The following is a 57,671-nucleotide window of genomic DNA, read 5'->3' as shown; positions in this document are numbered from 1 at the left end:
CGGCCCGCACTCGGCCGGGTACTGCTCGTCGGTGGCAAACAGGTCCGCCACCTCGGCCACGCCCCAACTCACGTGGCTGGGGTCGATCTGATGGCTGAGCAACCAGCGCGCCTGCTCGCGCCAGGTGCTGAACAGGTTGTCGCATTCCAGGCTGATCATCCCCACAGCCCCATTTGCTGCGGCTGCGGGCGGTCGCGCAGTTGTTCGCGCAGCAGCACGCTGGTGCTTTCCGCTTGCTGCGGGTGGTAGTCGCTGGTGATGAAAAACGGCTTGGCCTTGGTCAGCACACACCGCATGCGCGCCAGGTCTTCGAAGCGGATCTTGCGCTGGCGACGCAGGTCCACCAGCCGCTGGGTGGTGCGCAGGCCAATTCCGGGAATGCGCGCAATAAGCGTCGGCTCGGCCCGGTTCAAGTCCAGCGGGAACACCTCGCGGTGCTCCAGCGCCCAGGCCAGCTTGGGGTCGATATCCAGGGCCAGGTCGCCCGGCCCTTCAAACAGTTCATTGGCGCTGAACCCGTATCTGCGCAACAGGAAATCCGCCTGGTACAAGCGGTGCTCGCGCATCAGCGGCGGCGCGGCCAGGGGCACGCTTTTCGGGCTGTTGGGGATCGGGCTGAACGCCGAGTAATACACCCGGCGCAGTTTGAAATTGCCGTACAACGCCTCGGCGCTGTGGAGGATGGTGCTGTCGTCGGTGTCATCGGCGCCGACGATCATCTGCGTGCTCTGCCCGGCCGGCGCGAAACGCGGCGCGCGGGGTTCGTTGAGCACCGTCTGCTCACCGGTATAGATGGTTTGCATGGCCTGCTTGATCGAGACGATCTGCTTCTCGGGCGCCAGGGTTTGCAGGCTCTTGTCCGTTGGCAACTCGATATTCACGCTGAGGCGATCGGCATACCGCCCCGCCTCGGCAATCAGTGCCGGGTCGGCTTCGGGAATGGTCTTGAGGTGGATGTAGCCGCGAAAGTCATGCTCTTCGCGCAGGAGTTTGGCGACCCGCACCAGCTGCTCCATGGTGTAGTCGGCCGAACGGATGATGCCGGAGCTGAGAAACAGCCCGCTGACGCAGTTGCGCCGGTAAAAGTCGAGGGTCAGGGTCACCACCTCCTCCGGGCTGAAGCGTGCACGGGGCACGTCGCTGGAGCGGCGGTTGACGCAGTATTGGCAGTCGTAGAGGCAGAAGTTGGTCAGCAGCACCTTGAGCAACGACACGCAGCGACCGTCGGGCGTGTAGCTGTGGCAGATGCCCATGCCATCGGTGGAACCCAGCCCCGCCTTGCCTTCCGAGCTGCGCTTGGGCGCACCGCTGCTGGCGCAGGACGCGTCGTACTTGGCGGCGTCGGCGAGGATGCTGAGTTTTTCGATCAACTGCATGGGGCTTCTACCGATACTGGTTTTTTGTACAGTATCAGTAGCCGCCCCCGCGGTTCAAGTGCAGCCTGTCAGCTGGCGGTGGCCAGCAACACGTCCTGCACCGAACGGCTCTTGCCGCGGCTGCGGTCGTGTTCGTACAGCGACGCGGCAATCTCGTCGGCACGGATCGGCAGGATCGACAGCAAGGTATCGCTCAGGCCATGGCTGGCCTGGCTGAAGCCCTGCATGTAGATGCCGGCCTTGCAGCGCTCGTCGGTGACGATGCGGTAGTCGCGGCTGACTTCAAAGTCGCCCATATAGTCGGCCAACGGTGCGAGCAACTGACGATGCATCTGACGCTCGTAACCGGTGGCCAGTACGACGGCATCGTAATGGTTGAGGCTGGTTTCGCCGGTGGCGTTGTTGCGCAGCGCCAACTCCACACCCAGCGGCCCGGCCGTGGCTTTTTCCACGGTGGTCAGGGTACGGAACGCGTGACGGGCAATGCCGGAGACTTTCTGGCGGTAGAAGATCCCGTAGATGCGCTCGATCAGGTCCAGGTCCACCACCGAATAGTTGGTGTTGTGGTACTCGTTGACCAGGCGCTCGCGTTCGCTGCCGTTCTGCTGGAACACCAGGTCGGTGAACTCCGGCGAGAACACTTCGTTGACGAACGGGCTGTCATCCGCAGGCTTGAGGGCCGAGCCGCGCAGGATCATGTCGACCTGCACCGACGGGAAGCTGTCGTTGAGGTCGATAAACGCCTCGGCTGCGCTCTGGCCACCACCGATGATCGCGATGCGCATCGGCTTGCCGTCGACACACGGTTGCTGAGCCATGCGTTCCAGGTACTGGGAGTGATGGAACACCCGACCGTCATCCTTGAGCGCCTTGAACGACGCCGGAATACGCGGCGTACCACCGGCGCTGACCACCACCGAGCGGGTGGTGCGCACGTGCTGTTCACCCTGGGCGTCCCGGGAAATCACCCGCAGCGCCTCTACCTGCTGCTGATGCAGGATCGGCTCGATGGCCAGCACTTCCTCGCCGTAGCGGCTTTGCGCCTGGAACTGCCCGGAGACCCAGCGCAGGTAGTCGTTGTACTCCATGCGGCACGGATAGAAGGTACCCAGGTTGATGAAATCCACCAGGCGCCCGTGGGCCTTCAGGTAATTGACGAAGGAATAAGGGCTGGTGGGATTGCGCAGGGTCACCAGGTCCTTGAGGAAGGAAATCTGCAATTCACTCTGGGTGACCAGGGTGTTGCCGTGCCAGCGGTAGTCGGCCTGTTTGTCGAGGAACAGCACGTCCAGTTTGCCCTGGGCTTTCTCGCGTTCCTGCAGGGCGATGGCCAGCGCCAGGTTCGAAGGGCCGAACCCGATACCGATCAGGTCGTGAACGGCGGGCGATGCAATTGCCTGTGTCATTCCAGTGTCCTCTGGATAAGCCCCGTGGCAGTGGGGCGGGAAAGCCTCAGAGACCTGAAGGCACAGCAACAGGTCGTGTGTTGATAGGAGACGAGGACAATGAAATAAAATTTAGCTAACGCTGGAATCAGTGCGCATCCCACTCACGCATGCGCGCCCGGCAATGCTTCATGGCATTGACGATGTGTTTTTCCACCAGCGCGCGGGAAATACCCAGGCGCTCGGCGATTTGCAGGTGGGACAGGCCGTCGAGCTTGCGCAACAGGAAACTGTCACGGCAGAGCGCCGGCAGCTCGGCCAGCGCGCGCTCAAGCATCTCCAGGCGCTGGCCGTGGTCCAGGCAGTGATGGGGCGAAGACAGCGAAAAACGCTCCTCGCTGTCGAGTACTTCCAGGGGTTCATCCTGGCGCAGGGCGTTGCGCCGATGACCGTCGATCACCAGGTTCAGCGCCGTGCGATAGAGAAATGCCCGGGGCTGCTCGATCGGGACCTCGCTGGCACGCCCCAGCACCCGCACATAAGCGTCATGCACCACATCTTCGGCCACCTGACGGTTGCCCAGCTTGGCGTTGAGGAAACACACCAGCTCGCGATAGTAGTTTTCCAACATGACTCCCGACCGCCTGTAGGCGGCATTAGGTCCTTTGAGTACGAAGATAACGGCCGATTCGATGATGGCAGTTTGAGGTGTGTGTAATTTATAGTAATTCTCATCTAGTTTTAAACAAGACTTGCAACGCCGGCCAATTATTTTGCCTGACACACCTGTAACGGCATATGTAACGGCCTAAATCCCCGGACAATTTCCTCGTCTACCTGTCAGCTTCCCGCTCCTGCGGGCCGATCTTTCCTGGCTGGAACTCTGCATGAAACGTCCTCGACCTGCCCGACGCGCCCTGCTTGTGGTCGCGTGCCTCATCCCCATCATCGCTTTAGCAGCCTGGCAGGTCCTGCCGTCGGGCCGGGACAAGCTGGCGACCGTCACCGTGACCCGGGGCGATATCGAAAGCAGCGTCACGGCCCTGGGTACCCTGCAACCCCGGCGCTACGTCGACGTGGGCGCCCAAGCGTCCGGACAGATCCAGAAGATTCACGTCGAGGCCGGTGCCCAGGTCAAGGAAGGCCAATTGCTGGTAGAGATCGACCCCTCCACGCAAAAAGCCAAGCTCGATGCCAGCCGCTACGCCATCGAGAACCTGCAGGCCCAGTTGCAGGAGCAACGGGCCCAGCACGAACTGGCTCGCCAGAAGTACCAGCGCCAGCAACGCCTGGTCGCCGGCAACGCCACCCGCGAGGAAGACGTGCAAACTGCCAGGGCCGAACTGAGCGCCACCCAGGCGCGGGTCGACATGTTCCTGGCGCAGATTCGCCAGGCCAGGGCCAGCCTGCGCAGTGACGAGGCAGAGTTGGGCTACACGCGCATTTATGCGCCAATGAGCGGCACCGTGGTCGCGGTGGACGCCCGGGAAGGCCAGACACTCAACGCCCAGCAGCAAACCCCGCTGATCCTGCGGATCGCCAAGCTTTCGCCGATGACCGTATGGGCCGAAGTCTCGGAAGCCGACATCGGCCATGTCAAACCCGGCATGACGGCCTACTTCACCACCCTGAGCGGCGGCAGCCGACGCTGGACCAGCACCGTACGGCAGATTTTGCCGATCCCGCCCAAGCCGCTCAACGAAACCAGCCAGGGCGGTGGCAGCCCGAGCAGCGCCAGCAAAAGCGGCACCGGGCGAGTGGTGCTTTACACGGTGCTGCTGGACGTCGACAACACCGATAACGCCTTGATGGCGGAAATGACCGCCCAGGTATTCTTCGTCGCCGGCCAGGCCAGGGACACCCTGACCGCGCCGGTCGCCGCCCTGCAAGGCAGCCTCGGCGGCGACAAACAGATCGCCCGCGTGGTGGCGAAAAACGGCAGCATCGAGCAACGCGAAATCCGCCTGGGCCTCAGCGACCGCCTGCGGGTCCAGGTGCTGGAAGGCCTGAACGAAGGCGATCACCTGCTGATCGGCCCGGCCGATGGCAGCGGAGGTTGAATGTCGACCCCACTGATCGAACTCAAGGGCATCCGCAAATCCTACGGCGGCGGCGACACGCCGCAGGTTGATGTGCTCCGCGGCATCGACCTGGCGATCCATGCCGGGGAATTCGTGGCGATTGTCGGCGCCTCCGGCTCCGGCAAATCCACGCTGATGAATATCCTCGGCTGCCTCGACCGCCCCACCGAGGGCGACTACCTGTTCGCCGGAGAGAACGTCGCCCAGCTCGACAGCGACGAACTCGCCTGGCTGCGCCGCGAGGCCTTCGGTTTCGTGTTCCAGGGCTATCACCTGATCCCATCCGGCTCGGCCCAGGAAAACGTCGAGATGCCGGCGATCTATGCCGGTATCAGCGCCGCCGAACGCCATGCCCGCGCCAAGGCCCTGCTCACGCGCCTGGGCCTGGCCGAGCGCACCGGCAACCGCCCGCACCAGCTTTCCGGCGGCCAGCAACAGCGGGTGTCGATTGCCCGGGCGTTGATGAACGGCGGGCATATCATCCTCGCCGACGAACCCACCGGCGCCCTCGACAGCCACAGCGGCGCCGAGGTCATGACCCTGCTGGACGAACTGGCCAGCCAGGGCCACGTGGTCATCCTGATCACCCACGACCGCGAAGTCGCGGCGCGGGCCAATCGCATCATCGAGATCCGCGACGGGCTGATCATCAGCGACTCTGCCGACACCAGCGAGACGCCCCCCGTGGCCATCTCCGGCGCGTTGCAAGCCGTGGACCTGCGCCAGCGCCTGGCCGATGGCGCCGAGCACAACGGCGCCTGGAAAGCCGAGCTGCTGGATGCCGTGCAAGCCGCGTGGCGGGTGATGTGGATCAACCGTTTTCGCACAGCGCTGACGCTGCTGGGGATCATCATCGGCGTGGCGTCGGTGGTGGTGATGCTGGCGGTGGGCGAAGGCAGCAAGCGCCAGGTGATGGCGCAGATGGGCGCTTTCGGCTCCAATATCCTCTACGTCAGCGGGTCGGCGCCCAACCCGCGCACACCACCCGGCGTGATCACCCTCAACGACGTGGCCGCCCTGGCGGCCCTGCCTCAGGTCAAGCGCATCATGCCGGTGAACGGCGCAGAGGCCGGCGTTCGCTTTGGCAACGTCGACCATATGGCGTATGTCGGGGGCAATGACACCAATTTCCCGGCCATTTTCAACTGGCCAGTGGTCGAGGGGAGTTACTTCACCGAGGCCGACGAGCGCGCCGGAGCCACGGTGGCAGTGATCGGCAAACGGGTACGCGACAAGCTGTTCAAGGATGTGACCGACCCGATCGGGCAATACATCCTGATCGAAAACGTTCCATTCCAGGTGGTCGGAGTGCTCGCCGAAAAAGGCGCCAGCTCCGGCGACAAAGACAGCGACGACCGTATCGCCATCCCCTACTCTGCCGCCAGCGTGCGTCTGTTCGGCAGCTATAACCCCGAATACGTAGTGATTGCCGCCGCCGACGCGCGCAACGTGCACGACGCCGAACAGGCTATCAATCAGTTGTTGCTGCGCCTGCACAACGGCAAGCACGACTTTGAACTGACCAACAATGCCGCGATGATCCAGGCCGAGGCACGCACCCAGAATACCTTGTCACTGATGCTCGGCTCGATTGCCGCGATTTCGCTGCTGGTGGGAGGTATCGGGGTGATGAATATCATGCTGATGACCGTACGTGAACGCACCCGGGAAATCGGCATTCGCATGGCCACCGGGGCGCGGCAGCGGGACATCCTGCGCCAGTTCCTCACTGAAGCGGTGATGCTCTCTGTGGTCGGCGGCGTCACCGGCATCGGCCTCGCCCTGCTGGTGGGCGGCGTGCTGATCCTCAGCAACGTGGCCGTCGCGTTCTCGATTCCGGCCGCCGTGGGGGCCTTCTTCTGCGCCCTGGTCACCGGCGTTATCTTCGGTTTCATGCCGGCCCGCAAAGCCGCTCGACTTGACCCGGTCAAGGCCCTTACCAGTGAATGATCGCCCTATGAAAGTGTCCCTGACCCTCCTCGCCGCCAGCCTGCTGCTGGCCGCCTGCAGCAGCCCCGCACCGCGTCCGGGCGCAGGCATGCAAACACCGCCCGCCTGGCACAGCGCAAGCGACGCAACGGCGCTGCGGGCCAACCAGCAATGGTGGACAAGCTTCGACAGCCCCCAGCTCAACCAACTGATCGAACGGGCTCGCAGCGGCAGTTACGACCTGGCCAGCGCCATGGCCCGAGTGCGCCAGGCCCAGGCCAGCGCAGTGATAGCCGGCGCACCGTTGCTGCCTGAACTCACCGGCGCGTTCAATGCAAACCGCCAGAAGCTGCTGCGGGGCAAGGGCTACAGTCAGCTGGATGCCACCAGCAGCAACAAGGCCGTGGATTACTTCGATGCGCGCCTGAGCGCCACTTACGAAATTGATTTCTGGGGTGGCAAGCGCGCCGCCCGGGACAGCGCCGTGGAAGAGGTGCGCGCCAGCGAGTTCGACCAGGCCACCGTGGAACTGACCCTGCTCAGCGGTGTTGCGACCAGCTATACCCAGTGGCTGTCATTGCGTGAGCAACTGCGCATCGCCCAACTCAACCTGGACAACGCCCAAAACGTGTTGAAGCTGGTGCAGACTCGCCACGATGCAGGCTCCGCCACCGCCCTGGAACTGGCCCAGCAAAAAAGCCTCGTGGCCGCACAACAACGCCAACTGCCGCTGGCACAGCAACAGGCCGACGAGGCCTTGATCAGCCTCGCGGCACTGCTGGGCACACCGGTGCAGGACCTGCACCTGGCCCCGCAACCCTTCGCCCAATTGAACTGGCCGGGCATCGCCGCCGGTGTTCCCAGCCAACTGCTCAGCCGCCGTCCCGACATCGCCAGTGCCGAGGCCCGGCTGGCAGCAGCCCAGGCAGACGTCACCGTCGCCCGGGCAGCCATGTTGCCCACCCTCACCCTCAGTGCCGACCTTGGCTCGGGCGCCAACAAGCTCGCCGACGTAGTGCGCAGCCCGTTCTACAACCTCACTTCCGGCCTGGTCGCACCGATCTTCAACAATGGCCGCCTGAGCGCCGAGCGGGACAAGGCCCGGGCGCGTCAGGATGAGCTGCTGCAGACTTACCGGGGAGCGATCATCAATGGCTTTGCCGATGTGGAAAAAGCCCTGAGCAGCATTCGCGGGCTGGATGCGCAGCGTCAGTGGCAGAGCGAGGAACTGAGGGAGGCGCAGACTGCCTTTGAGATTGCCCAGAGCCGATACGAGGCCGGAGCGGAGGATCTGCTGACGGTGCTGGAGACGCAGCGTACGTTATACGCGGCGCAGGATTTGAATGTGCAATTGCGCCGATCACGGCTGAACGCAAGCATTGCGCTGTATAAGGCGCTGGGGGGCGGCTGGCAGGTACCAGCAAGCACCATCAACTGAATGAAAGCCGGGCTTGCCCGGCTCCCACCGTTGAGCGGCGCCCTTTAGAGCACCCGCTCCTTGACCTTCAAATGCCGCGCATACCAGGGACGCTTCGGCACCTTGCGAAACAGCTCGGCCAGCTTGTCCTCATCCGCCCCGAAGGTAATCCGCAGCGCCAGCTTCATGGTTTCCGGGTCCATCTCCATCGACTTGCCCATCTGCAACCCCGGCGTGGTGCTGCAACCATGGGTGTCCGGCCCCAGCCACGGGTCATCCACCTCCACCCAGCGCCCCGGCGCAAACCAGGGCACGCCGTTGACCTCCAGCCGGCTCACTTCACCCGGATGAAAACGCTCGTGGGCACGAAACCAATCCTCGATGCGGTCATCGATCCAACCATGAAAACGCCAGAACACCGGATTCACGTGAGAAGAAAACGGATCTCCAAGGAAGTCATTCTCTGCCACGTACCAACGCGCGGCAAAGTCAGCCGGGTCCCGTGCAAAAGGCACCGGCGCGCCGTTGGACGGGTCCCGCGGCACCGAGGCCCAGCGCATATGCAGCCAGTCGTGCAGGCCCAGCTCCACCTCAGAGCCGAACTGCCCCAATGTGAGTTTCGCCAGGTAGCGCGGGTCGCGGTACTGCGACTCCCAGACCTCAAAGTTACTGTGGTAAGTCTCGGCCGCCTTGATATCGCTGACCCACTGGGTATACGCACTGTCATTCGCCGCCATCCAGGTAGGCGGCAACGCGAAACCGTCATGATTGTCGAAATAACGCACAAACCCCTGGCGATCACGCTCCAGCCCCGGCTGTGGCTGAGGGAAGTACGTCCACGATGGCAAGTCCTGCATCGAACGTGCGGCGCCCAGCATGTGCCGATGCATGAAAAAGAAGTCGATGCCCGAACCGTTGCGATCCTTGCGCGGCCCCCGTGCATCGCGCTCCCGGTCACGCGGACCAGGCTGCCAGCCGATCCCCCGCAAGGCATTACGCTTGTCTTCGGAGAGTTTGTGCCACTGGTCACGGGAAGCGTGCCAGAGCTGGTGAAACAGGCGATGTTCGGGAGCAATCAACCAGGCCAATAGAACCGGGTTGAGACCGATGCGCTCACGCGCCTCGGGAAACAGCCGCTTGGTGGCGACAAAATGATTGTCCCGTTCGAGCAGGGCCAATGGGCGGTCCAGGCTGAGGATCTGCCCGCTCAAGGTGCCGCTGCCGGCGTTACCGAATTCGGCCCAGACTTCATCAAGGGTCATTTTGAACTCGTAGGCTGGAGCCCCGTCCACGGCATCGCGGTCGATCAGGCGCCAGTACAGATGCGCCCCGTCGCCGGGAGTCAGGTCACCCAACACACGATAGCGCGGCTCGCCGTCGGCACGCAGTTGTTCGCCAGTGTCGAGGTAGCCCCGCAGGCCACGCCCACGCGGGGCAACGTCGAGGAGCAATTCCAGGCCTTCCAGGGGCAGGCCTTTCAGGCCGGCATCGCGGCCTGCCAACTGCACATGCCAAACGCCACGCAGGCTGTCCGCCAAATGCTGGCCGGCGGTGTCTGCCAGATCCACCGTGGCTTCGCCCGGGGTAATCGGAAACTCTTCACGCGTCAGCTCGCGATGGGCATAAAAGGCCGCAGGCACTGCAGCGCCAGTCAGCGCCAGGCCGGCGATGAACCCTCGTCGAGAAATCGTCATTGCTTTACCTGTGTCAGCCATCAAGCAGGCTTTATCCAAGCTAGAACGTTCGCTGACAGGGGAAATTTAGCACCGCGCCTCCCAGGCTTAAATTTTCCCGCCCATCGCTCGTTCATCCCAGATAGCAAAGGCCTCAACTGACTGAGATGGCAATGACAAAACCACGTTCGAAAAAGGCGTTGTACTTCGGCCTGCCGCTGGTCCTGGCCATTGGCGCCGGGGCCGGATTCCTGGCTTGGGACCATTGGTTCAGGGGCAATGCCGGGTACCCGTTGGCGGTAATCAAGCAGGCCAATGAGATGCAGGACCGCCTGCTGTCGTTCGACAGTCACATCACCGTGCCGCTCAACTTTGGTACCGCCGGCAACGAAGCCGACAAGGACGGCAGCGGCCAGTTCGACCTGGCCAAGGCCAGCCGGGGGCGCCTGTCGGGTGCAGCCCTGACGATTTTCGGCTGGCCGGAAATGTGGAACGGCCCCAATGCGCCCCACAAGCCCACCGCGGGTTTTGTCGAAGAAGCCCGCCACCAGCAGGAGACTCGCTACAAGATCATCTCCGGCATGGTTCGCGACTTCCCCAACCAAGTGGGCATTGCCTACACCCCGGATGATTTCCGGCGCCTGCATGGCGAAGGCAAGTTTGCGATCTTTATCAGCATGCTCAACGCCTACCCGCTGGGTGATGACCTTAATCAGTTGAACCTGTGGACCGCGCGCGGCATGCGCATGTTCGGCTTCAGCTACATCGGCAACAACGCCTGGTCGGACTCGTCACGCCCACTGCCGTTTTTCAATGACTCACCCGATGCCCTCGACGGCCTCTCGGATATCGGCAAGCAAGCCGTGCATCGCCTCAACGACCTGGGGGTAATCATTGATGTCTCGCAGATGTCCACCAAGGCCCTGGAGCAAGTTGCGCAACTGAGCCGCACACCGATGGTGGCCTCCCACTCGGCGCCACGGGCGTCGGTGGACATACCGCGCAACCTCAGCGACAAGGAACTGCAACTGATCAAGAACAGCGGCGGTGTCGTTCAGGTGGTGGGCTTCCCAGCTTACCTGCGCCCCCTCAGCCAGCCCACCCAGGACAAACTCAACGCGTTGCGCGCGCGCTTCGACCTGCCGCCACTGCCCAACCTGGCCGTAGCCCTGATGCCCGGCGACCCGATCATCTCGGCCTGGCCAGAACAAAAGTTTGGCCAATACGCCAGTGCGCTGTACGCCATCCTCGAAGAAGAACCCAAGGCCACCCTCAAGGACTTGGGCGATGCCATCGATTACACCGTGCGCAAGGTTGGCATCGACCACGTCGGCATCGCCTCGGACTTCAACGACGGCGGCGGCCTCAAGGGCTGGGAGAACGTCGGCGAAGTGCGCAACGTGACTGCGGAACTGATCCAGCGCGGCTACTCCGAAGCCGATATCGCCAAGCTCTGGGGAGGCAACTTCCTGCGGGTCTGGGACCAGGTACAAAAAGCTGCCAAGCCATTGGCCAACCGCTGAACCACCCTCAATGAATGAAGTGAATTCATGACCGACCGCCGTACGTTTCTCAAGCAGGCCGGGCTTCTCGCCGCGAGCCTGCCGCTGGGCACTGCCATCATCCCCCAGGCACTGGCAGGCAATGCGGCACCACCTGGCGACCCTTGGGCAGGCTTTCGCCAACTGTTTACCCAGGACCCGGACTACCTGCACTTTTCGAATTTCCTGGTGGCCTCGCACCCCAAGCCGGTGCGTGAGGCCATCGAGCGCTACCGCGCGCAGATCGACCGCAACCCCGGCCTGGCCATGGATTGGGACCTGCAAGAGACATGGAAGCGTGAAGGCCAGGTGCGCGAATGGGCCGGCCGCTACCTGAATGCCAGGCCCGGCCAGATAGCCCTGACCGGCAGCACCTCCGAAGGCCTGGCGATGATTTACGGCGGGATCCAGGTACGCCCCGACCAGGAAATCCTCACCACTGTTCACGAACATTACGCCACCGCCTACAGCCTCGATTTCCGGGTACGCAAGGAAGGCACCCAGGTACGCAAGATCAAATTGTTCGAGAGCGCCCATTCGGTGTCCGTCGATGAAGTGCTCGGTTCTATCGAGCGCAATATCCGCCCCAATACCCGTGTGCTCGGCATGACCTGGGTGCAATCCGGCAGCGGCGTCAAGCTGCCGATCGGCGCGATCGGCAAGCTGGTGGATGAACACAACCGCAATCGTGACGACAAGGACCGCATCCTCTACGTGGTCGATGGTGTGCATGGGTTTGGCGTCGAGAACCTCGATTTCCCGGACATGCATTGCGACTTTTTCATTGCCGGCACCCACAAGTGGATGTTCGGCCCGCGGGGCACCGGGATCATTTGCGCCCGCTCGGAACAGAACACCGACGTTACACCGATGGTGCCGACCTTCTCCGAAGACACCAACTTCGCCACCACCATGACACCCGGCGGCTACCACGCCTTTGAACATCGCTGGGCTGCGGATGAAGCCTTCAAACTGCACTTGCAGTTGGGCAAGCCGCAGGTACAGGCACGCATTCATCAGCTCAACGACGAACTGAAGACCCAACTGCTGGCGCACTCGAAGATAGAGCTGGTGACACCCCGCAGCAGCGAGTTGTCGGCAGGCTTCACCTTCTTCCGGGTCAACGGCCAGGACAGCCGCGACGTGGCCGCCCACATGATGAAAAACCGGGTAGTGATCGACTCGGTATATCGGGACGCCGGCCCGGTGATTCGCACTTCCCCGGGCCTGCTCAACACATCGGCCGAGATCCAGCGCTTCATGACGTTGCTGAGCCAACGGTTGTGACGCCTCTTTTTCATTTCAGCGAGATGCTCCCATGAACCATCACCCGCACCTGAAACCGCTGGCCGCAGTGATTCTGACAACACTGTGCAGTGCCCTGCTACCGGGGCTGGCCCAGGCGGCCACGCCGACACCCGGTAAAGTGTTCAAGGACTGCAAGGACTGCCCGGAAATGGTCGTGTTGCCCGCCGGTACGTTCACCATGGGCACCCCGGAAGACGAAGTGGGCCGCGAGCCTGATGAAGGCCCGATGCACCCGGTCACCTTTGCCAGGCCCTTCGCCATGAGCCGCTTCCAGGTCACCGCCGGCGAGTGGGACAGCTATGTACGCCAGTCCGGGGTCAAGATTGCCAATGGCGATGAACGACCCGGCCGCGAGTGCGTCGCCAGCAAGCCACGCTACCCCCAGGGGCCGCGCCAACCTGCCGTGTGCATGGACTTCGAGGATGTGCAGAACTACGTCGCCTGGCTATCGAAGAAAACCGGCCATCACTACCAGATGGTCAGTGAAGCCCAACGTGAATACGCCGCCCGCGCCGGCTCCACCGGCCCGTTCCCCTTCCCGTTCGACGAGGGCAAGGGCTACAGCATTGCCCAGCATGCCAACACCTACGGCCCGGCGGATGGCTACAGCTACTCGTCCCCGGTGGGCAGCTACCCGCCCAACGCGTTCGGCATGTACGACATGCACGGCAACGTCTACGAGTGGACAGCCGATTGCTACAACGACGATTACGTCGGCGCCCCAAGCGACGGCAGCGCCTGGCTGACCGGTAAATGCCAGTTCAGACGCATCCGCGGCAACGACTGGGGTGAAGCCCCCGTGTTCTCCCGCTCCGGCAACCGCAATGCGTTGGTACCGGACAACCGCGGTGACTGGATCGGCTTTCGCGTCGTGCGGGATCTGTAAGGCAGCCAGCCCTCTAAATTAACCCTCCCCCCAGTCGTTTTACAGGTGTGTGTGACCCGTCATGCAACGCATTGCGGCGCACCACCGCCCTCTATGCCACCCAGGCCGAGCCCGCGACCGAAGCCGGGCCCGGCCGATCTTCAAGCAGGGAACCTCCATGAGCAAACCAACACGTGGGGTGATCAATGAATTGTTCACCCTGCTCAAACCCTTTCGGCTGATCGTTGTCGGCTCCATTCTGCTCGGCATGGTCGGCGGCCTCAGCGTCACGGTATTGCTGGCGACCATCAATACCGTGCTGCACGCCGACAACGGCCTGACCAACACCGTGGTCGGCGCCTTTGCCGGCCTCTGCCTGCTGGCACTGGTCAGTTCGATCTTTTCCGATATCGGCACCAATTATGTGGGGCAAAAGATCATCGCCCGGCTGCGCAAGGAGCTTGGGGAAAAAGTCCTGTCGGCGCCCATCGAACAGATTGAGCGCTACCGCAGCCACCGCCTGATCCCGGTGCTCACCCACGACGTCGACACCATCAGCGATTTCGCGTTCGCCTTCGCCCCGCTGGCCATTTCGCTGACCGTCACCCTTGGCTGCATGGGTTACCTGGCGATGCTGTCATGGCCGATGTTCTTGATCATGGTGGTCGCGATCATCATCGGCACGGTCGTCCAGTACATCGCCCGGGGCCGGGGAATCAAAGGCTTCATGGAGGCCCGCGACGCCGAAGACGAACTGCAGAAACACTACAATTCCATCGCCGAGGGCGCCAAGGAATTGCGCATCCATCGTCCGCGCAGGCACCGCATGTTTGTGTCGGGGATAGAAAGCACCGCCGACAAAATCTGCGACACACAAATTCGTTCGGTGAATATTTTCGTCGTCGCCAAGACCCTCGGCTCCATGCTGTTTTTCGTGGTCATCGGGCTGGCACTCGCCCTGCAATCACTGTGGCCGAGTGCCGACAAATCAGTGATGAGCGGCTTTGTGCTGGTGCTGCTGTACATGAAAGGGCCGCTGGAGCATCTGATCGGCACCCTGCCAATCGTCAGCCGCGCACAGATCGCATTCCGCCGTATCGCCGCGCTGTCGGAGCAGTTTTCCTCGCCCGAACCCCACCTGCTGCTCAGCGACCAAGGCAACCAGAGTACGCCGGTGCACAGCCTGGAATTGACGGACGTGTCCTACAGTTTCCCCGCCACCGTAGGCAGCGCACCGTTTCGCCTGGGCCCGGTCAACCTGAAGATCGAGCAAGGCGACATCATCTTCATCGTCGGCGAAAACGGTTGCGGCAAGACCACCCTGATCAAGCTGCTGCTAGGCCTGTACGCCCCGCAGCAGGGAGAAATCCGCCTCAACGGGCAGCCCGTGACGGCAGTGACACGTGACGACTATCGCCAGTTGTTCACCACGATCTTCGCTGACTACTACCTGTTCGACGACGTGGTGCAGGGCGATACCCATATTCCCGAAGATGCCAACCAATACCTGCAGCGCCTGGAAATCGGCCACAAGGTCAGCGTGCGTGACGGTTCGTTCACCACCACCGACCTGTCCACCGGCCAGCGCAAGCGCCTGGCGCTGGTCAATGCATGGCTGGAGGAACGCCCGGTGCTGGTGTTTGACGAATGGGCCGCAGACCAGGACCCGACGTTCCGGCGGATTTTCTACACCGAGTTGCTGCCGGATCTCAAGCGCCTGGGCAAAACCATCATCGTGATTTCCCACGACGATCGTTACTTCGACATTGCCGACCAACTGGTGCGCATGGAAGCCGGGAAAGTAGCCACCGAACTGCAACCGGCATGAATAAGTTAGATTCTCATTCTGGTTTTTTCGGCCTCGTGCGTCTAATTAAGAATCGCTAACAACTACGCAACCATTAAAACCAGTAAGAGTGAGCACAATGTCAGCAATTGCGGGGATTCCACGTTTTACCAAAGCCTTGTTCATGCGCCGTATGCTGCAGCCGGGCTTCAGCGCCACCGCGTTCAGCATGGCGCTGGCGTTGCCGTTCAGTGCGCAGGTTCAGGCCCAGGAGATCAACTTCAATATCCCGGCACAATCACTGGCAAGCGCCCTGCAGGCGCTGGGCACCCAGTCGAACATGCAAGTGCTGTACAGCGCCGATGATGTAAAGGGCCAGCACAGCCAGCCGGTGAGCGGCCGGTTGTCGCCTGAACAGGCGTTGTCGCAGATGCTGGTGGGGACCGGCGCTGTGTTCACCGTTCAAGCCAACACCGTCACCGTACGTGCCCGGGCAACGGGTGATTCACTGGAGCTGGGTGCCACCACCATCAGTGGCCAGGCTGTTGAATCGGCCTACGGCCCCGTGGACGGCTACGTTGCCACCCGCAGCGCCACCGGCACCAAGACCGATACGCCCCTCCTGGAAATCCCGCAAACCGTCAACGTGGTCACCGCTAAACAGATCGAAACCCAGGGCGCACTCAACCTGACCCAGGCCTTGCGCTACACGCCAGGCCTGAACACCGGCGGCTTCACCGACCGCAATGCGATCGCCGACGAAATCACCAGCCGTGGCTTCGCCCCTACCCAGCTGTACCTGGACGGCGCTTACTTGCCCTATGCCGGCAGCCTCGGCGGCGCCCCGCAAATCGATCCGTATACCCTGGAGCGCATCGAAGTGCTCAAAGGCCCATCGTCGGTGCTCTTTGGCCAGAACCAGCCAGGCGGCCTGATCAACATGGTCTCCAAGCGACCAACCACCGAACAACGCAGCGAGGTCAAGATCGGTGCCGGCAGCTACAACCGGGTCAACGGCGCATTCGACACCAGCGGCCCGCTCGACGATCAGAAAGAGTTCAGCTATCGCATCGTCGGCGTCGCGAAGAAAGGCAACCAGCAGGTCGATCATACCCACAGCGAACGCATGCTGCTGGCACCCAGCCTGACCTGGGCCCCGAACGACGACACATCCCTGACCGTACTGGCGCAGATCCAGCGGGACCGAGGCCTGGAAGACTATCAGGCGTTGCCAATGATCGGCTCTCTCGAGCGCGGCCCCAACGGCAAACGCATCGACCGCAACTTCTTCTCCGGCGACTCGAAATACAACGACTACAAACGTGACCAGTTCATCCTGGGCTACGACTTGACCCACAGCTTCAGCGAAAATCTGAAAGGTCGCTCCACCGCCCGCTACACCGACGTACGCGACGACTACAAAGGCTTCTACCTGCGCAGCTTCGTCACCGATGCAGTCACCGGTGCGGTCGACCAGACCCGGGCCAACCGTGTCAAACTCGACTGGCGCCAGCACAACACCGCCTACACCATCGATAACAACCTGGAATACAAATTCAACACCGGCGCGCTGGAGCACACCACCCTGGTCGGCCTGGACTATCGCAACTTCAACCGCAAATACACCGGCTACAACGCCTACAACGTACTGCCGATCAACCTCTACGGCGAAAACAACAACTACGACACCAGCAGCGTGACCCCGGAAAAAACCACCAAGTGGGACAACACCGTGCGCCAGACCGGCGTCTACCTGCAGGACCAGATCAAACTGGACAAGTGGATCCTGACCATTGGTGGCCGTCAGGACTGGGCCGAAGTTGAAAACAAGGACCTGATTGCAAACTCCATCACCGAACAGCGTGACAACAAGTTCACCGGCCGTGTCGGCCTGACCTATGTCACCGACTTCGGGCTGGCGCCGTACGTCAGCTACTCCGAATCCTTCCTGCCGACCGTTGGCACTACCGCGCCCGAACGTGGCGGCAAGGCCTTCGCGCCGACCGAAGGCGAACAGTACGAAGTGGGTGTGAAGTACCAGCCGTTCGAGAAGACGCTGATCACGGCTTCCGTGTACCAGATCAAGCAGAAAAACGTGTTGAGCCAGGATAACGAGTACACCCAGTACTCGGTCCAGCAAGGCCAGGTTCGCTCCCGCGGTGTTGAACTGGAAGTCAAATCGACGATTGCCAACGTCGACGTACTGGCTGCTGCGTCCTACCTCGACGCGTTCTACATCAAGAACAACTACGGCAACACCGGTAACCGCACCGAGCAACAGGCTCCGGTTTCGGCATCGCTGTGGGTTGACTACCACTTCACCCAGGCGGTGCTCAATGGCCTGACCTTCGGTGCCGGCGCCCGCTACACCGGCCCCAAACCCGGTGATGCTGCCAACTCGTTCGAGGTCCCGGGCTTTGTGGTCTATGACACCACCGTCAGCTACGACCTGAGCAAGGTATCGCCAAGCCTGCGTGGCGTGGAAACCAGCCTGAACGTGCAGAACGTGTTCAACCGCGAGTACGTGTCCCACTGCAACTACTCGTTCGGCTGCTACTACGGCCAGGAACGCGTCGCCTCGGTTGACGTGACGTACAACTTCTAGGCAACACCCACAAAAAAACCGGGCCTGGCCCGGTTTTTTTATGCCTGTTCTCAAGCTGCCAGCGCGGCTCGCAATGCCTGGGTCAATTGACCGTACACCTCGTCGATATCCGGCACCACGCTCTGCAGGCGCAGGAAATCGTGAATCAACCCGGCGTACTCGATCACTTCCACCGCCAACCCCTGTTCCTGCAACCGTCGGGCATAGGCACGCCCTTCATCCAGCAGCGGGTCATGACCGGCCAACGCAATCAGCGCCGGTGGCATGCCCGGGTACCCCGGCGCCAGCAATGGCGAGAAGCGCCAGTCAAGACGATCCGCCGCCTCCCGGGCGTAATGCCGGTAGAACCATTCCAGTGTCTCGGTCTCCAGCAGATAGCCCTCGCCGAACAGCTCGGTCGACGGGCTATTGGTAGAAGCGTCCGTCACCGGATAGCACAGCAGTTGCCAGCAGGGTTTAATTGCCAGCGTCGCGGGCTCGAGCACCGACTGCAACGCCAGCACCGTCGCCAGCGTGGCCCCCACACTGTCGCCACCGAAAGCCACGCGGGTGAGGTCCAGGCCTTCGGCTGCAGCGTTATCGGCCAGCCAGGCCATGGCATCGGCGCCATCGTTCAGCGGCGTCGGGAACCTGTGCTCCGGCGCCAGTCGATAACCCACTGAAACCACCGCACACGGAGTTCTGGCGCAGAATTCGCGGCACACCCCGTCATGGGATTCCAGGCTGCCGACCACGTAGCCACCGCCATGGAAGTACACCAGCACCGGCAGGCTCTGCGCCGAAACGTCAGCGGGACGGTACACACGCAACGCCAGCGTCGCGCCATCGCGTGCCGTGAATTCGATGTGGCTGCAGCGCACCTGCGCAGGCGCCTGCCAGCGCAGTTGCGCGGTGGTGCGCTCGAACGCCTCACGAGCTTGGGCGGGCGTTGACAGGTGAAACGGCCCAGGACCGTCCGCCTGGCTTTCTTGCGCCAGGTCGAGGAAGGCATTGAGTTCCGGATGCAAGGACATCGCAGGTTTCCTTATGAAAAAGCCACAGACGAAAGAGGAGCCACAAGGGCCCCTCTTTGTATAACGATGGATCGGCCTCAATCCTTAAGCCGCTTGTGCCACGCAATGCTCGATCAGCGCCTCCAGTTCGGCCTGGTACTCTCGCATCAACTGTTCGACGGTTTCGGCACGGTAGCGGCGCGTGCTGAAAATACAGCGCATCGCCAGGCGTCCGTCATACACCTGCCCCACCACTTCCAGCCAATTGCCCAGGGCCGCCTGCGGGCTGTAGCAACTGCCATAGCTCTCCTGAGCCGGCACCAGCATCGCCTTGTCATCGAAGCTCTGGTCGAACTGCCCCAGGTAGTTGAAGGTGACACGCGCCTGGGGTGCCAGGCGCAAGGTATCGGCCATCGACACACCGCTCATGTGACGCAGGATGCCGTAGCCCAGGCCCTTGTTCGGTACGGCCGCCAATTGCCGCTGCACCGCACGCACCGAGCTCCCGATATCAGCCCCGGCACCGGGTGCCAGGCGCACCGGGAACATGCTGGTGAACCAGCCCAGGCTGCGGCTCAGGTCGATGTCCTTGACCAGGTCTTCGCGGCCATGGCCTTCGAGCTGGATCAATACCGAAGGCTGCCCGCTCCAGCGGCACAACACCCGGCTCAGCGCGGCGAGCAACACATCGTTGATCTGCGTCTGGTAGACCGCAGGCACTTGCTTGAGCAACTGCTGGGTATGCTCCTGCGACAGGCCCATCAGCGCGACCGACTGGTACTGCACCTGGTTCTTGCCACGCGGGTTATCGCACGGTAGCTCACTGCCCGGCTGGTCGATCTGCTCAAGCCACCAGGCTTGCTCCTGCGCCGGATAATTCGCCGCGTACGCTTGCAGCCCCTCGGCCCAGGCCCGGTAGCTGCTGGTACGAATCGGCAGGGCCGGCGCCTGGCCATTGCGGTAAGCCTCATAAGCGACCTGCAAATCCTGCAGCAGCAAACGCCAGGAAACGGTGTCGATCACCAAATGATGGATCACCATCAATACCCGCACCTGGCCATTGCCCAACGTCACATGAGCGGTACGCCACACCGGCCCGTCTTGCAGGTCCAGGCTGCGCTGTACCTGTTCGGCGTACAGCTCAAGCTCCGCCTCATCGGCCACGGTGTGTTGCCATAACAAGGGCTCAGTGGCCCATTGCGCCTGCATGTCCTCCAGCGGCTGGTAATGCTGGTAATAGCGTGCGCCCACCTCACGAAAGCGCAGGCGCAGGGCGTCGTGCTGCTTCAACATGCAGCGCAATGCCAGCTCCAGCGCCGGCAGATTCAGCGCCTGGCGTGCACGCAGCATCAATGCCTGGTTGTAATGGTGCGGCTCGCTCATACGCTGGTCGAACAGCCACTGCTGGATCGGAATCAGGTTGAACTGGCCCTCGGCGGCCACCTGCGAAACATCCTCGATCAGCGTGGCGACGGTGCTTGAACGCTGCTCGAAAATCGCCTCGATGGTCTGCCCGCGCATCAGGTCCCGCAGCTTGAGGTCCATCTTCAGTTCAGGGTGGTTGCGTACCCGCGAGACGACTTGCAGGCTGAGGATCGAGTCACCGCCCAACTCGAAGAAGTTGTCGGTGATGCCCACGCGTTCCACTTGCAACACATCAGCCCAGACCTGTGCCAGCAGTTGCTCGTCACGAGTACGGCCGGGAACATACTCGCCGCCCTTGAATTCAGGCTCCGGCAAGGCCTGGCGATCCAGCTTGCCGTTGGGCGTGACAGGCAGCGCCGCCATGCAGATGACCTGGGTGGGCACCATGTAATCCGGCAATTGCGCGCGCAAGTCCGCCTTGAGGCGATCACCGATGGCCATGCCATCGGGCGTCACCACATAACCGATCAGTTGCTTGCCCGACGCACTGTCACGGGCGATCACCAACGCGTCACTGACATCGTCCAGTTGCCGCAGGCTCGCCTCGATTTCCCCCAGTTCAATGCGAAAGCCCCGGACCTTGATCTGGTGGTCAATACGCCCGACGTAATCAAGCACACCATCAACACGCTGGCGTACCAGGTCGCCGCTGCGGTAGAGGCGATCGCCCGGCGACCCGAACGGGTCCGGCACAAAGCGCTCGGCACTCAGGTCCGGACGACGGTAATAGCCGCGGGCAATGCCCTGGCCACCGATGTAGAGCTCACCGGCAATCCCCGGCGGCAGCGGGTTGAGGTCTTCGTCCAGCACGTACAGCGCGCGCTCGCCGACAGCACGCCCGATCGGCGCATAGGCGGCCTCGCACCGGGTGTCGACCGGGACCTTCCAGAGCATCGGCGTGACCACGGTTTCGGTGGGGCCATAGCCGTTGGTAAAGAACTGTGGACGCAGTGCCGCTTTCACTTGTTCGAAGGTCTGGTCCGGCACCGCATCGCCACCGAAGCAATACACCCGTACCGCGGGTGGTTCCTGTTGGCTATGGGCCGCGTACTCGGCCAACTGCTTGAGGTAGGCCGGCGGGAAACAGGCAATCGTGATGCCGTGTTGATGCAAGGCGTCGAAGGTCTGCTCCGGTGTCCACAGGCTGGCATCGCGGATCACCAGCGTGCCCCCGCTCAATAGCGTACTGAGCCAGCGCTCATGAGCGCCGTCGAAGGCAAATGACATGAAATGCAGCTCGCGGGTGCGCTCATCCATGTCATACAGCCCGGCGATGGCCTGGCAATGCATGCTCATCGGCCCATGCGCCACTGCCACGCCTTTCGGCCGACCGGTGGAGCCCGAGGTATAAATCAAGTAGGCCAGATTGGCGCCCAGCAAACTGCTGGCGGGCGGCGTGTCGCTGTAGCCGGCGCGGTCAAACGTGTCGATGGCCAGCTGCGCCAGGCCTTCCACCGCCGGAAGGCGCGCCTGCACCTGGCTATGGGTCAGCAACAGCGCCATCGCCGAGTCTTGCATCATGAACGCCAGGCGTTCGGGCGGATAGTCGATGTCCAACGGCACATAAGCCGCGCCGCTTTTCATCACCGCCAGTAACGCCACGATCATCTCGACGGAGCGCTCCAGGGCCACCCCGACCACCACTTCCGGCCCAGCCCCCAGCTCGATCAAGCGATGGGCCAGGCCATTGGCTCGACGTTCCAGCTCACCGTAGCTCAGCGAATCGCCCCCACACACCAGTGCCGTCGCCTCGCCACGCGAATCGGCATGGCGTGCGATCAGTTCCGGCAAGAGCTGCGCGTGATAGCTGGCATTCGGCGCCGCACTCCACTGCTCAAAGGCTCGCCACTGCTCGGCCCCAAGGCGCTGAAGGTTGCCCAGGCGCGCCGTCGGCGTAACGATCATGGCCTCGAGGGTGTCTTCCATGCAGCGGCGAATCTGCTCTACCGCCTCGACACTGAAGGCATTGCGCAGGAACAGATATTCGATCGACAACTGTTCGCCGAGATTGACCGCCAGGTCCATCGCAAAGTTGGTCACGTCATGGTTACGCGACTCGCCGAAACTCAGGCCGGTGTCCTGTTGCTCACCCAGGCGCTCATCGATCGGGTAGTTTTCAAACACGATGATGCTGTCGAACAGCCCTTGCCCACCCAGCCCCGACCAGCGCTGGATATCCGCCAGCGGCGCGTGTGCGTGCTCACGGATGTCCATGTTGCAGGCCTGCAACGCTTGCAGCCACTGATCCAGCGGCTGCGCGGGTTCCAGGGTCTGGATCACCGGTAGCGTATTGATGAACAGCCCCAGGATGTTGTCGGCATTGGCCAACCCCGCAGGACGGCCAGCCACGGTGGCACCGAACACCACAGTGTTCTGCCCGGTAAAGCGTTGCAGCAACAACAGCCACGCGCCCTGGATCAGCGTGTTGGGGGTGATTTGCAAGGCGCGGCAAGCCTGTTGCAGGCGTGCGGTTTGCACCGCATCCCAACGTGAGTAAAGCGCCTGGTGCCCGGGTAAATCCTCGACATGCCGCGGGAACATCGCCTGGTTCAGCGAGGTGGCCTGCTCCAGCGTCGCAAGACGGCTTCTCCAGAAGCCCTCCAGCGCCCGTTGATCCTGGCGTTGCAGCCATTCGATGAACTCGCGGTAACGACCGTTGCGTGTCGGCACGTGGCCCTGGGCATAAAACTGCATTACCTCGCCAAACAGTCGCGAACTGCTCCAGCCGTCCATCAGGATGTGATGGCAGGTCCAGATCATCTGGTAGCGGTCGTCCTCAAGCCGCAGCAACAGCACACGCTGCAACGGCGCACGGGCCAGATCGAACCCTTGCAGGTAATCAGCCGTTGCGCGCGCGCCGATCGCCTGTTCGCTGATGTCCTGGCCGCGCCAATCTTCGATCAGCAGCGGCAATTCGGCCTGGCGGTGGACAATTTGCACCGGGGCGCTCAAGCCATCCTGCCAGTGAAAACTGGTCCGCAGAATGTCCTCACGCTCAATCACCGATTGCCAGGCTGCGGCGAAGCGCTCGGTATCCAGCCCGTGTACCGGCAGGCTGATCTGGTTGATGTACAAGCCGCTGCTGTCGTCGGCCAGGGTGTGGAACAGCATGCCTTCTTGCATCGGTGACAACGCATAGACGTCTTGCACCTGCGCCACGGGAACCGGCAAGCCGTCAAGGTGCGCCTGGGTCAAACGGGCCAGCGGGAAGTCAGACGGCGTCAGGCCCTGATGCTCTTCGCCGCAGCAATGCTCGATCAGTGCCTGCAACGCGACGCCGTAGGCATCGGCCAATTGCTGGACGGTGGCCTCATCAAAAACGTCGCGGCTGAAGGTCCAGTCCAGGGACAACTGGCCGTTGTACACCCGGCCATCGATGGTCAGCCAGTTGCCCAGCGCCACGTCATCAGCGTGCCCAGCCCCGCTGCCCTCCTCGCTCGGCGCGAATAACGCCTGCTCATCAAAGCTCTGGTCGAACTGGCCGAGGTAGTTGAAGGTAATCCGGGCCTGCGCGAGTTTCGCCAGACGCGAGCGGACATCCTCTGCACCGAGGTAACGCAGCACGCCATAACCCAGGCCCTTGTTCGGCACCGCGCGCAGCTGTTCCTTGATGCCCTTGATGGTGTCTGCCGCGTGCACCGATGGGGTCAATACCACCGGGAACAGGCTGGTGAACCAGCCCAACGTGCGGCTCAGGTCGACGTCGCCGAACAGTTCCTCACGGCCATGGCCTTCCAGTTGCACCAGGCACGCAGGTTGCGCAGTCCACTGGCAAATCACCTGCGCCAGGGCACTGAGCAAAAGGTCGTTGACCTGGGTGCGATAGGCCGACGGTGCCTGCTTGAGCAGGCGCCGAGTCTGTTCTGTATCCAGACGCGTGTTGACCGAATGGCCATGCACCGAAGCCTGGCTGCCCTCAGGCCGCGCCCGTGGCAGTTCCGGCAACGCATGGGCCTGTTGCCCGGTCCAGTAACTCAACTCCCGAGCCAGCCCTTCGCTGTGGGCGTAGCCCTGCAACTGCTCGGCCCACGCCTTGAACGCGGTGGACTTGGGTGGCAACACCACAGGCTGGTTTACCGCCAGTTGCCGGTAGGCCGTTTGCAAGTCTTCCAGCAGCACGCGCCACGACACACCGTCCATCACCAGATGGTGAATCGCCAGATGCAGGCGCGAACTGCCGTCCTGCACTGCGATCAGGCTGCAACGCAACAGCGGGCCGTGTTGCAGGTCGAGGCTGCGTTGCGCCTGGTTGGCAATGGCGATGATCTCATCGGCGTTCTCTGCCTGGCGCTGCCAGAGGCCTACCGGTTGTGCGCCGACGGCCTCATGGCTGGCCTGCCAGGTACCATCGCCCGATTGCACGAAGCGCAAGCGCAAGGCGTCATGATGGGCCACCACGTGCTCAAGGGCCTGCTGCAGACATGCGCCGTCCAATGGCTCGCGCGGGGTCAGCATCAGCGACTGGTTCCAGTGGTCACGGTGCGCCATGTCATTGGCGAAGAACCAGTGCTGCATCGGAACCAGATGGCTGTCACCGTTGACCGGCCCCTGATCGATCGTTGCGGCTTGATCGGCGCTCGCAGCCCGGGCCAGCGCCTGGATGTTCTGGTGCAGGAACAGGTCCTTGGGGGCCAGGCCGATTCCCTGCTGACGTGCACGGCTGACCACTTGAATCGAATTGATCGAGTCACCGCCCAAGGCGAAGAAGTTATCGGCAGTGCCCACCCGGGCCACGCCGAGCACGGCTTGCCAGATCTCGACCAGGGCACTTTCGACTGCATTGGCGGGAGCCACGAAGTCCTGCTGTACCTCAGCCATGTCTGGCACCGGGAGAGCCTTGCGGTCGAGTTTGCCGTTGGGGCTCAGGGGCATTTTTTCCAGCGGCGTCAGGTGCGTGGGCACCATGTGTTCCGGCAGGGTCTGGCGCAGATGCGCTGTCAGCGCCTCGCGCAGTGCCGGCCAGTCGCTGGGGGCGCCAGGCTGGGTAACGACGTAGCCACTCAGGGCTTTGCCGTTGCGGCTGTCCTGCGCCACCACCACGGCTTCGCGCACGGCCCCGTGCTCCAGCAGACGGGCCTCGATTTCACCCAGCTCGATACGAAAACCGCGGATTTTCACCTGATGGTCGATACGGCCAATGTAATCAATCACCCCGTCAACGCGGTAACGGGCCAAGTCGCCCGTGCGGTACAGCCGTTCACCCGCGACAAACGGGCTTGCCACGAATCGTTCGGCCGTCAGCTCCGGGCGACGGTGGTACCCACGCGCCAGTCCCTGGCCGCTGAGGTACAGTTCGCCGTTGACGCCGCAGGGCACCGGGTTGAGCTCGGCGTCGAGAATGTAGGTCATCAAGTTCGCAATCGGCTCGCCGATGGGCACGGCGTCACGGCCCTCGTCACGACAGGTCCAGTGGGTGACATCAATTGCGGCTTCGGTAGGGCCGTAGAGATTGAACAGCCCCGCGCCCGGCAGCTTGGCGAAGACCTGCTGCTGCGCATCGATCGGCAACGCTTCGCCACTGCAAACGATACGGGTGAGGCTGGTGCAGCGGCTGACATTGGCATCCAGCACGAACGCTTGCAGCATCGACGGGACGAAATGCAGGGTAGTAATGCCCTCGCGCTCGATCAATTGGACCAGCTTCTGTGGATCGCGATGATCCCCTGGCGACGCCACGACCAAGCGGACGCCGGTCATAAGCGGCCAGAAAAACTCCCAGACGGACACATCGAAGCTGAACGGCGTTTTTTGCAGCACGCGGTCGTCGGCGTGCAACCCGTAGGCCTGTTGCATCCAGCACAACCGGTTGGTCAGGGCACCGTGGCTGTTGCCAGCCCCTTTGGGTTTGCCGGTGGATCCGGAGGTGTAAATCACATAGGCGAGGTTTTGCGCGACGGCCCGCGACTCGGGGTTGCCTTGCGCCTCACCGGCCAGCCAGGCATCGTCACCATCGAGTATCAGCGTGCGCACCCGTTCCGGCAGCGGCAAGGTTGCGACCAGTGCTTGCTGGGTCAGCAACCATTCGATGCCGCTGTCGTCGATCATGTAGGACAGGCGTTCCGGCGGGTATTCCGGGTCCAGCGGTACATAGGCGCCGCCGGCCTTCAGGATCGCCAACAGGCCCACCACCATTTCCAGGCTGCGGTGCAGTGCAATGCCCACCAGCACATCGGGGCCTACGCCACGCGCGATCAAGGCGTGAGCCAATCGGTTGGCCCGCGCGTTGAGCTGGGCATAGGTCAGCGACTGCCCCTCGAACACCAACGCCACGGCATGCGGGGCCCGTTCCACCTGGGCTTCGATCAAGTGGTGCACCGGCTGGTGGTTCGGGTAGTGGGCGAACGTGCGGTTCCAGTCCTCAACCATCATCCGGCGCTGCACCGCATCGAGCATCGGTAATTCGGCGATGCGCTGGGTGGGGTTGGCCACAATCGCGCGCAGCAGGTTCAGCCAGTGTTCGCCCAGGCGTGCGACGGTGGCTGGCTCAAATAAGTCAGAGGCATAGGACAGTGCGGCACTGATGCCTTCGCTGTACTCGAACGTATCCAGGGAGAGGTCGAACTGCACGCTGCCCGAATCCCAGGTCAATTGCTCCAGGCTCAACCCCGGCAGTTCAATCGCCTCGCGACGAGCATCACTGGCATGGTTGAACATGGCCTGGAACAACGGCGTATGGCTCAGGTTGCGTGCAGGTGCAAGCAGCTCCACCAGTTGCTCGAACGGCAGGTCCTGATGTGCCTGTGCTCCCAGTACCCGCTGCTTGACCTGATGAAGCAATTGGTCAAAGCGCAGGTGCCCCTCAATGTCGGCCCGAAGTACCTGGGTGTTGACGAAGAAACCCAGCATCCCTTCGGTTTCCAGGCGATTGCGGTTGGCAATCGGTACCCCGACACGAATATCCTGCTGCCCGCTGTAGCGGTGCAACAAGGTCTGGAAACCGGCCAGCAGCAGCATGAACAGTGTGGTGTTTTGCTGCTGCGCCAGGCGCTTGAGACTCTCGGCCAGGGACGGCTCGAGGGTGATCGGCAGCCGGGCCCCACGATAGCTTTGCTGAACCGGACGTGGATGGTCGGTTGGCAGTTCAAGGACCGGTTGCTCGCCGCCCAACTGTTCTGTCCAGTAGCTGAGCTGACGTTGCTGCTCACCCGCCGCCAGCCACTGACGCTGCCACTGTGCGTAATCGGCATACTGGATCGGCAGTGCCGCCAACGCCGCCGGTTGGCCTTGACTGAAGCCGCGGTATAACTGCATCAGCTCATCGATCATGACCCGCATCGACCAGGCATCCGACACGATGTGGTGCTGGGTCAGGATCAGCACGTGATCTTCAGCGCCCAGTTGCAACAGCTTGACCCGCAGCAACGGCCCACGCTGCAGATCAAAGAGTTGGCGGGTTTCAGTTTCAATCAAGCCGCGCAGGCCTGGGTCATCCAGCCCGGCAGCCGCCGATTCAAGCGCAATCGCCACCGGTGCCGGCGCGTCGACCCGTTGTACGGGACGCTCGTTCTCCAGCACAAACCGGGTACGCAAGCTCTCATGACGCGCCACCAGAGCGTCAAAACACTGTTGCAAGGCCGCCAGGTCAAGGTGTCCGCGCAAACGCAGGGCCGCGGGAATATGGTAGGCGCTGCTGGTGGGCTCCAATTGCCACAAAAACCATTGCCGTTGCTGGGCATATGACAGGGCAAGCGGCTGGTCGCGTGCAACGCGCGGGATGGCCTGTTCAGGAGTCAACGATGCCGGGGCCATCGCCTCGACAAATGCTTGCAGGGTGTTATGGGCGAACAGCAGGCGCAAAGGCACCTGGACTTGCAGTTGCTGGCGAATCCGCGAAACCATTTGGGTCGCCAGCAGCGAATGGCCGCCCAGCTCGAAAAAGTTGTCACTCAGGCCAACCCGCGGCACGTTGAGCACCTCGGCCCAGATCGCCGCCACCGCTTGCTGCACCGGCGTCTGCGCAGCCACGTAGGTTTTCTGCCATTGGCTGGCATCGGGTTTGGGCAGTTGCCTGCGGTCCAGCTTGCCATTGGGGGTCAGCGGGAACCTTGGCAACAGCACCATATGCGCCGGCACCATGTAGTCGGGCAAGTTGGCCTTGAGCCGGGCGTTCAGGCTGTCGCGCAGGCGACCCTGGCCGTCGGCATCCAGGCCCTGCCATTCGGCGGCGGGGACCACATACGCCACCAACGCCTGGCCGCCCGGGGCATCCTGGGCCAGTACCGCGGCTTCACGTACAGCGTCCTGCTCCAGCAGGCGCGCTTCGATTTCTCCGAGCTCGATGCGGAAACCGCGAATTTTCACCTGATGGTCGATCCGCCCCAGGTATTCGAGGATACCGTCCGGGCGCTGACGTGCGAGGTCGCCGGTGCGGTAAAGCCGCTCGCCGGTGCTGGAAAACGGATGGGGAACAAAACGTTCGGCGGTCAATCCCGGTCGCTGGAAGTAACCCCGCGCCAGGCCGTCCCCGCCGATCAGCAATTCGCCGGCAACACCATAGGGCACCGGCATCAGGTCTGCACCGACGATGTACAGCGATGTGTTGTCGATTGGCCCGCCCAGCCAAGGTTGCGCAGCCTGCGGACGCAGCCGGTGCAACGCCGACCAGACCGTGGTTTCCGTCGGGCCATAGAGATTCCAGACTTCACCGCCAAGGCCAAGCATGCGCACCGCCAGTTCCTGGGGCAACGCCTCGCCGCCGCACAGGCACGTGCACCCCTGGAGCACGTGGGCCTGTTCATTGTCGAGCAACATGCGCCAGGTCGAGGGAGTCGCCTGCACCACGTTGACCTGTTCGGCGTCGATCAGGGCCAGCACGGCGTACGGGTCCTGCGCCACCTCCTGGCCGGTCAGCACGATGCACGCGCCGACCATCAGGGGTACGTAGATTTCCAGGCCGAAAATATCAAACGAGAACGTGGTCAGTGACAACGCCCGATCCTGGGCGGTCATGCCCGGCACCCTGGCCATGCTTGCGACAAAGTTGGTCAGGGCGCCATGTCGCACCATCACCCCTTTCGGCTGGCCGGTGGAGCCAGACGTGTAGATGACATAAGCCAGGTGCTCCGGATCCAGCCGGGTAGGCAGATCGTCACCGGCATGGCCGTCAAGCCAATTGCCCGGTTGATCCAGCACCAGCGTAGTGACCGTGTCAGGCACCGGGATCTGGCTGAGCAGTGAATGTTGGGTCAGCAACAGGTCGATGCCACTGTCCTCAATCATGTAGGCGAGGCGATCCTGCGGGAACGCGGGATCGAGAGGCAGATAGGCGCCGCCGGCCTTGAGGATTGCCAACAACCCGATCAGCATGTGCGGGCTGCGTTCGACGGCAATGCCCACCAGCACACCCGCGCCCACCCCGTGACGTTGCAGCTCCACCGCCAACTGATTGGCCCGGGTATTGAGTTGCCCGTAGCTCAAGCGCTGGCCATTGATGACCAGCGCCTGCGCCTCCGGCGAGCGGGCCACCTGTGCCTCGAACAATCGATGAACATAACCCGCCTGCGGTGTGGCTACCGACGTGCGGACGCAATCGTCGAGCTGCGCTTGGCGCTGTTCAGCGTCAAGCAACGGCAGTTCACCGATGCTTTGTGCAGGGTTCGCGATGATTGCCTGCAGCAGGTTTTGCCAGTGCCCGGCCATCCGCGCAACCGTGTCTGCACCGAACAGATCCGTGGCATAGATCAGCGCCGCAGACAGGCCATCGGGGCGCTCCATGGTTTCCAGGGTCAAGTCGAACTGTGCACTATGGGTATCCCAGCGCAGCCCCTCGACCTTCAATTCACCGGCCGGCCCCTCGCCCGCCGGGCCTTGGGTCTGGTGGTTGAACATCACTTGAAACAGCGGGCTGTGGCTCAGGTTGCGTTGCGGCTGCAAGGCTTCCACCAGTTGCTCGAACGGCAGGTCCTGATGCGCCTGGGCATCCAGCGCAGTCTGCTTGACCTGTTGCAGCAAGGCACTGAAGGAGCCCTGGCTGTCGACCTCACTCTTGAGCACTTGGGTGTTGACGAAAAAGCCGATCAACCCCTCGGTCTCCACCCGGTTACGGTTCGCGGTCGGCACGCCAACCCGAATGTCGTTCTGCCCGCTGTAGCGATGCAGCAAGGCCTGGTAGGAGGCCAGCAGGATCATGAACAGACTGACCCCTTCGCGCTGGGCCATCTGCTTGAGGCCGCAGGCCAGCGCGGCGTCGATATCCAACTCCAGCCGGGCACCGCGATAGCTCATCACGGCCGGGCGGGCAACGTCAGTCGGGAGCTCAAGCACCGGCTGCTCGCCGCCCAGTTGCGCGGTCCAGTATTGCAACTGCCGCTCCCGCTCGCCGGCCTCCATCCAGTGCCGCTGCCAGATGGCGTAGTCGCTATATTGAATCGGCAACGCTGGCAGTTCCAGGCTCAACCCTCGACTGAACGCGGCGTAACCCTTGACCAACTCCTCGACCATTACCTGCATCGACCAGCCATCGGAAACGATGTGGTGCAAGGTGACAATCAGCACATGGTCATCCGCGCCCAGTTGCAACAGGCACGTACGCAACAAGGGCCCCTGCTGCAAGTCGAACAGCCGGCGCGTCTCGTCTTCGATCAAGTGCCGCAGTTGCGCCGCATCCGGCACCTGGGCCAGAGGCTGCACCTGCAGATTTACCGGTGCAGCCTCCTGCACTTGCTGCACCACTTGCTCGCCGTGCACCACGAAGGTGGTACGCAGGCTCTCATGGCGCGCGACCAGCGCACTGAAACTCTGTTGCAGCGCCGCAATGTCCAATGGACCGCGCAAGCGCAGGGCCGTAGGCATGTGATAAGCCGCGCTTTCCGGGTCCAGCTGCCACAAGAACCATTGACGCTCCTGGGCAAAGGACAATGACAACGTGTCGAACTCGGCACTGACAGGCGGAATCGGCAGGTTCGCCGGGGAAACGTCCTCTTCGAGCATTTTCTGCAGGTAAAGACGGCGTTTTTCCAGCGGCAGCGTTATGAAGCGCCTGGCAATACGTTGTGCGACAGCGGTGTCCATCAAACCTCCTCGAATTCATCAAGCAGCGCTTCAAGCTTGCTCAATTTTGACGTGCTCATTGACGTGCCGGTCTGCTCCAGTTGCGCGACAAACGCACCGAGGACCGGAAATTGGAATATCAATTGGGGCGTTAACTTCATGCCCAGTTCGAGCTGCAGGCGCGACACCACATTCACCACCAGCAGCGAATGCCCGCCCAGCTCGAAGAAATCATCCGCCAGACCGACCTGCTCAACGTTGAGCACGCCTTGCCAGATGGCCGCGACCTTGCATTCCAGATCGCTTTGCGGCGCCAGGTAAGCCGAATGCAGCGCGCGGGTATCCGGTGCGGGCAGTGCCTTGCGGTCGAGTTTGCCGTTGGGTGTAAGCGGCAGTTGATCGAGGAAGACCAGATGGGTGGGCACCATGAAGTCCGGCATCTGTTGTGCCAGCCGCGCCTTGAGCTGTTCACCCAAGCGCGCCTCGGCCGCCCTATCCAGGCTGCTGTCCTGGCTGACAAGCCAACCCACCAGGCTCGTGCCGGTCGCCGTTTCCCGAGCCAGCACTACCGCGTCTCGTACTTCAGGTTGAGCGTGGAGGCGGGCTTCGATTTCACCCAGCTCAATGCGCAGGCCACGGATTTTCACCTGATGGTCAATCCGGCCGATGTATTCGATTACGCCATTTTCGGCGTGGCGCACCAGGTCGCCGGTGCGATACAGGCGTGCGGCGGCCGACTCGCCAAACGGATCGGGAACGAAGCGCTCGGCGGTCAGCCCTGGACGCTGGTGATAACCACGGGCCAGGGATTCACCACCGATGTACAACTCGCCAATCGCCCCCACGGCGCAAGGCTGCAAGGCGCCGTCCAGCACATAGGTGGATACGTTGTTGATCGGACGACCGATGGCGATGATTCGCCCGTCGTCTTCGACAGTGGCCGCCACGGCATGGCTGCTGGTATCAATCGTGGCCTCCGTGGGGCCATAAAGATTGCGCAGCTCGCCATCGAAGAGGCCCAGGACCTGGCGGGAAAGGTGCGCACTCAGCGCTTCACCGCCGCACAGCAGCAGGCGCAAGGAGGCCAGGTGTTCACGGGTCGCCAGCGGCAACAGCGCCTGCAGCAACGATGGCGCCATTTGCAGCACACTGATCCCCCAACGCTCCACCTCGACCCACAAGGTGGTCAAGTCCAGGTTCAATTGCGGCGCGGCCAATACCAGTTGCGCGCCGCTCATCAGTGGCAACCAGAACTCCCACACCGAGGCGTCGAAACTGATGGCGGTCTTCTGCAGGACACGGTCACTGTGATCCAGCTTCAGGCAACCCTGCATCCATTCCATATGGTTGCTCAGGGCGCCATGGCGAATCGTCACGCCTTTGGGTTTCCCGGTGGAACCGGAGGTATAGATCACATAGGCGAGGTTCTGGCTGTCGACGGTTACCGAAGGCTCATGCTCGCCGTAGCCATCGAACCGCTCGGGCAGTGCGTCCAGCAGCAGGCAGTCCACGGCCACGTCGGCGAAGTACGGCTGTACGCTGGTTTCGGTCAACAGCAAGGCAATGCCGCTGTCCTCGACCATGTACATCAAACGATCCTGTGGATAAGCGGGGTCCAGCGGTACATAGGCACCACCGGCCTTGAGGATCGCCAGTAGCCCGACGACCATCTGCACGCAGCGCGGCATGCACAGCCCCACCAACACGTCCGGGCCTACACCCCGCTCGATCAACGCATGAGCCAGGCGATTGGCGCGCAGGTTGAGCTGGGCATAGGTCAGCGACGCTTGATCGGCCAACAGGGCCGGCGCATCAGGCGTGCGTCGAGCCTGGGACTCGAACCATTGATGAACGTGGCGTGGGTCGGTGGCCGGCACTGCCGTGGCATTCCAGTCGCGCAACAGCACGGTGCGCGTCGCCGCGCCAACCAGGTCGATATCGCCCAGGCTACGGTCGGCGGCCAGGCTCACCATCTGTGCGAGCACGTGCTCCACCTGCTCAGCCAGGCGCTGGATTGTATGTGTATGGAACGCAGCATGGGCATAAGTGAAGTGCAGGCTCAGGGTCTCATTGAGATTAACGGCCAGGGTCAACGGGAAATTAGTCTGTTCCTGATTACCCACCGTGCCGAAGCTCAGGCCTGACGGTGCCTGCGCTTGCAGGGCCTCGGCCAGCGGGTAGTTTTCGAACACCAGCAGCGTGTCGAACAGGCCTTCACCGCCCTGCCCGGCCCAGCGCTGAATCTCGAACAGCGGCGTGTGTTCATGCTCGCGCAACGCAACGTTGCGGGCCTGAAGCTGTTGCAGCAGGCTGGTGACCGATTGTTCCGGCCGGGGGCTGGCAATCACCGGCAAGGTATTGATGAACAGGCCTATCTGCTGTTCGACGCCTTTGAGTTCGCCGGGGCGTCCGGACACCGTGGCGCCGAAGGCCACCGTGTCATGCCCGGTGTAATGTTGCAGGAGCAGCAACCAGGCCGCCTGGACCACGGTATTGAGGGTGACCTTTTGCTGGCGGGCGAATTCGCCCAGGCGTTGGGTCTGCTGTTGGGACAGTGAGTGATACAGGCTGGCATGGCTGGTCTCGACAGCCGGCTGCGGCGCGGCGAAACGGTTTTCGGCGAGGCGCGTCGGCGCGTCGAGCGCGTGCAGTTGCGCACGCCAGAACGTTTCACTGGCCTTGGCATCACGCCCTTGCAGCCAGGCGATGTAGTCACGATAGCGGCCGGCCGGGCGCGGCAGCACCTGGCCATCGTAACGTTGCAACACCTCGCCCAGCAGCTGCGAGTTGCTCCAGCCGTCCATCAGAATGTGGTGATGGGTATAAATCAGGTGATAACGCTGTTCAGCGGTCTTGACCAGCACCAGCCGCAGCAGCGGCGCGAGGGCGAGGTCGAAACCCTGGTCGCGCTCGCTGGACGCCAACTCGACGAGGGCCTGCGGGGCATCCGTGCGTGTGCTCCAATCCAGCGCGGTGAAGGGTACGCGCACCTGTTTATGCACCACCTGCACCGGTTGCTCGCTGCCTTCCCAGATGAAACTGCTGCGCAAAATGTCATGGGCGTCGACCGCCGCCTGCCAGGCAGCCTCGAAACGCTGTGGGTCGAGACCGTCGATGTTCAGGCACATCTGATTGATGTACTGACCGCTGCCGTGTTCGTACAAGCTGTGGAACAGCATGCCCTGCTGCATCGGCGCCAACGGGTAGATGTCATCCACCGAACGGGCGGCGAGGCCCAGGTTATCGAGCTGCGGTTGGGTAAAGCTGGCCAGCGGGAAGTCGGAAGGCGTCATGCCATGGTTTGCAGGATCGCAGCAATGACCGATCAACAGAGCCAGCTCCACGGCATAATCGTCGGCCAGTTGCTGGATGGTGGTTTGCTCGAACTGTTGGTGACTGAACGTCCAGCCCAGGCTCAGTGCGCCATCAAATACCCGCCCGTTGAGGCTCAGCCAATTGCCCAGGGGCGCCATCGCGCTTTGCTCTTCACCGGCGCTTTCGCTGGCCGGGCTGAACAACGCGCCCTGTTCCTTATCGAAGCTGGCGTCGAACTGCCCCAGGTAGTTGAAGGTAATGCGCGGCACCGGCAGCGCTTGCAAGGCTGACCGGCTGGCCTCGTCACCGAGGAAGCGCAGCGCGCCGAAACCCACCCCCTTGTCCGGGATCAATCGCAACCCTTGCTTGATCGACTTGATCGAGTCCCCGAGTGCCGCCGCCGGCGACAACTGGACCGGGAACATACTGGTGAACCACCCCACGGTGCGCGTCAGGTCGATGTTGGCAAACAACTCTTCGCGACCATGGCCTTCAAGCTGGATCAAGGTACTTGCATGCCCGGTCCAACGGCAGACCACCCGCGCCAGGGCGGTCAGCAACAGGTCGTTGACCTGAGTGCGATAGGCGGCTGGCGCTTCCTGCAGCAGTTGCCGCGTCAGGTGTTTGTCCAGGCGCGTATGAACAGTGACGGCCTGGCCGTTCTGTGGGCTCGCCTCGGGGTTGAGGCACGGCAGGTCAGCCGGCGCACCTTGCAGTTGCGCCTGCCAGTAGGCCAACTGCTGCTGCAATTGCGCGCTGCGTGCATGCGCCTGCAACTGTTCGGCAAACGCCTTGACCGAGCTGGTCTTGGCCGGCAATTGCAAGGCTTGCCCGGCGAGCAATTGGTTGTAGGCCGTTTGCAGGTCGTCGAACAGAATCCGCCACGACACACCGTCCACCGCCAGGTGATGGATCACCAGCAACAGCCGCTGGGTGCCATCGTCCAGGGTCGCCAACACGGCGCGCAGCAAGGGTCCGGTTTGCAGGTTCAGGCTGCGCTGGGCTTGATTGGCCAGCACTTCCAGCGCGCCAGCATCGGCCACCGGGCGCACCCATAACAGATCATTGCGCATCGATGCGTCGCGATGGCTGGCACTCCAGCCTTCGGCGCTTTCGTTGAACATCACCCGCAACGCATCGTGATGCAGCACCAGCGCCTGCAATGCTTGCTCCACCAGCGCCGCTTGCAGCGCACGGGCCGGTTGCAGCAGCACCGACTGGTTGTAGTGATGACGCTGCGGGATGGCGTCGGCAAAGTAAGCCTGTTGAATCGGCAGCAGCAACGCCGGGCCCTGCACCGCAGCCTGATCGATTACCTGCAGCTGGTCACCGGTCTGCGCGACAGTCGCCAATGCCTGCACCGTCTGGTGCTGGAACAGGTCTTTTGGACTAAAGCGGATGCCGGACTGCCGGGCGCGGCTGACCACTTGAATCGAGATAATCGAGTCGCCACCCAGTTCGAAGAAGTTGTCGGTGAGACCAACCCGCTCCAGTTTCAGTACGTCTTGCCAGACGGTTGCGATTTGCTGTTCCAGCGCGCTTTGCGGCGCCACGTACTCGTGCTGTACCTGGCCTGCGTTCGGCTGCGGCAGGGCCTTGCGGTCGAGCTTGCCGTTGGCGGTCAGTGGCCATTCATTCAGGAACAGCAGGTGCGTCGGTACCATGTAGTCCGGCAGGTCCGCTTTCAACTGCGCCTTGAGGGCGCCTGCATCCTCGGCACCTTGCGCCGGGATCACGTAAGCCACCAATTGCTGGCCGTTCAGCCCTTCCTGGGCCAAGACCACGGCTTCGCGCACCGCCGCCAGGGCGTTCAGGCGCGCTTCAATTTCACCCAGTTCGATACGGAAGCCACGGATTTTCACCTGATGGTCAATCCGGCCGATGTACTCGATCACCCCGTCGCTGCGGTATTGCGCCAGGTCACCGGTGCGGTACAACCGCGCACCGCTTTCGCCGAACGGGTCGGGAATAAAACGCAGTGCCGTCAGGTCGCCACGCTTCAGGTAGCCCCGGGCCAGGCCGGCGCGGCCAACATACAGTTCACCGATGCAGCCTTTGGCCACCGGGTTCAGTTCACCGTCGAGCAGGTACCACGACAGGTCGGCTATCGGTTCGCCAATCGGACTGCTGGCGTCCAGCTCGAGATCAGCCACCGACAGCGGACGGTAGGTGACGTGCACCGTGGTTTCGGTGATGCCGTACATGTTGATCAGCTGTGGCGCGCTGTCGCCAAACCGTTCGAACCATGGGCGCAGGCTCTTGACGTCCAGCGCCTCGCCGCCGAATACCACGTAGCGCAGGGCATTGGCCCGGGAGTCGGTACAAGCCACGTGCATCAACTGCTTGAACGCCGACGGCGTCTGGTTGAGCACCGTGACGCCCGCGTCGCACAACAGGTCGAGGAATTCCTGGGGCGAGCGGCTGACGTCGTACGGCACGATCAGCAACTCGCCACCGTGCAGCAGTGCGCCGAAAATTTCCCAGACCGAGAAGTCGAAAGCATAGGAATGAAACAGGCTCCAGACGTCCTGCGGGCCGAAACCGAACCACGGTTCAGTGGCCGCGAACAGACGCAGGATGTTGTGGTGCGCAAGCAAGGTGCCTTTGGGGTTGCCGGTGGAACCGGAGGTGTAGATCACGTAGGCGAGGTTCGAAGGATCCACGACGACTTGCGGGTCGCTGTCGGCAAAGGCGCTGACGTCGGTATCCAGCAGCAGGGTTTTCACGCCGTCAGGCACCGGTAATTGACCGGTCAGCGACGCCTGGGCCAGCAGCAGCTGGATGCCGCTGTCTTGCATCATGTAGGCCAGGCGGTCCTGCGGGTAGGTTGGGTCGAGCGGCACATAAGCGCCGCCGGCCTTGAGGATCGCCAGCAGGCCGACGATCATCTCGATACCCCGCTCCGCGGCCAGGCCCACCAGCACGTCCGGCCCCACGCCGTGAGCGATCAACTGATGCGCACGGCGGTTGGCCTGGGCATTCAGTTCGGCGTAGGTCAGGGTCTGGCCGTTGCAACGCAGGGCCACGGCGTCAGGCCGTTGACGGGCCTGCTCGGCGATCAGTTGATGGGCGCAGGTGTCGCTTGGGAAGCTGCGCGGGCCGGGGTTCCACTGGGCGATGTTGTGCTGTTGCTCGGTCGCGTCCAGCAGCGGCAATTCCCCGATGCGCCGTTGCGGATCGGCGACGATACCTTGCAGCAGGTTCAGCCAGTGAGCGGCCATACGCTGTGCAGTGCTTGCGTCGAACAGGTCGGTGGCGTAAGTGAGGGTTGCATTGAGCTCGCCGTCGGCGTCCAGGGTGTCGAGGGTCAAGTCGAACTGGGCGGTACGGCTTTCCCACTCCTGGGCCTTGATCACCAGCCCCGGCAGTTGCGGGATGGCTTGGCGGCCGGCGCTCTGGTGGTTGTACAACACCTGGAACAACGGGCTATGGCTCAGGTTGCGCTCAGGGCGCAAGGCTTCGACCAATTGCTCGAACGGTAGGTCCTGATGCGCCTCGGCGCCCAGTGCCGCCGTCTTGACCTGTTGCAGCAGTTCGCTGAACCGCTGCTGCGGATCGACTTCAGCCTTGAGCACCTGGGTATTGACGAAGAACCCGATCAGGCCTTCGGTCTCGACCCGGTTGCGGTTGGCAATCGGTACGCCCACGCGGATGTCCGACTGGCCGCTGTAACGGTGCAGCAGGCCCTGGAACGAAGCCAGCAACAGCATGAACAGGCTGCAACCTTCACCCAGCGCCAGTTGCCGCAGCTGTTGGCCCAATGCCTGCGGTAACTGGACGGCCAGACGGGCGCCGGCAAAGCTCTGGCGTGCCGGTCGCGGACGGTCCGCAGGCAGCTCCAGCAATGGCTGTTCAGCGCCGAGGACGTTGGTCCAGTAAGCCAGCTGCCGCTCACGCTCACCGGCGTCCATCCATTGGCGTTGCCACACCGCGTAATCGGCATACTGGATCGGTAACTCCACCGGTTCAACCGATCCACCCTGGCTATAGGCGGCATAACGCTCAATCAGTTCCTGCACCAGCACCTGCATCGACCAGCCATCGGAGACGATGTGATGCTGGGTCAGCACCAGCACCTGTTCATCGGCGGCCACCTGCAGCAGCCCGACCCGCAGCAGCGGACCGTTCTGCAGGTCGAACGGCCGGCTGATCTGATCGCGAACAAACGCCTGGATCTGCTCGGCCTGGTTGGCCGAGGTCAGGTCGAGAAACTGCGGCGTCAGCAGCGGACCGGACTCGGCATGGATAACCTGGAACGCACGCTCGTCCTTCTGGACAAAGGTCGTGCGCAAACTCTCGTGACGCTGCACCAGTGCGCTTAAGCTGCGTTGCAACGCCTTCAAATCCAGGTGGCCATGAATCCGTAGCGCCGCAGGGATGTGGTACGCCGCACTGGAGGGTTCCATTTGCCAAAGGAACCACTGGCGTTGCTGGGCGTAGGACAAGGGCAACGGTTGATCACGCGGCACCCTTGGAATGCGCGCAGGCATCGCCGCCTGGATTGGCTCAAGCGCAGCCACGCAAGCCTTGAGGCTGGCATTTTCGAACAGCTTGCGCAGTTGCAGGTTCATGCCGAGGTGTTGGCGGATGCGCGACACCATCTGTGTAGCCAGCAATGAATGGCCACCCAGTTCGAAGAAGTTGTCGGTGAGACCAACCCGCTCCAGTTTCAGCACGTCTTGCCAGACGGTTGCGATTTGCTGTTCCAGCGCGCTTTGCGGCGCCACGTATTCGTGCTGTACCTGGCTTGCGTCCGGCTGCGGCAGGGCCTTGCGGTCGAGCTTGCCGTTGGCGGTCAGTGGCCATTCATTCAGGAACAGCAGGTGCGTCGGTACCATGTAGTCCGGCAGGTCCGCTTTCAACTGCGCCTTGAGGGCGCCTGCATCCTCGGCGCCTTGCGCCGGGATCACGTAAGCCACCAATTGCTGGCCGTTCAGCCCTTCCTGGGCCAACACCACGGCTTCGCGCACCGCCGCCAGGGCGTTCAGGCGCGCTTCAATTTCACCCAGTTCGATACGGAAGCCACGGATTTTCACCTGATGGTCAATCCGACCGATGTACTCGATCACCCCGTCGCTGCGGTATTGCGCCAGGTCACCGGTGCGGTACAACCGCGCACCGCTTTCGCCGAACGGGTCGGGAATAAAACGCAGTGCCGTCAGGTCGCCACGCTTCAGGTAGCCCCGGGCCAGGCCGGCGCGGCCAACATACAGCTCACCGATGCAGCCTTTGGCCACCGGGTTCAGTTCACCGTCGAGCAGGTACCACGACAGGTCGGCTATCGGTTCGCCAATCGGGCTGCTGGCGTCCAGCTCGAGATCAGCCACCGACAACGGACGGTAGGTGACGTGCACCGTGGTTTCGGTGATGCCGTACATGTTGATCAGCTGTGGCGCGCTGTCGCCAAACCGTTCGAACCATGGGCGCAGGCTCTTGACGTCCAGCGCCTCGCCGCCGAATACCACGTAGCGCAGGGCATTGGCCCGTGAGTCGGCACAAGCCACGTGCATCAACTGTTTGAACGCCGACGGCGTCTGGTTGAGCACCGTGACGCCCGCGTCGCACAACAGGTCGAGGAATTCCTGGAGCGAGCGGCTGACGTCGTACGGCACGATCAGCAGCTCGCCACCGTGCAGCAGTGCGCCGAAAATTTCCCAGACCGAGAAGTCGAAAGCATAGGAATGAAACAGGCTCCAGACGTCCTGCGGGCCGAAACCGAACCACGGTTCAGTGGCCGCGAACAGACGCAGGATGTTGTGGTGCGCAAGCAAGGTGCCTTTGGGGTTGCCGGTGGAACCGGAGGTGTAGATCACGTAGGCGAGGTTCGAAGGATCCATGACGACTTGCGGGTCGTTGTTGGCAAAGGCGCTGACGTCGGTATCCAGCAGCAGGGTTTTCACGCCGTCAGGCACCGGCAATTGACCGGCCAGCGACGCCTGGGCCAGCAGCAGCTGGATGCCGCTGTCTTGCATCATGTAGGCCAGGCGGTCCTGCGGGTAGGTTGGGTCGAGCGGCACATAGGCGCCGCCGGCCTTGAGGATCGCCAGCAGCCCGACGATCATCTCGATACCCCGCTCCGCGGCCAGGCCCACCAGCACGTCCGGCCCCACGCCGTGAGCGATCAACTGATGCGCACGGCGGTTGGCCTGGGCATTCAGTTCGGCGTAGGTCAGGGTCTGGCCGTTGCAACGCAGGGCCACGGCGTCAGGCCGTTGACGGGCCTGCTCGGCGATCAGTTGATGGGCGCAGGTGTCGCTTGGGAAGCTGCGCGGGCCGGGGTTCCACTGGGCGATGTTGTGCTGTTGCTCGGTCGCGTCCAGCAGCGGCAATTCCCCGATGCGCCGTTGCGGATCGGCGACGATGCCTTGCAGCAAGTTCAGCCAGTGAGCGGCCAGGCGTTCGATGGTGCCAGTGTCGAATAAATCAGTGGCATAGGTGAATGTGGCGGCCAATGCGCCCTGGGTCTCGTGCGTGCCAAGGGTCAGATCGAATTGCGCCGTGTGCGAGCTCCAATCCAGGCTCTCGACATGCAAGCCTGGCAGTTGCAACGCTTGGGCGGCATCGCCGCTCTGGTGATTGAACATCACCTGGAACAACGGACTGTGACTCATGTGTCGGTCCGGTGCGAGGGCTTGCACCAATTGCTCGAACGGCAAATCCTGGTGAGCCTGGGCGCCCAGCGAAGCCTGCTTGACCTGCGCCAGCAATTGATCGAAAGGCATTGCCCCCTGAATCCGCGCATCCAGCACCTGGGTATTGACGAAGAAACCAATCAGGCCTTCGGTTTCAAGACGGTTGCGGTTGGCCACCGGCACGCCCACGCGGATGTCCGACTGGCCGCTGTAACGGTGCAGCAATACCTGGAATGAGGCGAGCAACAGCATGAACAAGGTGCAGCCTTCGCGCTGGGCCACGCGCTTGAGGCGTTCGGTCAGCCCGGCATCGATGGCGAGGTCCAGCCGCGCACCGCGGTAACTCTGCACCGCCGGACGGGCGCGGTCAGCAGGCAAAGGCAGCACTTCACCGCCATCACCCAGGCGTTCGGTCCAGTAACCCAATTGCCGCGCAAGCTCGCCGGCTTCCATCCATTTGCGCTGCCAGATCGCATAGTCGGCGTATTGAATCGGCAGCGCCTGCAGGTCCGGCGCCTGGCCGGTGCTGTGGGCAGCATAGAGTTTGACCAGGTCGTGAACCATGATCTGCGCCGATGCGCCGTCACAAATGATGTGGTGCTGGGTGAGCACCAGCACGTGGTCGTCCGGTGCCAGTTGCAACAGCTTGACCCGCAACAGCGGGCCCTGCTGCAAGTCGAACAGCGCAGTGATTTCAGTGTCAATCAACGCCTTGAGCGCTGCGGCGTCCGGCACCGCTTCCAGCACCACCGTCGTGACCGGCAGGCTCAGGCATGCGTGCGCAACCTGCAGCGGCCCTTCCGGCCCGTCGACAAACACCGTACGCAGCACCTCATGGCGCTCCAGCAATGCATCGAAGCTGCGCTGCAACGCCGGCACGTCCAGTGCACCGCGCAACCGCAGCGCCGTCGGCACATGGTAGGCCGCGCTGTGAGGGTCCAATTGCCAGAGGAACCACTGGCGCTCCTGGGCGTAGGACAGGCCGATATGCTCGAACTCGTCACGCATCGCCGGAATCGGCAACGCGGCAAAACTCATGTTTTTGCTGTGCAGCTTTTGCAGGAACGCTTGCCGTTGGGCGAGCGGCAAACGGATGAATCGCTGAACCAGAGACAGGTTATCGAGCTGAGTCATTTTCAAAGGGTCTCCAGGTCTGCCAGGAAGTCATGCATCTCACTCAAGTCTTCGCTGGAGTGAGGTGTCAGGTGCACCGCCAGTTGCGCGGCGTACTCCGACAGCGATGGGGTTCGAAATAAAAGGTCCAGGGGCACGGCTGCGCCTTGCTCCATTTGCAGGCGGGCTGTCGCTTGGGTCGCCAGCAAGGAATGCCCGCCCAATTCAAAGAAGTTGTCGTCGCGCCCTACCCGCGCAAGCTTGAGCACCTCTTGCCAGATCTGTGCGACGCTCTGCTCAAGCGCCCCTTGCGGCGCCACATAGGCCCGCAGCAACTGATTGGCGTCGGGCAGCGGCAAGGCTTTGCGGTCCAGCTTGCCGTTGGGCGTCAGCGGGAAGCGCTCAAGCAGCATCCAGTGCGCCGGAATCATGTAGTCCGGCAGGTCGCAGGCGAGCCGCGCCTTCAGCTCGTCGCGCAGCGCCACCAACGACTGCGCCTCGGCCGCCTCAGTACCGGCCGCAATCAGGTAGGCCACCAACTGCGTGCCACCCGGTCCTTGCTGAGGCACCACCACCGCCTCGCGGATCGCGTCCTGCGCCAACAGGCACGCTTCGATCTCTCCCAACTCGATGCGAAAGCCACGAATTTTCACCTGGTGGTCTGCCCGGCCGATGTACTCGATCACACCGTCGATGCGATGTCGCGCAAGATCACCGGTGCGGTACAGCCGTGTGCCATTGCCAAATGGATCCGGCAGGAAGCGTTCGGCGGTGAGCGCCGGCCGCTCGTGGTACCCGCGCGCCAGGCCATCACCGCCAATCAGCAATTCACCGATCAACCCGACAGGGTTCGGCGCGAAGTGCTCGCCGACGATGTACAGCGAGGTGTTGGCAATCGGCCGGCCGAGGTAAGGCAAGCGCTTGTCTGTGGTCAGTGGATAAGCCGCCGACCAGATCGTGGTTTCCGTGGGCCCATAGAGGTTCCAGACCGGGCCTGCGACCGCCAGCAAGCGCTCGGCCAGGTCCTCGGCCAATGCCTCGCCGCCACACAGGCATGTGCGTCCGGCAAGACGCTCGGCCATGGGATGCTCAAGCAACATGCGCCACGTCGACGGCGTGGCCTGCACGATACTGACCCGCTGCTGTTCGATAATCCCCAGCAATGCTTCAGGGTCGTGGGCGCTCTGTTTGTCCACCAGCACCACGGCCGCACCGCTGAACAGCGCGCCGTACAGTTCCAGGCCGAAAATATCGAACGAGAAGGTGGTCAGCGACAGCAGGCGGTCACTTGCCTCGATGCCTGGTTCGCGGGCCATGCTGGCAACGAAATTCACCAGGGCACCATGGCGTACCATCACACCCTTGGGCTTGCCGGTAGAGCCCGAGGTATAAATGGCGTAGCACAGGTTATCGCCGTCCACCGACACCTGCGGATTGGCCGCCTGTTCAGGGCTGACCGATTCATCCATTGCACTCGCCAAGACGGTGTGCACCCCTGCCGGAATCGGCAACTGGCGCAGCAACGATGCCTGGGTCAGAAGCAACTGCAACCCACTGTCTTCAATCATGTGGGCCAGGCGATCCACCGGATAGTGCGGATCGAGCGGCACGTAGGCGCCACCGGCCTTGAGGATCGCCAGCAGCCCGACGATCATGTCCACCCCACGCTCAAGGGCGATACCCACCGGTTGGTCAGCGCCGACACCGAGTTCAATCAAACGATGCGCCAGGCGATTGGCCTGGGTATTGAGTTGAGCGTAGGTCAGCGCCTGATCAGCAAACAGCAGCGCCGTGGCATCCGGCGTCTGCCGTGCCCGCGCCTCAAACAGACGATGAATGCAGTGCTCGCCCGGGTAGACGCTTGCGGTGGCGTTCCAGTCCTGCAATTGCTGGCGGGTTTCACTCGGGTCCAACAGCGTGAGGTCACCCAGTGGGCGTGCGGCATCGCTGCTCATTTGCAGCAGAAGACGCTTGAGGTGCACGCCGATCTGCTCCACCGACACAGGTGTGAAGCTCGCACATTGATAGCTGAACTGCACGGTCAGCTCGGCGCCCAGGCCCACCAGCAGGGTCAGCGGGTAGTTGGTTTGCTCCAGATTGCCCACGGCACCAAAGCGCAGACCCTGAGGCGAACCTTTCTCCAGGGCTTCTGAAATCGGATAGTTCTCAAACACCAGGATGTTGTCGAACAGCGCTTCACCACCCTGCCCCGCCCAGCGCTGGATATCGAACAACGCGGTGTGCTCGAAGTCCCGCAACGCCAGGTTCTGCGCCTGGACGCTGTGCAGCCAATTCCCCAGGCTCTGCTCGGAGCGCGGGCTGGCAATGACCGGCAAGGTGTTGATGAACAGGCCAATCTGTTGCTCGACGCCTGCCAGGTCCGCCGGGCGCCCCGACACGGTTGCGCCGAAGGCGACGCAGGACTTTGCGCTGTAACGCTGTAACAGCAATAGCCACGCAGCCTGGACCACAGTGTTGACGGTGACTTTCGCCTCTCGGGCAAAGTCGCCCAGACGGCGCGTTTGCTGCTCATCGAGGTGCAGGTGGTGGTGAGCGTAAAGGTGGGTGGCGATGGCCTGCGCCGGACGGGCAAACATCTGCGCCAGGCGAATCGGTTCATCCAGGGCGTGCAACTGCTCCTTCCAGAACGCTTCGCCGAGCGATGCGTCCTGCCGCTTCAGCCACGCGATGTAATCACGATACCGGCCAACGGGCCGTGCCACGGTTTCTGCGCTGTAGTGCTGTAACACTTCGCCGAGCAACTGCGCGCTGCTCCAGCCATCCATCAGGATGTGATGGTTGGTGTAGATCAGGTGATGACGATCAGTTGCCGTGCGTACCAGTACCAGGCGCATCAAGGGCGCGCAGTTCAGGTCCAGGCCTTGGGCGCGCTCTTCATCGGCAAGGGTTTGCAGTGCCGCATCCCGATCGGCGTGACCGCTCCAGTCGAGCACACGGAACGGCACCTGCACTTGACGCTGTACCACCTGCATCGGTTGTTCAAGATTGCCTTGCCAGATGAACCCGGTACGCAGGATGTCATGGGCATCCACCACGGCTTGCCAGGCCGCGCGGAAGCGTTGCGGATCGACGCCATCGATATCCAGGCGCATCTGGTTGATGTAATCGCCATTCCCCTGTTCGAGCAAGGTGTGGAACAGCATGCCCTGCTGCATCGGTGACAACGGGTAGATGTCGTCGATGCCTTGAGGTTCGAGCACCAGCGCATCGAGTTGGGCCTGAGACAGTTGCGCCAACGGGAAATCCGACGGCGTCACTCCCCGGTTGGCGTTGTCACAGCAATGGCCGATCAGCGCCGTCAGTTCTTGCACATAGTCGTCGGCCAGGCGCTGGATGGTCGCGGCATCGAACATCGCGCCGCTGTAGGTCCAGCTCAGGTCCAGTTCACCACCGAAGACTTTGCTGTTGAGCGCCAGCGGGTTGCCGAGCGGCCCCTGCAGGTTGACTTCTTCACCGCCGGATTCGCCGGTCGGCACAAACAGGGCGTCGTCGGCGGTATCGAAGCTGGCGTCGAACTGACCGAGATAGTTGAAGGTCAGGCACGGTAGCGGCAAGGCTTGCAAAGACTCCCGTGTCTGTTCATCGCCCAGGTACGCCAGTGCGCCGAAGCCGATGCCCCTATGCGGAATTGCCCGCAGCTGCTCCTTGATCTGCTTGAGCGACCCAGCGAGATCCGCAACCGGCGACAGCCGCGCCGGGAACACGCTGGTGAACCAGCCCACGGTACGGGTCAGGTCGATGTGCTCGAACACGTCTTCGCGACCGTGCCCCTCAAGCAACACCAACGCATTGTCGTCACCGGTCCAGCGCGTTATCACCCGCGCCAGCGCGGTCAGCAATACGTCGTTGACCTGGGTGCGATAGGCCGCCGGCGCATCCTGCAACAGCTGGCGGGTCAGGGCCCGGTCCAGCTTGCTACGAAAGGTCAGGGCCTGATCATGTTGCTGCCCGCCGTTCGGACGGTCATACGGCAAGGTTGGCGAAGCGCCCTGCAACTGTTGTTGCCAGAAACCCAGCTCGGCCTGCAGCGCAGGGGTTGTGGCGTAGCCCTGCAATGCCGCCGCCCAGGCCTTGACCGCACTGGTCCTGGCCGGCAACTGCACACCTGCGCCTGAAAGGATTTGCCGGTAGGCGTTCTGCAGATCCTCGAACAGAATCCGCCACGACACGCCATCGACCACCAGGTGATGGATAATCAGCAACAGCCGTTGAGTGCCGTCCGCCAGGTTCGCCAGCACCGCGCGTATCAGCGAGCCACCGTTCAATTGCAGGCTGCGCTGGGCCTCGTCACCCAGTGCCTCAAGGGCTGCGAGGTCCGCGACCTCCACTGGCCATAGAAGCGTTTGATCCGTGTGCGCCGCGACGTCACGGTAGTGTGCCGACCAGCCGTCAGCCCGTTCGACGAAATCCAGGCGCAAGCTGTCGTGATGCGCCACCAAAGCCTCCAGCGCCTGCTCCAGTGCGTGTGCATCCAGTGCCTGCGCCGGCTTGAGCATCACCGACTGGTTCCAGTGGTGACGATCGGGAATTTCCTGAGCGAAGAATTGTTGATGAATCGGCAACAGCACCGTGGTGCCGGTTGCCGGTCGCTGATCGATCGACGGCAGCGTCTCACCGGCCTGTGCGACCACGGCCAGCGCCTGGATGCTCTGGTGCTGGAACAGGTCTTTGGGGCTGAAGCGAATCCCCGCCTGCCGCGCACGGCTGACCACCTGGATCGAAATGATCGAATCGCCACCCAGTTCGAAGAAGTTGTCGCTGATACCCACCTGCCCAAGCTTGAGCACGTCTTGCCAGATCGTCGCCAGTTGCTGCTCCAGCGCGTTGCGCGGAGCGACGTAGGCTTGTTGCAGTTGACTGACATCCGGTTTGGGCAGGTTCTTGCGATCCAGCTTGCCGTTCGGTGTCAGCGGCATGCGTTCCAGAGACAAGACATACGCCGGCACCATATGCGCCGGCAATGAAGCCTGGAGCTGCGCACGCAGGTCTTCGCTGAAACCGGCACGGGCTGAATCGCCGACCACGTAAGCCACCAGGCGCTTGCCGCTGCCGGCGCTGCCTTCCTGGGCCACGACCACCGCTTCGCGCACACCCTGGAGGGCTTGCAGCGCCGCTTCGACCTCACCCAGCTCGATGCGGAAACCGCGGATCTTCACCTGATTGTCGATACGATCCAGATAGTCGAACGTGCCGTCGGCGCGCTGGCGCACCAGGTCGCCTGTGCGGTAAAGCAGGCCGCCAGCGGCGCTGAACGGGTCAGCGACAAAACGCTCGGCGGTCAGCCCCGGTCGGTTGAGGTACCCACGGGCCAGGCCGGTGCCCCCCAGATACAGCTCACCGGCCATGCCTTGGGGCAACAGGTTCAGGTCGGTGTCGAGCACATAGGCGCTGCGGTCACCGATGCGGCTGCCGATCGGCGCGTAGGCAGCACCGCACGGCACCTCGCGACCGGCCTTCCAGATCAGCGGGGTGACCACGGTTTCGGTCGGGCCGTAGCCGTTGATGATGTAGTCCGGATCGAGCGCACGCTTGACCCGCTCGAAACTGGCGTTCGGCACCGCGTCACCGCCAAAGCAATAGATGCGCACCTTCGGTGGATTGCCGACGCGCTCGGCATGTTCGGCCAGTTGTTGCAGGTACACCGGCGGGAACGCGACCACGGTCACGCCGTGTTCGATCATGGCGTTGTAGGTCTGCTCCGGCGTCCACAGCGTGTCGTCGCGAATCAGCAGCGAAGCCCCGTGAGTCAGGCTGGTCAGCCAGCGCTCGTGGGCACCGTCGAAGGCGAACGACATGAAGTGGAACTCGCAGTCGCTGTCGCGCATTTCATAGCGCTGGCCGATGGCCTGGCAATGCATGGCCAATGGACCGTGGGCAACGCTGACGCCTTTCGGATTGCCAGTGGAGCCGGAGGTGTAGATCACATACGCAAGGTTGTGCGGGTCGAGCTGCACCGAGGGTGCCTTGATCGACTGCTCACGCAGATCAAGACGGTCCAGCTCCAGCAAGGGTACCGATTCGGCAACAGGCAGCTGCGCCGACACCGACGAATCGCTGATCAGCAGCGCCAGCCCCGAATCCTCGATCAGGTAGGCCAGGCGCTCGCGCGGGTAGAGGGTGTCCAGCGGCACATAAGCGCCGCCGGCCTTGAGCACCGCCAGCAACGCCACAATTACCGACTCGCTGCGCGGCAACGCCACACCCACACGGGTTTCAGCGCCAACGCCGCGGGCGATCAGCGCGTGGGCCAGTTGGTTGGCGCGCTGGTCGATTTCACCGTAGCTGAACTGCCGATCGTTGAAAATCACCGCTGTGCGTTGCGGGCGCTCGGCCGCCAGGGTGGCAATGCGCTGATGCACGCCGATGTCCACCGGGTACGGCTGTGGATGGTTCTGCGCTTGCTGGCGGGCCTGTTCGTCGCGGCTTGCCAGGGCGATTTCACCCAGGTTGCGTTCTGCCGACTCGGCAAACTGCTCAAGCAGTTGCAGCAAATGCGCACTGATGCCTTCGACCACCTCGCTCGCGAATTGGCCGCGGTCGAAGCTGTAATGCAACGCCAGCTGCCGGCCGAGGGTCACCGCCACGCTCAACGCGTAGTGCGTCTGTTCCAGGTTGCCCACATCGCCGAACACCAGCCCCTGCCCGGCCTGGCTCAGCGCCTGGGCTACCGGATAGTTTTCGAACACCAGGATATTGTCGAACAGCGCTTCACCGCCCTGCCCGGCCCAACGTTGGATGTCCGCCAGCGGCGTGTGTTCGAAGTCACGCAGGCTGAGATTCTGCGCCTGCACCGTTTGCAACCATTGGCCGACGCTTTGATCGGGACGCGGTGCGCCGATCACCGGGAGGGTGTTGATGAACAGGCCGACCTGTTGCTCGATGCCCGGCAAGTCCGCCGGACGACCGGCCACGGTCGCACCGAACGCGACTGCTTCGTGTCCGGTATAGCGTTGCAGCAACAGCAGCCACGCGGCTTGCACGAGGGTGTTGACGGTGATTTTCTGCTGGCGGGCAAACGCTTCCAGCGCCTGGGTGCGTTGCTCGTCCAGCGTCAGGTAATGGTCGCCGTGACCGCTCTGGCGCGCGCCTGCGGTGGCCGCGCGGGCCAGCCGGGTCGGCGCTTGCAGCGCGGCCAGTTGTTCGCTCCAGAAGTCCTGGCTCAACTGGGCGTCCTGACGTTGCAGCCAGGCGATGTAGTCGCGATAACGGCCGCCGGCATTCGCCGGTGTGCGGCCGCTATAGCGCTGCAATACTTCGCCGAGCAACTGCGAGTTGCTCCAGCCGTCCATCAGGATGTGGTGATGGGTGTAAATCAGGTGCCATTGGTCACTGCCGGTCTGCACCAGTACCAGGCGCAGCAGGGGTGCACAGGCCAGGTCAAACCCTTGCGCTCGTTCGGCATCGGCCAGCGCCGCGAGGGCCGCCGGCTGATCGTCGCGGGCCCGCCAATCCAGGGTGGCGAACGGCAGTTGCACCTGCTTGTGCACGATCTGCAGCGGTTGCGCCAGCTCGCCCTGCCAGACGAAACCGCTGCGCAGGATGTCTTGCGCATCGACGGTGGCCTGCCAAGCGGCGCGGAAACGCTCGGGATCCAGGCCCTGCACGTCGACGCGCAACTGGTTGATGTACTCACCCGCCGCCTGTTCGTACAGGGTATGGAACAGCAACCCTTGCTGCATGGGCGACAGCGGATAGAGATCGTCGAGCTGGCCGGCCGGCACCGGCAGCGCATCCAGTTGCGCCTGGGTCACCCGCGCCAGCGGGAAGTCCGATGGCGTGGCTTGCGCGGCCGGCAAGGTGCAGCAGTGTTCGATCAGTGCATGCAGCTCGCTGGCATAGCGGTCCACCAGTTGCTGCACGGTCGCGCTGTCGAACATCTCGCGGCTGAAGCCCCAGCTCATCGACAGTTCGCCGCCATAGACCTGGCCTTCAACCGTCAGCCAGTTGGCCAATGGTGCCGCCAGGTCCTGTGCCACACCGCTGGTTTCGGCAGACGGCACAAACAAGGCCGCGTCGTCGAACTGACGGTCGAACTGGCCCAGGTAGTTGAAGGTGATCCGCGGTGGCGCCAGTGCCGCCAGCTCGGCGCGTATTGCCGGGGCCGCCAGATGACGCAGCACGCCATAGCCCAGGCCTTTGTCCGGCACCGCGCGCAGTTGCTCCTTGATCGACTTGATCGAACCGTCGAGGTCATCGCTGGCGGTGAGGTTGACCGCGAACAGGCTGGTGAACCAACCCACGGTGCGACTCAGGTCGATGTCATCGAACAGGTCTTCGCGGCCATGGCCTTCAAGCTCGATCAGCGTGCCTGCCTGACCGCTCCAGCGACTGATGGTGCGGGCCAACGCGGTGAGCAGCAGGTCATTGACCTGCGTGCGGTACGCGGCGGGCGCCTGTTGCAGCAACTGACGGGTCCGTGCGGCGTCGAGTCGCCACTCGATTTTTTCACCCTGCGCATTTTGCAGGCTGGCGTCAGGTCGGTCGCACGGCAGATCCTTCGCATCCTGATGCTGGGTTTTCCAGTACATCAGTTGTTCATCGAAGCGCTGCACTTGCTGTTCGAGCCGCGCAGTCCAACCCTGGAATGCACTGGTTTTCGGCGGCAGCTCAATGCCGCCGCCTGCCGCCAATTGTTCGTAAGCCTGCTGCAGATCTTCCAGTAATACGCGCCAGGACACACCGTCGACCACCAGGTGGTGAACGATCAGCGCCAGGCGCTGGCTGCCATCGGCCAGCGTGACCAGCAAGGCTCGCAACAGCGGGCCGTTTTGCAGGTCAAGGCTGCGCTGCGCCTCGTTGCACAAGGTATTCAGGTGTTCCGCCGACTCGGCATCGCGTAGCCACAGATCAGCGCTGGCCACTGGAGCATCGTGGTTTTGCTGCCAGCCCTCGGTGCTTTCGGTAAAACGCAGGCGCAAGGCATCGTGGTGATTGATGATGTGCGTCAGCGCTGTATCGAGCCACTGCGCATTCAAGGCCTCACGGGGAGTCAGCAGCAGCGATTGGTTCCAGTGTTCGCGCACCGGCATCCCGCGGCTGAAGAAATGCTGCTGGATCGGCCCGAGCACGGCATCACCGCTCACCGGCCCCTGATCCACCGCCGAGCGTTTATCGAGGGTGGCGACCAGTGCCAGGCTGCGCACGGTCTGGTACTGGAACAGGTCACGCGGGCTGACGCGGATGCCGGCCTGCCGCGCACGGCTGACCACCTGGATGGAGATGATCGAATCGCCGCCCAGCTCGAAGAAGTTGTCTTCGAGGCCGACGCGCTCAAGACCGAGCACATCCTCCCAGATCGCCGCCAGGGCTTTTTGCAATGCATCCTGTGGCGCCACAAACGCCTGCTGCGGCGCAGCTTCCGGCAACGGCAAGGCCTTGCGGTCGAGCTTGCCGTTGGCGGTCACCGGCAATTTCACCAGCGGCATCAGGTGGGTGGGCACCATGTATTCCGGCAGGCTGTTCAACAGCCACGCCTTGAGCTCCGGTTGCCACGGCGTGGCAGGCTCGCCTCCCTCCAGCACCAGGTAAGCAACCAACTGTTTGCCCCCCTGCACCAGCACCACGGCCTCGCGCACCAGCGGGTGTTGCATCAGGCGGGTCTCGATCTCACCCAGTTCGATGCGCAGGCCGCGCAGCTTGACCTGATGATCGAGGCGGCCGAGGTATTCGATCACACCGTCGGCGCGCTGGCGCACCCGGTCGCCGGTCCGGTACAGCCGCGCACCGTCATTGAACGGGCACGGCACAAAACGCTCGGCGGTGAGCGCCGGGCGGCGGTGGTAACTGCGGGCCAGCCCGGTGCCACCGAGGTAAAGCTCACCGCTGACGCCTGCCGGCACAGGGTTGAGTTGCGCGTCGAGGATGTAGGTTCCCAGATTGGCAATGGGGCGGCCGATGGGCACGCTGTCGGTACCTTCGTCGATGCAGGTCCAATGGGTGACGTCGATGGCCGCTTCCGTCGGGCCGTAGAGGTTGTACAACCCGGCGCCCGGAAGCTTGGCGAACACCTGCAACTGCGCATCCAGCGCCAGCGCCTCGCCACTGCATACGATGCGCTTGAGGCTGGCGCAGGCCTGCACGCCCGGCTCGTGGATAAATGCCTGCAGCATCGACGGTACAAAGTGCAGCGTGGTGATAGCGTGCTCGCCAATGGTCTCGATCAGGCGAGCCGGTTCGCGATGCTCGCCGGGTGCTGCGACCACCAGCCGTGCGCCGCTCATCAACGGCCAGAAGAACTCCCACACCGACACGTCAAAGCTGAACGGGGTTTTCTGCAACACTGCGTCGCTGGCATCCAGGCCATAAGCCTGCTGCATCCAGCACAGGCGGTTGACCAACGCACGATGGCTGTTGCCGGCGCCCTTGGGCTTGCCGGTGGAGCCGGAGGTGTAGATCACATAGGCGAGGTTCAGCGCGTGCACGTTGACGGCCAGAGGCTCGCGGCCGTAATCGTCGAGCCAGCCTTGTGCCTGGTCGAGTGCGATGACGTTGATGCCGTCGACCGGCAAGGTCGACAGCAGGCCCTGCTGGCTGAGCAGCAGCCCTATGCCACTGTCTTCGATCATGTAAGCCAGGCGTTCGCGGGGGTATTCAGGGTCCAGCGGGACGTAGGCGCCGCCGGCCTTGAGAACCGCCAGCAGGCCGACCACCATTTCGATGGAGCGCTCGATGCAGATCCCCACCAGTACGTCCGGGCCAACACCCTGCTCGCGCAGGGCATGGGCCAACTGGTTGGCGCGCGCGTCGAGCTGCGCGTAGGTCAACTGCGTCGCGCCGAACACCAGGGCAACGGCGTGCGGAGTGCGTTGTACCTGGTCTTCGATCAGGTGGTGGATGCCACGTTCGGTCGGGTACGCCTCGGCCGTCTGGTTCCAGTCATGCACCAGCACGTGCTGCTCTGCGGCGGCGAGCATCGGCAGTTCACCGATGCGCTGGCTGCCATCGGCGACCATCGCCTGCAACAGGCTGAGCCAGTGCCGGGCCATGCGCTCGATGGTGGCGGCGTCGAACAGGTCATTGGCATAGGTCAGCGCGGCGTGCAGGGTGCCGGACTTCTCGTAGGTGTCCAGGCTCAGGTCAAACTGGGTGGTACGGCCTTGCCATTGCACCAGGGACAGTTCAAGCCCGGAGGCGGTGTTGACCGCGGCGATGTCCGCCACTTGCGGCTGATGGTTGTACATCACCTGGAACAGCGGCGTGTGGCTCAGGCTGCGCTCGACTTTCAAGGCTTCTACCAGGCGTTCGAACGGCAATTCCTGATGGGCCTGGGCGCCCAGTGCGTGTTCCTTGATGCCTTGCAGCAACTCGTCGACGCGGGTTTGCCCGGTCAGTTCGGTGCGCAACACCTGGGTATTGACGAAGAAACCGATCAGCCCTTCGACTTCGCTGCGGTTGCGGTTGGCAATCGGCACGCCAACCCGAATGTCGCCCTGCCCGGTGTAGCGATGCAGCAGCACGTTGAACGCGCCGAGCAGCAACATGAACAAGGTCACATTGTGTTTTTGCGCGCAACTGCGCAACTGCGCAGCCAGCGCCGGATCAATCGCAAAGTCATGCCGGGTGCCCTGGTAGCTGGGCATCGCCGGGCGTGGATGGTCGATGGGCAACTCCAGTACCGGGTGCTCATCCCCCAGCCGCGCCTGCCAGTATTCCAACTGACGGGCCTGTTCTCCCGCCTCCAGCCAGCGACGCTGCCAAAGGGCGTAGTCGCTGTACTGGATCGGAAGCGGCGCAAGTGGCGGCAGCTCATGACGCTCATGGGCGTCGTAGCAGCGAATGAACTCGTCGATCAGCACGTTCATCGACCAGCCGTCGGACACGATGTGGTGCAAGGTCAGCAGCAGCACGTGTTCCTGCTCGGCCAGCTTGAGCAATTGCACCCGCAGCAGCGGGCCGTTGGCCAGGTCGAAGGGCAACAGCGACTGACGGGTAGCGGCCTGCATCACCGCCTGCTCACGCTCGGCGGGTGCCAGGGCGCTGAAGTCCAACTGTTCGACCACCAGCGGCGACTGTGCGGCCACTTGCAACAGACGATCATCCGCCTGGCGCTGGAACACCGTGCGCAACGTCTCATGGCGGGCCACCAGGCTGGCGAACGCCTGCTCGATCGCCGGCAGGCTCAAGGCGCCCTTGAGCCGTACCGCGCCGGGCAGGTTATAGGCGCCACTGGCCGGATCCAGTTGCCACAGAAACCACATCCGCTGCTGCGCATAGGACAGCGCCTGCCGGTCCTCGGCCTCCACCCCTGCCGGGATCGGAAACCGGGAAAAATCCACCCCTTCCTTGTGCAGCGCCTGGAGGAACATCTGGCGTTTTTCCAGGGGCAACCCGATAAACCGGCGAGCAAGTTTCAAGGAGTCTTCAGCGTTCATTTCTTGGGATCCGGGGCAATAGGCAGGAAGCACAAAGGCACGTCGTCCCTATAAAACGAATCCGGAAGGGAAAAATTAGCGGGGATTGGGGGCGCAGACCACGGCGTCATCAAGGGTTACATCAAACACCGAGAGGCTCGGCGCGGCTGTCCTATCATTGACGCAACCCATCAATTGCAACTACATTTAGTTGCAGGCGAGAATCGCCGTGTCGAAAAAAATGAAAAGCTGCTGGCCAAACTGCTCAATGAGCAATCGGCCTTTACCTGGCCCGAACTCGTCACGCTGCTGCGGCGCCTGGGATACACGCAAATCGAAGGGGCGGGTAGCCGGGTCAGGTTCGACATAGGCGCCCCCAGTGCAATGATCACCCTGCACAAGCCTCACCCCGGCAACGAACTGAAACACTACATTCGGCGCCAGATCATCGAACAATTGAAATCAGGAGAACTGATTCAGTGAACAACCAGCTGAAACACAAAGGCTACATCGGCTCCATCGAAGCCAGCATCGAAGACAACTGCCTGTTCGGAAAGCTGCTTTTCATCAAGGCCCTGGTCAGCTACGAGGGCAAAACCGTCGCCGAACTGGACGCCGCCTTTTGCACCGCCGTGGACGACTACATCGAGACCTGCCAGGCCCTTGGGCAAGCACCGGAAAAGCCCTGCAAGGGTTCGTTCAACGTCCGTGTCGGCCATGAACTCCACCTGGCCGCCGCGCTTGCCGCGACCCGGCAAAAAGTCACGTTGAACGATCTCACGCGCCAGGCGCTGAACGAATTCCTGCAACATCGCGGCGCACTGGTGACCGGGTAATCACCCCAACCGCCGATACCCCAGCACCGCCGCCCCAAGCACCACCGCACCCGCCGCCAGCGCCACCCAGAACCCGCTGGGTGCGCCGAAGCGGTCGATCATCCAGCCGGAGCTGGCAGCACCAATGGCCACGCCGATGCTCAGGCCGGTGATCAGCCAGGTCATGCCTTCGGTCAAGCGGCTGGGCGGAACGATTTGTTCCACCAGGGCCATGGACACGATCAGGGTCGGGGCGAAGAACAGGCCGGAGATGAAGATCGCGGCTGCCAACCCCGGAATATTCGTCACCAGCAACAACGGCAGCGTGGTCACGGCGGTGGCCACGCCGCAGTACAAGAACTGGCGCGGCAGCGGTGCTTTCAACTTGAGCGCACCAAACGCCAGCCCGGCCAGGCACGAACCGATGGCGTATACCGACAATACAATGCTCGCCGCGGCGGGCTGGCCCTGATGCTGGGCGAACGCGACACTGACCACATCCACCACCCCAACGATGATGCCCATGGCCATCAACAGCACCATCAGGATCAACACCGAGGGCGAGGCAATCAGCCAACGGCCGTGCTCGGCGTGATGTTCATGCACCGGTGGCTCGGTCTGGCGTTGCAGCACAAAGGCGGTCACGCCCACTGCCAGAAACAGCGCGGCAATCAACGGCCCCGCTTCGGGGAACAGCAGCACGCACAGGCCCACCGAGACCGGCGGGCCAATAATGAACACCACCTCGTCGAGCACCGACTCCAGGGCAAACGCCGTTTGCAGTTTGGGCTGGCCGCGATACAGCTCGGTCCAGCGCGCCCGCACCATGGCCGACATGTTGGGCATGCAGCCGGCCAGGGCGGCAAAGACGAACAGCGTCCACGTTGGCGCCTGCACCCGGGTGCAGAGCAACAGCAGCAACAGCGCGCCGCCGCCGATGGACGCGGCCACCGGCAACACCCGGCCCTGGCCATAACGGTCCACCAACCGTGAGACCTGGGGCGCGCAAAACGCGGTGGCCAGGGCGAAGGTAGCGGTCACCGCACCGGCCAAACCGTAACCGCCGTGCACTTGCGACAGCATGGTGATCAAGCCGATCCCGGTCATGGAGATCGGCATGCGGGCCAGCATGCCCGCCAATACAAAAGCCCTGGAACCTGGCGCCTGGAACAGCTCGGCGTAGGGGTTTGCCATGGTGTGTAACCTCTTCCTGAGCGCCCTGAAACTTGCTATTCGAGGTTTTCGGGGCAAAATACATACGGTGCGTATGTGACAAATCATGCGTAACATACGCGTCGTATGTCAATCACCTATTGTGAGCCTTACCCATGAGCCGAGCCCGTGCAGACATGATCGAAGACACCCGCGCCCGCCTGATCGCCAGCGCCCGCCAGGCCTTCGCCACACAAGGCTACGCCCAGACGTCGATGGACGATTTCACCGCTCGCGCCGGCCTGACCCGGGGTGCGTTGTACCATCATTTTGGCGACAAGAAAGGCTTGCTGGCGGCGGTGGTTGCGCAGCTCGACGGTGAAATGGATGCGAGCCTGCAGCGTATCTCGGAGCAGGCGGTTGATCCTTGGGAAGGGTTTTGCGAGCGCTGCCGGGTTTATTTGCGCATGGCTCAGGATCCCGAGGTCCAGCGCATCGTATTGCAGGATGCCCCGGCGGTGCTGGGCGCAACTGACCAGCAGCAATGCGTGGACTCGCTGCGCCAGCTGCTCGATGACCTGATGCAAGCGGGCCTCATCGAGCAGGCGTGCAGCCAGGCGCTGGCGAGGCTGATCAATGGCAGCCTGGTGAGCGCATCGTTGTGGATCGCCCAGGATGGAGACTCGGGTGTGCGGCTGGAAGAGGCTCTGCGAGGGCTGGAGTTGTTGTTGCGCGGGTTGAAGCCCAATGCCGTGTGCTGAACGAGTGCGGCGGGGGTGGTCAGGATCCAGGGGGGCATATCCATTATTTAGGTAACGGCCACCTATGGTTCCGCTCTTACAGCGGCTCACTTTGGAAAAGCCCCAAAGTAAGCAAAGGGCTCTGCCCCGCCTGTCGGGGG

At 62.9% G+C, this 57,671-nt stretch carries 21 protein-coding genes (1 of these 21 running past the window's edge); 11 read left to right on the top strand and 10 right to left on the bottom strand.

From position 1 onward, the window contains the following. The 4 genes from AC3WKX_RS15825 to AC3WKX_RS15810 all read right to left on the bottom strand — a co-directional run. Nucleotides 1-159 carry the start of a TIGR03915 family putative DNA repair protein gene (locus AC3WKX_RS15825; protein WP_003208569.1) on the bottom strand. 675 nt of this gene lie to the left of the window's left edge, so only the first 159 of its 834 coding nucleotides appear in the window; the start codon lies at nucleotides 157-159; its stop codon lies off the left edge, out of view. Beyond that, entirely contained in the window at nucleotides 156-1,376 is a 1,221-nt protein-coding gene (locus AC3WKX_RS15820; RefSeq protein ID WP_102605431.1) for a putative DNA modification/repair radical SAM protein, read from the bottom strand. Before AC3WKX_RS15820 ends, AC3WKX_RS15825 begins: the two co-directional genes overlap by 4 nt. Before the next feature lie 68 nt (nucleotides 1,377-1,444). Next, on the bottom strand, nucleotides 1,445-2,782 hold the full coding sequence (locus AC3WKX_RS15815) for a lysine N(6)-hydroxylase/L-ornithine N(5)-oxygenase family protein (RefSeq protein ID WP_003208565.1): 1,338 nt from the start codon (nucleotides 2,780-2,782) through the stop codon (nucleotides 1,445-1,447). Between the two features lie 127 nt (nucleotides 2,783-2,909). Then, the gene (locus AC3WKX_RS15810) at nucleotides 2,910-3,392 is read right to left on the bottom strand and encodes a sigma-70 family RNA polymerase sigma factor (RefSeq protein WP_032899291.1); all 483 of its coding nucleotides are present in this window, start codon (nucleotides 3,390-3,392) and stop codon (nucleotides 2,910-2,912) included. Nucleotides 3,393-3,648: 256 nt separating this feature from the next. On the opposite strand from AC3WKX_RS15810, the gene AC3WKX_RS15805 reads away from it, so the two are divergent. Genes AC3WKX_RS15805 through AC3WKX_RS15795 form a run of 3 tightly spaced genes read left to right on the top strand, consistent with a single transcriptional unit; the run spans nucleotide 3,649 to nucleotide 8,209 of the window. Further along, nucleotides 3,649-4,821, top strand: coding sequence for an efflux RND transporter periplasmic adaptor subunit (locus AC3WKX_RS15805; RefSeq protein WP_102605430.1), 1,173 nt, complete (start codon nucleotides 3,649-3,651; stop codon nucleotides 4,819-4,821). Further along, complete coding sequence (locus AC3WKX_RS15800) at nucleotides 4,822-6,792, top strand: MacB family efflux pump subunit (protein WP_102605429.1); 1,971 nt, start codon at nucleotides 4,822-4,824, stop codon at nucleotides 6,790-6,792. A gap of 7 nt (nucleotides 6,793-6,799) precedes the next feature. Then, nucleotides 6,800-8,209 (top strand): efflux transporter outer membrane subunit, encoded by a 1,410-nt coding sequence (locus AC3WKX_RS15795; protein WP_102605428.1) that lies wholly within the window; start codon nucleotides 6,800-6,802, stop codon nucleotides 8,207-8,209. A gap of 44 nt (nucleotides 8,210-8,253) precedes the next feature. On the opposite strand, the gene pvdP is transcribed toward AC3WKX_RS15795, so the two are convergent. Continuing rightward, a complete protein-coding gene (gene pvdP / locus AC3WKX_RS15790; protein ID WP_102605427.1) occupies nucleotides 8,254-9,882 on the bottom strand; it encodes a pyoverdine maturation tyrosinase PvdP in 1,629 nt (542 codons plus the stop codon). A gap of 152 nt (nucleotides 9,883-10,034) precedes the next feature. Here pvdP and pvdM point away from each other — a divergent pair, with 152 nt between their 5' ends. The 5 genes from pvdM (at nucleotide 10,035) to AC3WKX_RS15765 (ending at nucleotide 17,966) form a co-directional block, all read left to right on the top strand. Further along, the gene (pvdM, locus tag AC3WKX_RS15785) at nucleotides 10,035-11,384 is read left to right on the top strand and encodes a pyoverdine-tailoring dipeptidase-like protein PvdM (protein WP_008434503.1); all 1,350 of its coding nucleotides are present in this window, start codon (nucleotides 10,035-10,037) and stop codon (nucleotides 11,382-11,384) included. 27 nt (nucleotides 11,385-11,411) lie between these two features. After that, nucleotides 11,412-12,689, top strand: coding sequence for a pyoverdine-tailoring periplasmic protein PvdN (pvdN, locus tag AC3WKX_RS15780; protein ID WP_003208551.1), 1,278 nt, complete (start codon nucleotides 11,412-11,414; stop codon nucleotides 12,687-12,689). Nucleotides 12,690-12,720: 31 nt separating this feature from the next. Next, nucleotides 12,721-13,596: a dihydropyoverdine dehydrogenase gene (gene pvdO, locus AC3WKX_RS15775; RefSeq protein WP_003208550.1), complete on the top strand. Its 876-nt coding sequence runs from the start codon at nucleotides 12,721-12,723 to the stop codon at nucleotides 13,594-13,596. Between the two features lie 157 nt (nucleotides 13,597-13,753). After that, on the top strand, nucleotides 13,754-15,403 hold the full coding sequence (locus AC3WKX_RS15770) for a cyclic peptide export ABC transporter (protein ID WP_102605426.1): 1,650 nt from the start codon (nucleotides 13,754-13,756) through the stop codon (nucleotides 15,401-15,403). 97 nt (nucleotides 15,404-15,500) lie between these two features. Continuing rightward, entirely contained in the window at nucleotides 15,501-17,966 is a 2,466-nt protein-coding gene (locus AC3WKX_RS15765) for a TonB-dependent siderophore receptor (RefSeq protein WP_102605425.1), read from the top strand. A gap of 50 nt (nucleotides 17,967-18,016) precedes the next feature. On the opposite strand, the gene AC3WKX_RS15760 is transcribed toward AC3WKX_RS15765, so the two are convergent. The 4 genes from AC3WKX_RS15760 to AC3WKX_RS15745 form a co-directional block, all read right to left on the bottom strand. Then, nucleotides 18,017-18,979: an alpha/beta hydrolase gene (locus AC3WKX_RS15760; RefSeq protein WP_102605424.1), complete on the bottom strand. Its 963-nt coding sequence runs from the start codon at nucleotides 18,977-18,979 to the stop codon at nucleotides 18,017-18,019. A gap of 84 nt (nucleotides 18,980-19,063) precedes the next feature. Then, complete coding sequence (locus AC3WKX_RS15755; RefSeq protein WP_102605423.1) at nucleotides 19,064-31,393, bottom strand: non-ribosomal peptide synthase/polyketide synthase; 12,330 nt, start codon at nucleotides 31,391-31,393, stop codon at nucleotides 19,064-19,066. Next, complete coding sequence (locus AC3WKX_RS15750) at nucleotides 31,393-42,453, bottom strand: non-ribosomal peptide synthetase (protein ID WP_207241515.1); 11,061 nt, start codon at nucleotides 42,451-42,453, stop codon at nucleotides 31,393-31,395. The genes AC3WKX_RS15755 and AC3WKX_RS15750 overlap by 1 nt, the downstream gene beginning before the upstream one ends. 2 nt (nucleotides 42,454-42,455) lie before the next feature. After that, nucleotides 42,456-54,824, bottom strand: coding sequence for a non-ribosomal peptide synthase/polyketide synthase (locus AC3WKX_RS15745; RefSeq protein ID WP_102605421.1), 12,369 nt, complete (start codon nucleotides 54,822-54,824; stop codon nucleotides 42,456-42,458). A 174-nt stretch (nucleotides 54,825-54,998) separates the two neighbouring features. Here AC3WKX_RS15745 and AC3WKX_RS15740 point away from each other — a divergent pair, with 174 nt between their 5' ends. Beyond that, nucleotides 54,999-55,286: a type II toxin-antitoxin system HicA family toxin gene (locus AC3WKX_RS15740; protein WP_102605420.1), complete on the top strand. Its 288-nt coding sequence runs from the start codon at nucleotides 54,999-55,001 to the stop codon at nucleotides 55,284-55,286. After that, nucleotides 55,283-55,639 carry a type II toxin-antitoxin system HicB family antitoxin gene (locus AC3WKX_RS15735; protein WP_087695354.1) on the top strand — a complete coding sequence of 119 codons (357 nt, stop codon included), beginning with the start codon at nucleotides 55,283-55,285 and terminating at the stop codon, nucleotides 55,637-55,639. Before AC3WKX_RS15740 ends, AC3WKX_RS15735 begins: the two co-directional genes overlap by 4 nt. Here the strand turns inward: AC3WKX_RS15735 and AC3WKX_RS15730 are convergent, their stop codons facing one another. After that, nucleotides 55,640-56,812 carry an MFS transporter gene (locus tag AC3WKX_RS15730; protein WP_102369571.1) on the bottom strand — a complete coding sequence of 391 codons (1,173 nt, stop codon included), beginning with the start codon at nucleotides 56,810-56,812 and terminating at the stop codon, nucleotides 55,640-55,642. A 134-nt stretch (nucleotides 56,813-56,946) separates the two neighbouring features. Between AC3WKX_RS15730 and AC3WKX_RS15725 the strand changes: the two genes are divergently transcribed. Then, the gene (locus AC3WKX_RS15725) at nucleotides 56,947-57,531 is read left to right on the top strand and encodes a TetR/AcrR family transcriptional regulator (RefSeq protein WP_102605419.1); all 585 of its coding nucleotides are present in this window, start codon (nucleotides 56,947-56,949) and stop codon (nucleotides 57,529-57,531) included. Nucleotides 57,532-57,671: the final 140 nt, after the last annotated feature.

It is taken from the genome of Pseudomonas sp. GP01-A4, assembly GCF_058780865.1.
The sequence above is the reverse complement of the archived record's forward strand: the minus strand, read 5'-3'. Positions and strand labels throughout refer to the sequence as shown.

Bases quoted from the DNA above. Each gene is read 5' to 3' on its own strand.
- AC3WKX_RS15755 (WP_102605423.1), bottom strand. From the start codon at position 31,393: ATGGACACCGCTGTCGCACAACGTATTGCCAGGCGCTTCATAACGCTG.
- AC3WKX_RS15810 (WP_032899291.1), bottom strand. From the start codon at position 3,392: ATGTTGGAAAACTACTATCGCGAGCTGGTGTGTTTCCTCAACGCCAAG.
- AC3WKX_RS15805 (WP_102605430.1), top strand. From the start codon at position 3,649: ATGAAACGTCCTCGACCTGCCCGACGCGCCCTGCTTGTGGTCGCGTGC.
- pvdM (WP_008434503.1), top strand. From the start codon at position 10,035: ATGACAAAACCACGTTCGAAAAAGGCGTTGTACTTCGGCCTGCCGCTG.
- AC3WKX_RS15730 (WP_102369571.1), bottom strand. From the start codon at position 56,812: ATGGCAAACCCCTACGCCGAGCTGTTCCAGGCGCCAGGTTCCAGGGCT.
- AC3WKX_RS15725 (WP_102605419.1), top strand. From the start codon at position 56,947: ATGAGCCGAGCCCGTGCAGACATGATCGAAGACACCCGCGCCCGCCTG.
- AC3WKX_RS15745 (WP_102605421.1), bottom strand. From the start codon at position 54,824: ATGAACGCTGAAGACTCCTTGAAACTTGCTCGCCGGTTTATCGGGTTG.
- AC3WKX_RS15820 (WP_102605431.1), bottom strand. From the start codon at position 1,376: ATGCAGTTGATCGAAAAACTCAGCATCCTCGCCGACGCCGCCAAGTAC.
- pvdP (WP_102605427.1), bottom strand. From the start codon at position 9,882: ATGACGATTTCTCGACGAGGGTTCATCGCCGGCCTGGCGCTGACTGGC.
- pvdO (WP_003208550.1), top strand. From the start codon at position 12,721: ATGAACCATCACCCGCACCTGAAACCGCTGGCCGCAGTGATTCTGACA.
- AC3WKX_RS15795 (WP_102605428.1), top strand. From the start codon at position 6,800: ATGAAAGTGTCCCTGACCCTCCTCGCCGCCAGCCTGCTGCTGGCCGCC.
- AC3WKX_RS15765 (WP_102605425.1), top strand. From the start codon at position 15,501: ATGTCAGCAATTGCGGGGATTCCACGTTTTACCAAAGCCTTGTTCATG.
- AC3WKX_RS15760 (WP_102605424.1), bottom strand. From the start codon at position 18,979: ATGTCCTTGCATCCGGAACTCAATGCCTTCCTCGACCTGGCGCAAGAA.
- pvdN (WP_003208551.1), top strand. From the start codon at position 11,412: ATGACCGACCGCCGTACGTTTCTCAAGCAGGCCGGGCTTCTCGCCGCG.
- AC3WKX_RS15750 (WP_207241515.1), bottom strand. From the start codon at position 42,453: ATGACTCAGCTCGATAACCTGTCTCTGGTTCAGCGATTCATCCGTTTG.
- AC3WKX_RS15815 (WP_003208565.1), bottom strand. From the start codon at position 2,782: ATGACACAGGCAATTGCATCGCCCGCCGTTCACGACCTGATCGGTATC.
- AC3WKX_RS15770 (WP_102605426.1), top strand. From the start codon at position 13,754: ATGAGCAAACCAACACGTGGGGTGATCAATGAATTGTTCACCCTGCTC.
- AC3WKX_RS15800 (WP_102605429.1), top strand. From the start codon at position 4,822: ATGTCGACCCCACTGATCGAACTCAAGGGCATCCGCAAATCCTACGGC.